Consider the following 55354-nt stretch of genomic DNA (forward strand, 5'->3'; position numbering starts at 1 on the left):
CAGGTAGATCGCCGACTTGTCCTTGTTGTCCCCCACCGAGGTCAGCAACGCGGCCATGTACTCCGCGGTGTAGTTCGCCTTGAGGTACGCGGTCCAGTACGAAACCAGGCCGTACGCGGCCGCGTGGCTCTTGTTGAACGCGTACCCGGCGAACGGGAGGATCGTGTCCCACAGCGCCTTGATCGCCTCGTCGGAGAAGCCGTTCGACTTCATCCCGGCGTGGAAGCCCTCGAACTCCTTCTCGAGGACTTCGGCCTTCTTCTTGCCCATCGCGCGGCGGAGCACGTCCGCGCGGCCCATCGAGTACCCGGCCACCTTCTGGCCGATGTGCATGATCTGCTCCTGGTAGACGATCAGGCCGTAGGTGTCGGCCAGGATCTCCTTCAGGGGCTCCTCGAGTTCGGGGTGGATCGGCTTGACCTTTTGCCGCGCGTTCTTGCGGTCGGCGTAGTCGTTGTGCGCGTTCATGCCCATCGGGCCGGGGCGGTACAGCGCGCCCACCGCCACGATGTCGTCGAACAGGGTCGGCTGCATGCGGCGCAGCAGGTCGCGCATCGGCCCGCCGTCGAGCTGGAACACGCCGAGGGTGTCACCGCGGGCGAGCAGCTTGTAGGTCTCGGGATCTTCGACGCCGAGGGTGTCGAGGTCGATGTCGACCCCGCGGTTGGCCTTGATGTTGTCGATCGCGTCCCCGATGACGGTCAGGTTCCGCAGGCCGAGGAAGTCCATCTTCAGCAGGCCGATGGCCTCGCACGACGGGTAGTCCCAGCCGGTGATGATCGAGCCGTCGTCGCGCTGCCACAAGGGGATCGCGTCGGTCAGCGGTTCGCTCGACATGATCACCGCGCAGGCGTGCACGCCCGCGTTGCGGATCAGGCCCTCCAGGCCGCGCGCGGTGTCGAAGATCGTCTTGCACTCGTCGTCGGTCTCCACGAGCGTGCGGACCTCGGCGGCCTCGGCGTAGCGCTCGTGCTTCGAATCGACGATCCCCGACAGCGGGATGTCCTTCGCCATGATCGGCGGCGGCAGCGCCTTGGAGATCCGGTCCGCGATCGCGTAGCCCGGCTGTCCATAGTGGACGCGGGCGGAGTCCTTGATCGCCGCCTTGGTCTTAATGGTGCCGAAGGTGATGACCTGGGCCACCTTGTCGACGCCGTACTTGTCGGTGGCGTAGCGGATCATCTCGCCGCGCCTGCGGTCGTCGAAGTCGATGTCGATATCGGGCATCGAGACGCGCTCGGGGTTGAGGAACCGCTCGAACAGCAGCTTCTGCGGGATCGGGTCCAGGTTGGTGATACCGAGCACGTACGCGACCAGCGACCCGGCGGCGGAACCACGGCCGGGGCCCACCCGGATGCCGACGCTGCGGGCGTAGTTGATGAGGTCGGCGACGATCAGGAAGTAGGCGGGGAAGCCCTTGCCGATGATGACGTCGAGCTCGACCTCGATGCGTTCCTGGTAGCCATCGGGCTCGCCCTCGGGGAAGCGCCACTTGAGCCCGCGGTCGACCTCGGCGCGCAGCCAGGTGCCCTGGTCGTAGCCCTCGGGGACCTCGAAGAAGGGCAACCGGTCCTTGTGGGTGTAGACCTCTTCGTAGGACTGGACGCGTTCGGCGATCAGCAGGGTCGAGTCCGCGGCGCCGGGGACCTCGGAGTCCCAGTACTCGCGCATGTCCGCGGCCGACTTCAGGTAGTAGCCGTCCCCGTCGAACTTGAACCGGTTCGGATCGTTGAGCGTCTTACCCGCCTGCACACACAGCAACGCCGAGTGCGTATCCGCCTGATCCTTCGTCACGTAGTGCGAGTCGTTCGTGGCCAGCGGCTTGAGGTCGAGCAGCTTGCCGATCTCCAGCAACCCCTCGCGCACCGACCGCTCGATCGGCAACCCGTGATCCATCAACTCCAGGAAGAAGTTCCCCGGCCCGAAAATGTCCTTGTAGTCCGAGGCCGCCTGGACCGCCGCGTCCTTCTGCCCCAGCCGCAACCGCGTCTGCACCTCACCCGAGGGGCACCCCGTCGTCGCGATGATCCCCGCCGCGTTCTCCGCGATGATCTCCCGATCCATCCGCGGCTTGCGGTAATACCCCTGCATCGACGCCAGCGACGACAACTTGAACAAGTTCCGCAACCCCACCGGGTTCTCCGCCAGCATCGTCATATGCGTATACGCACCAGCACCCGAAACGTCACCACCCTCACCCAGCTCATCCGCACCACGCTGGTTCGACTGCCCCCAGAACACCGGCTTCTTGTGAAACCGCGACTCCGGCGCGACGTACGCCTCGATCCCGATGATCGGCTTCAACCCGTGCTTACGAGCCTGCTGATAAAACTCATCAGCCCCGTACATGTTGCCGTGATCGGTCATCCCCACCGCCGGCATCCCCAACCGCGCCGCCTCCGCGAACAACGGACCGATCTTCGCCGCACCATCGAGCATCGAATACTCGGTGTGCACGTGCAGGTGGACGAAAGAATCGTTCGACACCAGCGAAAACCTCCCCGTAGAGACCTTGGCCCGGGAGTCTCGGCGCGACCCGGGAGGTACCACACTAGTCTGGGCGCCCGGGAGAGATTTTGCCCCTCGCCCCCTCCCGAGCTCCGGTGCGACATACCCCCTCACGCGGGTGATCACGACGTAACGCATCGTATTATTGACTTCTGATTACAAAACTCGCTAGGGTCCAGCCATGGCCAGAACGAAGGGCTTCGACCCGGACGCCGCCGTCGACGCGGCGATGGACGTGTTCTGGTCGAACGGCTACGCGGGCACCACGCCGCAGCAGCTCGTGGACGCGCTCGGCATCGGGCGCGGCAGCCTCTACAACGCGTTCACCAGCAAGCACGCGCTCTACGAACGCGCGCTGCGGCGCTACCACGAACGCGAGACCGCGCGCCTGATCGAAATACTCGACGGGCACGGCCCCGCCCGCGAGCGCATCAGGGCCGCGGTCGACCTGGTGCTCGCCGCCTCGCTGGACGACGACGAGCGGCGTGGGTGCATGGTGACCAACGCGGCCGTCGAGTTCGGCGGCAGGGACGAGATCGTCGGCCACCTCGTGCGCAGGGCACTGGACCGCCAGCAGGCGGCGCTGAAGAGCACGATCGAAGAGGGGCAGCGGGCTGGCGACATCGACCGCGACGCGGACGCGGGTGCACTGGCGGCCTTCTTCCTGACCACGCTCAACGGGATCAGGGTGCTGGCCAAGGCCGATCCCGACCCGGCCCGCCTGTCCTCGCTCGCGGACACCGCGCTGCGCCTGCTCTGACTCCACTCGCCTGTTCGGGCGGGTTCGTCGTACCGCAATTTTGTAACTCTAGTTCAAGAAAGGTTATGCCATGGACCTGCGCCTCGAGGGCAAGACCGCACTGGTCACCGGCGCCAGCAAGGGAATCGGCCTCGCCATCGCGCGGCGGCTCACCGGAGAAGGGGCCCGCGTGGCCGCGGCGGCCCGCACCGTCACGCCCGAGCTGGACGCGCTCGGCGTGGCTCCGGTGCGCGGCGACCTCGCCACCAAGGAGGGCGCGATCGCCGTCGTGGAGGGCGCGCTCGAAGCGCTCGGCGGTATCGACATCCTGGTCAACAACGTCGGCGGGGTGCGGGAGGGCATCGCGCACGGCGAGAGCTTCGCGTCGATCACCGACGACGCGTGGCAGCAGACCTTCGACCTCAACCTCTTCGGCACGGTGAGGGTTACCCGCGCGGCGCTCGACAGCCTGGTCGAACGCCGGGGTGTGATCATCAACATCTCCTCGATCGGCGCGCGGTTCGCCCACCCGCCCATCGAGTACGGCGCCGCGAAGGCCGCGCTGACGAACGTGAGCAAGGCGCTGTCCGAGGAACTGGGCCCGCGAGGAGTCCGCGTGACGACCGTGAGCCCCGGTCCCACGCGCACCCGGAACTGGTCGGACCCGGCCGGCATGGCAGGCGACCTCGCCCGCGAACAGGGCGTCGACCTCGGCACCTTCCTCGCCGACCTGCCCGCGCGAATGGGCATCACCACCGGCAGGCTCGCCGAGCCCGGGGAAACCGCGGCACTCGTCGCCTTCCTCGCGTCACCGCACGCCGCCAACATCACCGGCGCTGACTACGTCGTCGACGGCGGCGTCCTGAAAACCGTCTAGCGGGGCGGTTCTCCATGCCCTGTCTCAGCGAGGGCTCGCATGCCGTGAAGGTGACCCGTCGGGGACTCGGCTACTCCGAGGGGCACAGTTGCTCCGAGGGGCCCATGCCCTGGAGGTGACCTTCACGGCATCACATTCCCTCAAGGGCCCCTTCGGGGCATGCGCGGCGGACCTCGCCTTGACCTCTGCAGGAGAATCCTTCAGGACATGAGCGGCCCCCGCCCGCACGCCCGCGAGGGCAGGGAACGCGGCGTCAGAGTCCCTGGGGCACCTTCAGGGACCGCCTCGCTGACCGCGCCCCTAGCGGCCGAAGGGTGGCAGGGCGGCTTGCGGGGGCGCGTCAGCGGGGGCGGTGCCCCATCCGGTGTCCGGCTTCGTGCCGAGGTCGTAGGAGATCGTGCCGCCGTTCGCGACGAACGCCTCCGAGACCCACGGCCGGGTCGTCGGTGCGCCGTTGACCCGCGCGCCCCGGACGTAGAACGTGCCGGACGACGCGGCGGGGGCGTCGATGCTGATGGTCGCGCCGGTCCCCCGGTGCACCACCGCCCTGGGGAACAGCGGGCTCGCCAGCACGAGGTCGGCGCGGCTCGGCACCTGCGGGAACATGCCCAGCGCGGCGAAGACGTACCACGCCGACATGGTGCCGAGATCGTCGTTGCCCGGCAGCCCGTCGGTGCCCGCGCCGTAGACCGTGTTGACGATCTGGCGCACGGTTTCCTGCGTCTTCCACGGTTTCCCGAGGTAGTCGTACAGCCAGGGCGCGTTGATGTCGGGCTCGTTGCCGGGGTTGTAGCGCTCGTCGTCGGTGCCCTTCAGCGCCCAGTTCCCCGCCTTGTCGTGGAAGAAGGCGTCGAGCCGGGCGACCGTCGGGTCCGTGCCGCCGAGCGCGCCGGTCAACCCGTTCACGTCGTGCGAAGCCATCCAGGTGTACTGCGCGCTGCTGCCCTCGACGAAACCGGTGTCGGTGGCCGGTTTGAACGGCTCGACCCAGGTTCCGTCGGCCCGGCGCGCCTGCGGGTAACCGCCGTGGTCCTTCGCGTTGAACACGTTCCGCCAGTAGCCGGACCGGTCCAGGAAGGCGGCCTTCTCCGGGGCACGGCCAAGCCTGCCCGCCCAGTCCGACAACGCGAAGTCGGCGACGGCGTCTTCGAGCGTTTCGGCGGCGGAACCCCAGCAGTGGCAAGCACCTTCGGGTGCGTAGTGCAGTTTCAGGTAGTCCGCGAGCCCCGGCCGCTGCCCCGCGCACTGCACGGGGCAGCCGTTGTCGCGCGAGTCGTTCGCGGTGGGAATCGTCGCGGCGCGGACGAGCGAGTCGAAGGCGCCGCCGACGTCGAACCCGGTCGCGCCGAACGCGGCCATCCCGGCGAGCGCCGGCGCCGACGGGTCGCCGCTCATCACGTGCGTGCCGCCCTGGTTGTGCAGCCAGCGATCCCACTCGCCGCCGTTCTGCCGCGCGAAGTTGTAAAGCGACTGCGCGTAGTCGCTCGCGCGCGCCGGATCGAGGAACGCCAGCAGCTGCACCTGCGCGCGGTAGACGTCCCAGCCGGAGAACGTGCCGTACTGCGCCTTCTGGTTCTTCGCCAGCCGGTGCACCTTCGCGTCGCTGCCGCGGTACTCGCCGTTGACGTCGTTGAACAGGCTCGGCTGCTGGAAGGCGTGGTACAGCGCGGTGTAGAAGGTGGTGAGCTGCGCGTGCGTACCGCCGCCGACCGAGATCCGGTTCAGCTCGGTGCGCCATGCCCGGCGCGCGTCGCCGAGCACCTTGCCGAACGCCGTGCCCGCGGGGATCTCCGCGTCGGCGTTGCGCTGCGCGTTCGCCTCGCTCACGTACGAGATGCCGATCCTGGCCGTCACCGGGCCGCCTGCCGGGTCGAACCCGACGTATCCCCCGGAACCCTTGCCCGGCCTGGCCGCGTCCGCGAAGCCCTCGCCGCCGCTCGCCGCGCCGGTGCCGGGCCGCAGGGTGCCGTCGACCCAGGTGCCCTGCGAGACGATCGGCCGGTCGAAGTCGACGGTGAAGTGCAGCGTGTAGTAGGAGCGCTGGTTCTCCGCGCCGCCTTCGGTGCGGCCGCAGAACCCGCCGGAGTCGACCGAGCCGGTCACGCGGTTGTGCGCCTTGTCGATCCGGATCGACGCGCCCGCGCTGCCCGGCAGCGAGTTCGACGTCCGGAACAGCAGGGTGGCCGGTTTGCCCGCCGGGAAGCTGAACCGGCCGAGCCCGGCGCGATCGGTGACCGAAAGGTCCACGCCGACACCGTTGTCGAGGCCGACCCGGTAGTGCCCCGGCTCCGCGGTCTCGTCCGCGTGCGAGAAGTTGCTCGCGAAGACCTCGTCCCTGGTGTCGGCCGACGGTGACGACCGGACCTCGCCGGGGAACGGCATGACCGGGATGTCACCGGAGGCGCCGGGGGTGCAGCCGGTGCCGTTGAGGTGGGTGAGGCTGAAGCCGCGAAGCCTGGTCACGTCGTACTGGTAGCCGCCGGCCGCGCCGGAGGACGCCTGGTTCCCCTTGGTGGTCGTCGGGCTCCACGCGATCATCCCGTACGGCTTCGTGGCGCCGGGGTAGACGTTGCCCGCGTTCGTCGTGCCGATCATCGGGTCCACATAGGACACCGGATCGGCCACCAGCCGCGGTGCGGCCGACACCGGCGGGGCGGCCGTCGCGGCCAGCAGGCCGGTACCGAGCAGGCACAGCACGAGTCTCCGGGCACGCATGCGGCGTCCTCCACGTGACGACCTTGTTTGACATCGTTGTTTGACATCGTTGTCAACGTTGTCAAGACACTTACGGTGACGCTACCGACACTCGATTCACGCGAGCAACACGCGAGCCGGGTTCTGTCCCTTTTGTCAATGCACAGTGGCTTTTCGCCAGTGGCGAGTGGTGAACTCTTGACAAGGTACGGCGCCGGAGATCACCATTCCCGCCATGAACCTGTCTGACAGCCAGACAGCCGGACAAGGTCCCCGGCGGGTGAGTGCGATGGAAGCCGTGCTCGCCCACCTCCGCGGCGCCATCGAGCGTGGAGAATACGACGTCGGCGAGAAGCTGCCGTCGGAGGCCACCCTCGGCAAGGAGTTCGAGGTGAGCCGCTCGGTGATCCGGGAGTCGCTGCGCGGGCTGCAGGCACTCGGGTTCACCGAGTCCCGTACCGGGAAGGGCACCTTCGTCACCGCGTCGGGCCCGGCCCAGAACCCGAGGTTCGGGCCGTACTCCGCCCGCGACCTGTTCGAGGTGCGCCGCCACGTCGAGATCCCGGTGGCGGGCTACGCGGCGCTGCGGCGCGGCAGCGAGCACCTCGACCTGCTCGAGCACCTGCTCGGGCGGATGGAGGTCGAAAACGACAACACCGCGTGGGTCGCGCTCGACTCGCTCTTCCACATCACCATCGCCCAGGCATCCGGCAACCCCGTGTTCGGCAAGGTGATCGAGGAGATCAGGGACGCCCTCGCCAGGCAGTCCGCCTTTCTCAACCAGCTCGGCGACCGCCGTGCGCAGTCCAATGTGGAGCACCGGACGATCGCGACCGCGATCGCGGCCGGTTCCCAGACCGATGCCGTCGAAGCGATGGCAGCCCACCTCGACCACGTCGAGAACGCCTTGTCCACAATCGTCGCCAAGACCGCCGCGCCCGCGGCCTCCGAAGACAGGAACGAGTGACACCGTGACCGACCAAACGCTCAGCGCCGAGCACAAGGCCGCACCGGCCGACGCGGGCGACGCCGGGTACAGCAAATCCCTGAAAGCGCGCCACATCAACATGATCGCCATCGGCGGGGCGATCGGCACCGGCCTCTTCCTCGGCGCGGGCGGCAGGCTCGCGCAGGCGGGGCCCGCGCTCGCGATCGTGTACGCGGTGTGCGGCATGTTCGCGTTCTTCGTGGTGCGCTCGCTCGGCGAACTGATCCTGCACCGCCCGTCTTCGGGCGCGTTCGTCTCCTACGCCCGCGAATTCATGGGCGAGAAGGGCGCGTACGTCGCGGGCTGGATGCACTTCCTGAACTGGTCCACGACCGGGATCGCGGACATCACCGCGATCGCGCTGTACGCGCACTTCTGGAGCTTCTTCACGCCGATCCCGCAATGGGTGCTCGCGCTCATCGCGCTGGCGATCGTGCTGACGCTGAACCTGGTCTCGGTCAAGCTGTTCGGCGAGATGGAGTTCTGGTTCGCCATCGTCAAGGTCGCCGCGCTGGTGGTGTTCATGGTGATCGGGATCGTGCTGCTGGTGACCCAGCACCCGATCGACGGCGTCGCGGGCGGTCCGCAGCTCATCGCCGACCACGGCGGCTTCTTCCCGGCGGGCGTGCTGCCGATGGTGCTGATCGTGCAGGGTGTCGTGTTCGCCTACGCCTCGGTCGAACTGGTGGGCGTCGCCGCGGGCGAGACGGAGAACCCCGAGAAGATCATGCCGAAGGCGATCAACTCGATCATGTGGCGCATCGCCGTCTTCTACGTCGGCTCGGTCGTGCTGCTGGCGATGCTGATGCCGTGGAACTCCTACTCGAAGAACGAAAGCCCGTTCGTGACCGTGCTTTCGCATCTGGGCGTGCCCGCCGCGGGCAGCGTGATGAACCTGGTCGTGCTCACCGCAGCGATGTCGAGCCTGAACTCGGGCCTGTACTCCACCGGCCGGATCCTGCGCTCGATGTCCGTGGCCGGTTCGGCACCGAAGTTCACCGGTGTGATGAACCGCAACCAGGTGCCCTACGGCGGGATCCTGCTCACCGCGTCGATCTGCGTGCTCGGCGTCGGGCTGAACTACCTGGTGCCGAAGGACGCGTTCGAGATCGTGCTGAACTTCGCCGCGATCGGCATCCTCGCCACCTGGGCCATCATCATCCTGTGCCACCTGCTGTTCGTCCGGAAGGCGAAGGCAGGCGAGCTGAAGCGCCCGAGCTTCCGGCTGCCCGGCTCGCCGGTGACCGAGATCGTCACGCTGGCCTTCCTCGCCACGGTGGTGGTGCTGATGTGGTTCGACGTGCCCAACGGCCGCTACACCGTGCTCGCACTGCCCCTGATCGCGCTGGCGCTCGTGCTCGGCTGGTTCGCGGTCCGCAAGCGGGTGGACACCAGCAAAGCGCTCGCCGACCTGGGGACCGGGGAATGACCCCTGCCCCCGCACACGAGCCGCTCGTGCACATCCTGCGCGAGGGCATGACCGAGAGCGTCCACCACGGATCCGTGGTGGTGCTCCGGCCGGACGGTTCCGTCCTCTTCGAAGCCGGTGATCCCGGCTCCGCGTGCTACCCCCGCTCGGCGGCCAAACCGGTGCAGGCCACCGCGATGGCCCGGCTCGGGCTCGATCTCGACCCCGACCTGATGGCGCTCGCCGCGGCGAGCCATTCCGGGGAGGAGGTCCACCTCGACGGCGTGCGCCGGATCCTCTCCGGCGCCGGCCTTGGCGAGGCCGGCCTCCGCACCCCGGAGGACTACCCGTTCGACCCCGTCGAACGGGACGCCTGGGTGGCCGCTGGCCGGAAACCCAGCAGGATCGGGCACAACTGCTCTGGCAAGCACTCCGCGATGCTGGCCGTGTCCCGTGCGCACGGCTGGCCGCTCGGGGACTACCTCGACCCGGAACACCCGCTGCAGCAGGAGATCCGGCGCACCGTGGAGGCGTTGAGCGGCGAGACGGTCGCGAAGGTGGCCACGGACGGGTGCGGCGCTCCGCTGTTCTCGGTTTCCCTGCGCGGGCTCACCGCCGCGATCGGCCGCGTCGCCAGTGGCGACGGGCCGGAACGCCTTGTCGCGCAAGGGATCCGGAAGCACCCGGAGATGCTCGCCGGGAGCAGGCGGGACGTCACCTGGCTGATGCGCGCGGTACCGGGGCTGATCGCGAAGGACGGGTTCGAGGCAGTGCAGGTGGCCGCGATGCCCGACGGAACCGCGATCGGCATCAAGATCGCGGACGGTTCCGACCGGGCACGGCTGCCGGTGCTGCTCGGCGCGCTGGCACTGTCCGGTGTGGACGTACCGCCGCACGCCGACGCGAATGTGCGCTTGGTGGGCGAACTGGGTCAGGACACCACGCGGTAGTGCGTGATCAGGCGGCCCTCGTCGTAGACGTGGAACGCCAGCGACGGCGGGCCATCGAGGTCCACCGGCCCGCCGTCGGCCCATTCACGCGTGCCGTTCTCCTCCCACGGCATCAGGAGCGTCGACACCACGCCCGGCGCGATGTGCAGTGGGAGCCCGGCGAAGGTGGTGGCCGCGGCGGTGTGGGTGTGCCCGCAGAACAGTGCCGCCACGGCATGCCTGGCGAGCACGGCTTCGAGCCGCTCCTCCCCCGTCTGGCGCAGCACGTCGACGACCGGGTTGTGCATGGTCACCGGCGGGTGGTGGAAGCAGACGAACGCGGGCTCTCCGCCGGGTACCCCGCCGAGCGCGGTGTCGAGCCAGTCGATCGTCTCGTCGCCGAGGAAGCCGGCGCCGCGGCCGGGGATCGACGAATCGCACATCAGGAACGTGGCCCCGTGGATCCGGTGGACGCGGTTGATCGGTCCCTCGCCGGGTCCTTCGCCAAGCAGGACCTGCCGGTAGGCCGAGCGCTCGTCGTGGTTGCCGGGGCAGTGCAGTACCGTGCCGCGCCCGTCGAACAGCGCCTTGACCTGCTCGTACTCCGCGGGCGCCCCGTGCTCGGCGAGATCTCCGGTGGCCAGCACCACGTCCGGTGGCGTGGTGAACGCGTCGATCGCGGCCAGTACCCTCTCGGCGCGGGCGGCGCTGCGCTCGCCCCCGTCCAGGTGCAGGTCGCTGATATGCGCGATGAAGATCATCGGCCCCCTCCTCGTTCATCCACTGTGGACAGACAAGCTTCGGCGGACTTCCTTGATCCGCAACGGAGTCCTCGCTGTCACCGGGATCATAATTGCATACAGTTGATCAGTGCTGTATGCAGATTTCATGGACAGTGCCGAGATCCAGCGCGTACGCCAGGACACCCCCGGATGCCAGGAGATCCGCCACTTCAACAACGCGGGCGCCTCGTTGCCACCGAGGCAGGTCACCGAAACCGTGATCGAGCACCTGCGGGCCGAGGAGCGCCGCGGCGGGTACGAGGCCACCGCGGCCGCGAGCGACCGGGTGGAAGCCGTCTACGATTCGCTCGCGCGGATGCTCAACGCCGCGCCGGAGGACATCGCGCTGACCGACAGCGCCACCAGGTCGTGGCAGGCGATCTTCTACGCCATCGAGTTCGCCGCCGGTGACCGCATCCTCACCTGCCGCTCCGAGTACGCCAGCAACGCGATCGCCTACCTGCAGGTCGCCAAGCGCACCGGTGCGATCGTCGAGGTCGTCGACGACGACCAGCACGGCCAGCTCGACGTGGAGGACCTCAAGCGCCGCATCGACGGCAGTGTCAAGCTGATCTCGATCTCCCACGTGCCGACGCAGGGCGGGCTGGTGAACCCCGCCGAAGCGGTCGGCGAGGTCGCCGCGGCGGCCGGGATCCCGTACCTGCTGGACGCCTGCCAGTCGGCCGGCCAGCTCGACCTCGACGTGGAGCGGCTTCGCTGCGACGCGCTGACCGCGGCTGGCCGGAAGTACCTGCGCGGGCCGCGCGGCACCGGATTCCTGTACGCGCGGCCTTCGCTGCGGGAGCGCCTGGAGCCCGCGATGCTCGACCTGCACTCGGCCGTCTGGACCGCACCGGACACCTACGAGGTGGTGGACTCGGCACGGCGGTTCGAGGCGTGGGAACGGTCCACCGCGACCGTCCTCGGGCTCGGCGCGGCCGTCGACTACGCGCTCGGGCTGGGGTTGCGCCGCATCGAAGCACGGGTGGCCGCGCTCGGCGAGATGCTGCGGACGCGGCTGCGGGAGATCGACGCGGTCACCGTGCACGACCTCGGCGAACGGCGCTGCGGCATCGTCACGTTCAGCGTCGACGGGCTGCCGTCGCCGGAGCTGAACAAGCTGCTTGCGGGTGAGCGGGTCAACACCTCGGTGACTTATCGCGAATCTGCGCAGTACGATTTTACTGGGCGGGATTTGCCGGTTTTGGCTCGGGCTTCGGTTCACTATTACAACACCGAGGCGGAGATTGATACTCTTGCCCAGCTTGTTTCTCGGTTTTCCCGTCGGTGATCCTGCTTCTTTGCTGGCGTGTTTTGGTGGCTCGGTGAAGGTTTCCGACGCGTTGTCGGTCCCGTTACCTGTTTGGCTTCCGTGTCGTTGTGATCCCGTTGTGGCAGGCCGCGATCTTTCCTGCACCTGATTAGGGGACGGAAAGTGTTTTGCGGGGCGGTAGAATTGTGACATGTCCACTGAAGAAGAGTTTCATCGGGTTCGTGTGCTTTCTGACTCTGCGACTCGGCGGTTGCGGGTTATTCGGCATCAGCAGGCACTGTTGCTGCGCGAGATAGCGGAGATGGAGCAGTGGTCGTCGCGAAGATCGAGAACCGGAATCCGCCCGCACTGCGGAGGTTGGTCAACTCGCTGCTGATGCGAGTTGACCCCTGAAGGGTATGAGCGGCGGCGTCAGGAGAAGGTGGCGGCGGGATAAGCGCACCATGGATCGGCTCCGGCTCGATGCGCTGGTCGAGCGGTGCCTGGGTAGTCATGGATGTGCGGGGAAGCCGAAGGCGCAGATCTTCGTCCACATCGACCTGCCAACCCTGCTCGGCCCGCGCGACAACCCCGCCGAACTCGCGGGGTGTGGTGACATCTCACCCGAGTTGGCCCGAGCGATCGCCTTCGACGCTGACTCGGTCTGGAACCGCATCATCGACGAACCCATGACCGGCCTACCCGTCGATTTCGCACGACGGCGCTAGTCCGCTGAGGACTCTCGGAGGATGCCGTCGGGGTCGGCGGATTCGCTGAAGTCCTCCCAGTCCATGTTGGCCAGCGAGAGTTGGATCTCGACGTCCAGCAGGGCGTTCGGCGTGGCGCGGAAGGAGCGCGGCGGTTCGTGTTCCGGGTCGATTTCCAGCACCAGCACGGGATGTTCGGGTGAGGCGAGGGTGGTCGCGTCCACCACGAACACGAGGTCGCACTCGTCCGCATAGGGCAACAGCAGCTCGGCCAGGTTCTCGCCCGTGCAGCCGTCGAATCCGGGCTCGGCGATCAACGTGGCGTCGAGGACGACCTCGTCGTCCCAGTACTCGCGGAGCGCGGTGATGTCACGCCAGGCGGTTTCCCAGGCGTCGTGGTCGGAGAAGTCCGTGCGCACTATCGGGGTCGTCGAAGAATTGAGCAGGGCTTGCAGCGCGGCTGGCGGGACGGTGTGGGACGAGGCGGTTGTGACGGTGCCGTCGATGACGTGGCGCCCTTCTCGCCACACCACGGTTCCGTCCTCTGCGCAGAGCCGGATTTCTCCTCCGGACATTACGCGGAGGTGGTCGCCCGGGCCGGCGAGTTGGTCGAGCACGCTGCCGCCGTCGCCCCGTACCTGGAGGTACCCGTGGGGGTCGAGCGCGAGGTCCGCGCCTTCGGCGTACCAGAGCTGGATTCCGTCGACTCCGTACAGGCGCACACCCTGCTCGGGCTGGTGGCACAGCACGGTACCGCCGTCGTCGGAAGTAAGGGACCGGGTCCGGAGCGTCTGTCCGCGGCGCAGGACCGCGCCGCGCGGTGGAGTGTGCCCGGTCGCCGCGCAGGGCCCGTGCTCGCCGGCCTCCCACACCGCCGTTCCCTCGGCGTCGAGCAGGGCAACGGTTCCGTCATCGCGGACGGCCAGCCGCACCGCGCCGAGATCGGCGGTACCCGACCGCCAAACCGGTGCACCGCACGACGTACGCAGCACCAGGTCACCGTTCCGGTCGAGATCGGCCCAGCCGTCACCCGCCCAGTCGGTCCCGGTCGTCCACACCGGACTGTGGACGGCGTTGCAGTACAGCGCCAGGTTTCCGTTGTCGTGGTGCTGAAGCGTGTGCGAGCCGGACGGGGAAGTCAACGACTGCCGTCGAAGACGCGAGCCCGGGCCCATGGCGGGGCCACCGTGGTCGTGTGGCTCCGCGGGCGGCGGTGTCGTGCTCGACCGGGCAGAGCCTCTGCGCCACAACAGGTTCCCGGCGGCGTCGAGCAGGCACGGTTCCAGGTCCGTGCCCTGGGTGGTCGGCACCTGTCGCCAGGTCAGTACCGTGCCCTCCTGCTCCAGCCAGCGCGCCAACGGCGGGGAAGCCACGGAATAGGACATGGTGAGTTCACTGCCCCACAACGAACCGTCGGGTTCGCGCCGGACCGTGCGTGCCACGGCACCCTTCGTGTTCACGCCGTAGAGGAAGCGCTTGAGCGTGATGTCGGCGACCGGCGCGGAATCCCGGAACACCGGCTGGGAGCCGACGAATCCGTGCCGGGAGTTGTACACGCCCACCCCGATGTCATCGAGGAGTTCGAGCTCCCCTTCATCGGTGACCACGAGCGACTTCGCACGGACGTCGGCCACCGCCGAATGCCAGACCTCTCCGTTGCGGAGTTCGACCTGGACCGAGCCGCTGAGCCGGAGTTCACCGGCGGCCGGGTGCTGTTCGTCGTCACCGGCCCGCCACACGATTTGGTGCGTCGTCCGGTCTGCGACGACCGGTACGCCACCGGAGTCGTACCGCAGCGCATACCTTCCCGAGGGCGAGACCAGCTCGGTCCCGGCCGGAAGCGAGTCGTACTCGGGCAGCAGCCGCATGCGCCTGCCCGGCGATCCGTCGGGCAACGGTTCCGCGGGCGTGCTTGGTGATTCCCGTGCGACGCGCACGCCGCGGTAAGCGACCGGGGCTTGGCCAGCGCGTTGGCGGTAACCGGTGAACCCGCTGCTCTCGGCGAGGAAGCGGACGGCTTCCAGTTGCACGTCAGGGGATCCGTTGGTGTCGTCGATATCGAGGCGGTAGTGCGCGTAGGCCCCCGGTTCGGCGATCCGGTAGGTCCTGGACTGGTGCCGGTCGGCGAACGACTGGTCCGCGCGGGTGTCCAGGGTCCGCCACCGCAGCCCGTCCGCCGAGCCGCGCAGCGTCCACCTCGCCGGGTCGCGATCGTCCGCGTCGTTGGCGGAGGTGAGCGCGTACCGGTCCACCGCGATCGGTTGCGGGAACTCGAACTCCAGCACGGCCCGATCGTGCGGTGCGAACCATTTGCTGCTCGTCCCGTCGACGAGGTTCGCGGCGACCTCGTCCGCGGCGGGGTGTTCGGCACTGACCCACACGAAGCTCACCAGGTCGCTCACGTCCGCGTTGCCGGACGGGCTCGCCGAGCGCAGCGCCACCGAGCAGGAGCCACCCGTCCGGTCGCGCCAGGTCACCGACCGCAGAGGCGCTCCGGCGCCGTCGTCGATCAGCACCCGCAGCCGTCCGGCCGGTCCGTCGTCGGGCTCCGCGTCGAACTCGTAGTGGCGAACGCCGCCCGCCTTCGTCCGGCCACGGAGTTCTCCCCGCACCTGCACCACATCACCGTTGCCGGTACGGCCGTGGCCGCGGCAACTCGCCATGTCCGGTGCGAAACCGATCGTGGTCAGCGCACCATCCACCGTGTCCCAGGACAGCTGCTCCAGCACCACGATGCCACCGTCGTCCACCTGGACCAGCAGGTCGTGCCCCGGCTCCCACTCGGCAGAATCCCTTGTCCGCAACCAAATCCGGAACGCGAACACGGATTCCTGATCCGACACCGGCTGCACCGAGCTCTCCCTGCTGGCCAAGGCGCCGACACGGATGACTCAGCGACGCGTGAACGCCGCCGATCGTAGGTACCTCCCGGTCCCCGCTTCGTCCACTTCGACCAGGATTGCCCTGGCAGGGAGGGATAACTGTCCGAAAAGCCACTCAAGCCATCAACCGGACCGGTGGTTCCGGCAAGCTGAGCAGGTTGTTCGGCGCGAAACCGTCGGCTGTCGTCTTGAGGTAGACGACGCCCGCGTAGGACGCCAGCACCACATCGAGCTGCCTGCCCGCGACGGTGACGAAGTAACTGTTGCGGCCCGCTCTGATATCGGCGATCACCTCGGCGGTCTCCCGGTACCAACCCTGGCTGCCATTCCCGCCGATGCCACGGATCCGTTGGTGCGGATTGCGATGATCGTCCCCGATCTTGTGCGTGTACTCGACAAGAACTCGCGCCATTGTTCCTCCGGGTATCGGTGGCGCTCGTTCTGGCCGAGCACCTTCCCGGAAGTCGCGAGGACCGCTGCCGCGCTACCGCGCACCACCACCTCGCAACCCGATCGTGAGGAACGCGATTACCCCGCCTCCACCGCGGCCAGTGCCGCCTGCCAGGGAAACGCCTCCGCGACCGGCTCCGCACTTCCCGCTTCCCAGAGCACGCGTACACCCGATTCGCGGAGTTCGGCGACGCTGCGCGAGAACGGCCTGCTGATGGCCAGACCGCCGTTCACGAAGGGCAGCACCACGACGGGCACCCCGAGGCCGTGCAGTTCGGCGAGCTGCGTGGTCACGTAGGTGTCGGCGATCCCGGCGGCGAACTTGTTGACCGTGTTGTAGGTCGCCGGAGCCACGATCACCGCGTCGGCCTTCGGCAGCGCGGGCTGCCCGGCGCCCCGGTACCCGGTCCGCACGGCGTGCCCGGTCCGCGAGCGGAGCGCGCCGAGGTCGAGGAAGTGCTCGACCGCGGCCGGGGTGGCCAGGCAGTGCACCGACCACCCTCCGGCGAGCGCGAGGTCGATCAGCACGCCGACGTGCTCGGCGGGGCCCGCACCGGTGATCATCAGGTACAGGACGCGCTCCGCCATACCGCCGATTCCTTCTCCCGGTGACCGTTTTCCCTGTCACCAGGCTATCGGGCTACGGCTTGACGAGATCCGAACTCGTCGGCGTGGGATTGCGGAACAGGTCCAGCACCGGGCAGTGCTCGTCGACCTGGCGCTTCAGCTCCACGTAGCGGTCGCGGTCGGCGGGCCCGCTCAGCTCGACGGACACCCGGACGCCGGTGAAACCGGGCCGGGTGCCGTCGAACCCGAAGAAGCCGTGCAGGTCGAGGTCGCCGTCCACGGTGACCTTGACCGAGTCGAGCGGGATGCCGAGCTTCGCGGCCCAGAACTGGTAGGTGATCACCTGGCAGGAACCCAGTGCGGCGAGTGCGTATTCGACCGGGTTGGCGGCGGTGTCCGTCCCGCCGAGCGCGGCGGGCTCGTCCACGGAGAACGCGTGGTCACGGACACGGACGTCGACCGCCGTCGCGGCACCCGGCACGAGCGCGTGCTCGACGGTGAAGGACGCCTTCGCGGCGGCGGGGTTTCCCGTGACGGCCTGTTTGGTTCCCTCGATGACATCGGTCAGCGACATTCGCGTACTCCCGGTTCGCCGCGGTTGGGGCCACCCAGGATGATGCGCGCGCCCGGCGGGCGTCGCGAACGCTCCTACCGAGTGGGATGTTTCTTTCTTGCTTCTCGCCAGCCTGCCCGCGGTCACACTGTGACGGTGACGCACGACACAGGGAACGCGGCTACCCAGGGGGAAAGCGCTTTCCCTTCCCGTTTTCCCGGGTGTCCGCCGAAGCCTCCGTCCGGCGGGCACCCGGGCTCCAGCAAGTTAGGTTAACCTAACTTCGTGACCCGCGTTCACCAGCTCACCGGCGCGGCCGGTTCCCCGGAGTCCGCCGCGGCGCACGCGGCGTACTACGCGTCGATCGCGCAGGCCGACGTGCACGGCAGCACCGTCCGGCACCGGCTCCGCCCGGAGGTCGGCGACGGCACGATCGAGGTGACGTCGTTGCGGAACGGGATCGACATCGTCCGCTACGACGCCGCGTTCACCGGCGGGCACCGGCTCGGATACGCCTTTCCCGGCGACCACTTCGAGCTGGAGCACTGCCTCGACGGGCGCATGCGCATCAGCGAGGCCGGTGGCGGTACCGGCGATCTGCGCGCGGGCTCGGTGGCGCTGAGCCCTCGGTGCGCCACCGAGGGAGTCGTCGCACACGGCGACGGTGAACGGTACCGAGCGGTGTCGATCACCGGGACCTGGACCGGTTTGGCGTCCTACCTCGGCACGCTGCCGGAAACCGTTTCGCCCGAGCAGTACGTGAGCGGGTCCGCCGCGCTGCGCCCAGTGGCCGGTCCGTTGGAAGAGATCTTCGTCCACCGCCGCATGTCCCCCGGCCGGCTGCTGTTCCTGGAATCCCGGCTCATGGCCGCGCTGGCCGCGCTGGTCGACGGACTCGCGACCACCACGCCCGCGGTCCTGGGCCTCGACGACCACGAAGTGACCGCGTTGCGGCGCGTTCCCGGGCTGCTCTGGCAGGAACGCCACGCGCCGCCGACGCTGGCCGCGCTGGCCCGCGCGTCGTCGATGTCGGTCCGGCGTCTCACCACCGGGTTCCGCGCGCTGTTCGGAGCGTCCATAATGGAGTACCACCGGCACCGCTGCCTCGACCGGGCGGCGGCTCTGCTCGTCGAGACCGACTGGCCGGTGGCGATGATCGCGCACGAAGTCGGCTACGCCTCGGCCAGCAATTTCGGTTACGCCTTCCGCCGCGATCGTGGCGTCACCCCCGCCGGGTTCAGGCGGGCGCACTCCTGAGCACCGCGCTCCACATCCCCGAGCCTCGCGCTCCACACCGCGGCGCGGCCCCGGCGCCGACGATCGGAACCATGACCGTCCGCACCGCCGCACGCCCTCGGCTCGTCATCGTCCTGGCCGGGCTCTCCGCGGTATCGCCGTTCGCCACCGACATGTACGCGCCGGCCTTCCCCCAGATCGTCACCTCGTTCGGCACCTCCGGAGCGGCCGTCCAGCTCTCCCTGACCGCGTGCCTGGTCGGAATCGCCGTCGGCCAGGTCGTGCTCGGACCGGTCAGCGACGCGACGGGCCGACGGCGCCTGCTCCTGGCCGGTTCCGGCCTGTTCACCGTGTTTTCGCTGGTGTGCGCGCTCGCTCCGGCCATGTTCGTCTTCGACGTCGCCCGCCTGCTGCAAGGGATCGCGGGCAGCGCGGGGCTCGTCATCGGGCGCGCGGTCATCAGCGACCGGTTCACCGGTGCCCGTGCGGCCCGCCAATTCGCGACGCTCAGCGTGATCGCGATGACCGCCCCGGTGCTGGCGCCGGTACTCGGCGGCCTCATCCTCGGCGTCGGCTCGTGGCGCCTGGTGTTCGTGGCGCTGGCCGTGACCGGGCTGGTGCTGTCGGCCGCGATTTGGGCGTGGGTACCGGAATCGCTCCCCGCCGAGCGGCGACGTCCCAGCGGCCCGCGAGCCGCGTTCGCCGCGATGGGCGGGCTGCTCCGGCGTCGCGAACTGGTCGGCTACCTCCTCGTCGTCGGGTGCGGGCTGGGTGCCCTGTTCGCCTACATCACCGGCTCGCCCTTCGTCTTCCAGAACGGCTACGGCTTGTCGCCCACCGGTTATGGCCTCGTCTTCGCCACGAACGCCGCCGGCACCGTGGCCGCCGGAGTCGCGTTCGGACGGTTGGCCGGGCGCGTGCGCCTCACCACCCTGCTCGTCACCGGCGTCGTCATCGCCGCTGTTTCCCTGACCACGCTGGTGATCCTGCTCGCCGCCGGCGTCGAGACGCTGCCCACTACCTGGGCCTGCCTGTTCGGTCTGACGTCCGGATTCGGGCTGCTGCTGCCCGCGTCGACCAGCGTCATCCTCGCGATCGGCAGCGACTCCCCCGGTGCCGCTTCCGGTCTGCTCGGCGGCGCCCAGTTCGCCCTCGGTGCCGCGGCCGCCCCGCTACCCGGCGCGCTGGGAAGCACCACCGCCATGTCGACGGCCGTCGTGGTACTGGGTTTCGTCTTCTTGTCCGTGATCGCACTGAGCACGCTCACCCGTCCCTGGCGAAAACCCTGAATCCAGCCGGACCGATTTGACTAGCCTCAGACCATGAACCCGCCCTCGATCATGGCCATGGCAGATCTGGCCACCCCGATGTCCCTCCGGGTGGCCGCGACCCTCAACCTGGTGGAGCACGCGGGAAACGCGGGAGCGACGGCAGAGCACCTCGCCGCCAGGACCGGAACCTCCGCCCCCGCACTACGGCGCCTGCTCGATCACCTCGTCACGATCGGCGCCTTCAACCTCGACCCGGAATCAAACCGCTACCACCCCACGGACCTCGGCGCCCAACTGCACGAGGACGCCCCGGAAGGGATCAAACCCCTGCTCGACATCAACCGCGCGGGCGGTCGCGCCGAACTCGCCTTCGTCGACCTGGTGGAAACGATCACCACCGGCACCCCGGCCTACACGCACCGGTACGGGCGCGAATTCTGGGCGGACCTCGATGCGCACCCGGAACTGCGCCACTCCTTCGACACCCAGATGAACTGGCGTTTCCAAGCGCAGGCACCACAAATCGCCGAACGCTTCGAGTGGAGCCGCTTCCCCCGGATCCTCGACGTCGGCGGCGGCGACGGCACCGTGCTCACCGAGATCCTGCGCGCCCATCCCGATGTCCGGGGCCAGGTCCTCGAACTGGCTCCCACCACGGCCGCCGCGACCACGCGATTCGCCGCAGCGGGGCTCGCCGACCGGGCCACCGTCGTCCCCGGCAGCTTCTTCGACCCGCTGCCCGCGGGCGCCGATGCCTACGTGCTGTCCGACATCCTGCACGACTGGGACGACGACCACGCCCGCAAGATCCTGACCCGATGCCGCGAAGCCGCCACCCCGGACGGCACCGTCGTGGTGATCGAACCGGGCCCCGGGGTGGGCACCGCGATGAACCTGTTCATGCTGATGTGCTTCAACGGCAAGGAACGCACGATTGCCGAACTGACCGCGCTGGCCACCGACAGCGGGCTCTCGCTCGTCGGCTCGGGCCCGGTGTCAGAAGAACGAACCGCACTGGAGTTCCGAATCGTGCTCTGACGACGCCGACTTCAAGAACGGCACCAGGGTTTCGGGCAGTTCGGGAGCGGGTGCGAGAGGGCGGTCGCGGCCGGCGGGTCGGGTGGCGGAAGCGTGGAGCCGCCAGGGGGCCTGGTCCCTGAAGGACGCCTTCACGGCATCAGATTCCCTCAAGGACACCTTCAGGGCATCCACGCCGGAGCGGAAAGCCCACATCCACGACATTCACGCCTACCAGGCCCTTCAGGGCATCGCAGAAAGCGCGTCAACGACCGGCGCCGATCCAACGTCGAGCGCCCGCCAAGGCGAGAAGCCCGCGCCGTGGGGATGTGGGGGCTTGGCCCCCACTGCGAAACAAAACACCGGGAAGGCGGCCGACAGGCCACCGAACACGGTGGGCGCAGCAGGGATCGAACCTGCGACCGCTCGGGTGTAAACCATGCGGTTTCCTGCTCCGGCCTGCGCATTTGCCGTCCAGAGCTGTCCAGTCGAACCACGTCCGACCAGCGTGGTTCACGGCCGTTCACGGCCGCTGATGTCAAAGACAGATGTCACGATGGCGCCCTCGACCAGTGAAACTCACCGAGGGCCTCGCCGCGCTTCCGGATGGGCGGGGACGCACCTTCCAGGCTGCTTCCGGTAGTCCCAGGATTCAGCCGGGCTCCGATGTCAACGGGACGGTCTTCGTTGTGTTCGCGCTTCCTGGCTGGTGTCGGAGCTTGAACGAGAGCATCGCTACGTGCGCGGTCGTTGCGATCATGTGGAGGTCCGAGGGGAAGTCACCTGGAATGCGTCGGTCCTGACCAGAGCCTGGCAGTAGCCGAGGCCATGCGTGGGCATGCGCAACACCGCTGTAGGTGTTCCATAGCCAGATGAAGTGCTCTTTCAGGGCCTTCCGACTCCCGTCTGCGTCGCCCGGCATGGCCTCCAACGCCGCTGCAACCACCTCGGCGGCGCCGTACATGACTTTGCCATCGCCCGGTGGCTGATTCCCCTCCTGGATCGCTGCCTTCTGTCGCTGCGCTGCAGCCAGATACTGTGCCTCCGGCTTCATCCTGGAGAACTGTTCGAAGCCCGCGTAGCAGTCCAGCGCCTGTGTGAAACCCTTCGCCTCCTGAGCGAGTAAGACCCGGGCGTTCCGGAGGCGAGTAGCTGGGTCGGCGGGCAGGAGTGCGAAGACGACGCGGCCAGCTCCAACCAGCGCGGCCCGACTAAGGGCATACAACACGATCGGGGACGTGGGTGTGTTGGTTCGCACGATGTGGCTGACCTGGTCGAGCGTGCCTCGGACTGCATCAGCGGCGGAGATAATGGTGCGATCAAAGCTGATCGGGCCTGGAGGAAGCGCCCGCGCGAGTCGGCCGACTTCGCTGTCTTCGACGAATGGAAGTTCGCTGATCTCGTCGCATAGCCGCTCGACCGACCCGTCGATGATGCTAACGGCTCGGGCGAGGGCCTCAAGTGCGGCAGGATTCTCGAGCCCCATATCCATGACCAGGTCTCCTCGCTGTGCTGTTGAGCCGAAGTCGCCTTCATGCCGTGCCGTGTTACAGGCAGGAGCTGCGACATGCCCGATGATGAACTGGCTGGCACGGCTTGGGCGACAGGTCATCGACCACTACTTTCTCCCAAACTCGGCGTATGACGCTTCCTTAGCATTCCTGGCCTCGACAGCACGCGTCAGGCGTCGATACAGCGATGGCTTCAGTTGCTGCTCAACTGCTTCGAGGTGACAAAACTGGAAGCTCGCAAGCTCATCACTCGGAAGATTAATTTTACTGATCATATTTGACGCTAGAACTCCGCCATCAAAAATGAACTGTAAGCTATCACGCCAAACGCCATGTTGCGGAACCCAGTCCACCACAAGAAGACCTCCGATATTGAGATCCAATTGCAACTCTTCCCGAATTTCACGGCGGCACGCTGCATCTGGCGACTCATTAGCATCCGCTATCCCGCCCGGAATCTCCAGGTAGGGTTTGTAAACCGGAACGACGAATAGTATTCGTCCGCGATCATCGGTTATCAGTGCGCCTCCCGCCACCGTCTTGCCAGGAATTCGACCAGCGATTCCTGGGTTGAATTCTTTTTCAGGCTCACCCTCAAGGGCGAGGTCTTCAGCAAGGAGGCCAGTCGAACGATTCGACTCCAAGTGAATCATATTTCCCTTCACTACTCTGCTAACCCGCAAGCAGTGGGCGGGCGCGATCTCGAAAGTCTCGAACATGTGATTGCTTAGCGTGGGTTTTGAGCCGCTCGTTTACTTCTCGAATTACTTGAAGCGAGCGTTGCGAGGACTGGCGGCTACTGGAATCAACGGCGGCCAACCCAAGACTCGCAGCCTGCTCGATATCGCCATTCAATACGGCCACTTTAGCGAGCTGTCCAGTGCTGTACACCCGACGTCGGGGGTGATCCTTGGCTGCGTCCCAAGCAAGCTTTAACGGACCAAATGCCTCACGAGGCTTACCGAGGTCTACCCAACAGCTTCCGACATATGTCGCAAAAACGGCATCCGTCCAGTGCGAGGCCCAGCTAGGTGTGTTTTCGGGCCGAACCTGAGAGAATAGCCCCTCAGACTCAAGAATCATTTTTCGGCAATCTGATTCGTCGCCAAGTTGGGCGGATGCTTGAGCAGCGAGCAGAGTGGCCTCTGTCGCCACAATTGGAACCGTCGAGACGTTCGCATGGGAACGCGCCGCGAGTGCGAAACGTAGAGCCTGGTCAGGGCGCTTAAGGTAGAGTGCTTGATGACTCATGGTGGTGAGAACGTACGCCCCATAAGCAGGTTGATGCGCATCCTTGGCCAATCTCAAGGCTTGCACAAAGTACCGTTGCGCCACACCGTGCCGTTCGGAATCATAAGCCATCCAGCCGATGATTTCACATAAGGTTGCCGCAGCCGTGTATAGAGCACGGCTAAGTGGGTCCGTACCGGCCTGACTGAGACGGGGTGCCAACTTCTCTCGCACAAACTGAACCGCTAGAAGTCGCTGCGCTTCGCCTCCAACGGTTCGGTCCAGGCTGTCAAACATCTGCGTTGCCGCAGTAACTTCCGCCACGTCAAGCTCAGTTATCTTGCTTGCAGTTCGCTCGTATTTCGACTCCCGAAGGAACCAATCCATGAAGGCGGCGTTAAGCGCCTCCAAGGAATAGTCCCCCTGCAAGACACTCGTATGCCTGGTGGAATCGAACACCGCAAGCTTAGTCAATGAGTCAACGGCATCGATAAGCGACGGCGAGTACGTGAGACCAATGTCAGAGCGAGCCTCATTCGGGGTTGGCGTGAGCCCTAGCTCAAGTGCCGACCTGCCATACACGTCGCATAGAATCGTGCGGATCGGCTCTTGTGGACTTCGTTGACCGCTCTCCCAGAAGGAGACTTCTCGCGAAAGACTCTGAGTGGTCTTACCGAGCGTCTCACCTCGCGAACGTGCGCACACTTCGATCAAGTGCACCAGTTTGGCCTTCGTCCAACCTTTCGCAGCTCGCTCTTCTCTCAATCGCGTCATTGACTCCCCCGCATCATAGGACGCCCTTTAGAACATCCCTTACAGCGCTGAGACAGATTTGGCAACAAGTGCGTCATGTCCCGTCACCCCCGTCATGCGGCGTCACTGTTGTCGAGCTTCGGAACCGGCGATCGTTAATGACATGAAGATCAGCCACACAAGCCTCCACCTCGACTCCTTATCCTGCAGTCGCCCCGCCCTCAATCCGCTGGACTCGCTCGGCGAGAGCCGCGACCGCGGCACTCAGGTCGTTTACCTGTCGGGTAACCGCAGCAAGATCCGGTGCAGTCACCCCCTCCTGCCAGTCCTCTCGCACAAACACGCCGATGGATTGGCGGGCTTCAACCCAGCCCTCGTCCTGCAGGAGACGCAGCGCTTTCTGCGCGGTCCCGAGGGCCACGGAGAACTTGTCCGCAAGTTCCCGATGAGGCGGCAGCTTATCCCCCGCCCCTAGTTCTCCACTGCGGATTTGCAGGCGGATCCGCTCGGCCACCTGCTCAAACGGTGCCTTCGAACTCGTGCTGGCGCTCATGGGCTCAAGTCTAGCGGCTTGACTCAACTCGACATAGATCACCCGAATAGCGGAACGCACGTCGACTCATATTGAGCTAGGTTGATATGTGTCACCAAACGAAAGGGCTTCCTCAGATGAGGCACGCATACCCGACCCGCAAGGAGCTTGAGCTTCGGTTCGAGGGCTTGGAGGGGGAGGACTTGACCGAGCTGCTGGCCGGTGACTCGGTCGGCCTGGCGCCGCTGGTCGACGCGGACCAGGCCGCGGACGAGCTGGAGGAGATGTCCGACGTGCTCGCAGCGATCGACGCAGATCTGGCGGTAAACGACGCGGCCCAGGAGCGGTTCGGCGAGCACTTGAACGGCTGGCTGGACCTGCTGACCACGCTCGGCGGCTGCGTGGGCCAGAGCAAGACCGCGGCCTACCGCGCTGTGGTGCTGGCCGATGGGGAGGCGGCGTGATGTCCGGGCTGAGTGAGCTGGTCGAGCTGCAGCAGACCCATCCGGCGGCGGATGCGCCGGTCGATGTGGTGGCCGCGTGGCATGAGCGTCGTGCGGTGGTGCTGGAGCACCTGGCCGCCGAGGGCAGTGCGGTAGCGGTGGGCGCGGCCCGTTCGGCGCACCGCTACGCCGACGAGCTGGCCGGCCGCGTGCTCGCCGCCGCCTGACCGACCTTTCCGGGCGCGTTTCGCCCCGCAATTCCTCGACTTTCCCGCATTCGTTCCTGGGGACCGCCATGCCTTGGCCCGGCGTCCACCCTGCTTGAAAGGACTTCTGATCATGACTCGCACGGTGAGCACCGTCATTGCGGACCGGTTCCACGACCTGGCCGACACCCTCGACCGCAACGCGGCGTTCCTGTACGGCGCTGACCTGCCGGAGGCTGTGGTGTCGCTGCGGGCTTCGGTCTACGTCGATGTCGCCGAGCAACTGCGGCTGCTGGCCGACATCGAGACCAGCGCGAGCGAGGACAACCCGCTGGTGGTCCAGGTGTCCGGGGTCGAGGTCGCGGCGGCGGTGGCGGGCCGGTTCGAGGCGCTGGCCGGGTTGCTGGCCGCGAACGCTCGTCTGCTGGCCCGCCGCGCGGTGGATGCGGGCATGGTGCGCCGGGCCGTGGTCTACCGCGACATCGCTTCCCAGGTCCGCATCCTGGCCGATGACGAGCGGGCCATTGTGCCCCCGCGGCACGAGACCCGGCCGCCGCTGTCGAACACGGGCCCGGTCAGCCCGGTCGCGGCCGACGCGTCCGGTGCCACGTTCCCGCGAGTACGGGCGGTCTTCCTGGACCCGCTGGTGACCGCGATCGCCCGCCGGCGCCGTCAGGGCTGGTCGGTCGCGAGGTTGACCCGGTGGCTGAGCACGACGCTGCGGGACCCGCAGACCGACGAGGTGCACCCGTGCGCACAGAGGTCGTTCGTTTCCTACGTCGCCCGTCTTCTGGCCACCCCGCGGGCCGCTGGTCTGCGGACGGCCTGACCTTCCTGCCAGCTTCGTTACCGGCTTCGAGAAGGGAGCCCTCATGCTTGTCAGCTTCGATCCGCCCGACCCCGAGGTGGATATCGAGATGACCGCCCGCCTCAACGGCCGCACCGAGATCGGGGCGCGGTTCCTGTACTCCCTGGACAACCCGTACGCGGTGACGTTCCTGCTCAACCCCGGGAGCGATGAGCGGGAGTGGCGGTTCGCCCGCGATCTGCTCGCCGAGGGGATGAACCGCGCGGCCGGGGACGGTGACGTGCGGATCGGTCCGGACGGTGACGTGGTCCGGATCGGGCTGTACTCGCCCACCGGTGCCGCGGTCCTGTACTTCGGTCGCGCGGATCTGGAGAAGGCCCTGGAGGCCACCGAGGTTCTGGTGCCGCCGGGCGAGGAGTCCGAGTTCTGGGACTGGGACACCGAATGGGTCCGGTTCATCGGGGACGCGGCGTAGCGCCCCACGGTTTGTCCTCATAGGACAGACCTCGACCGGCTTCACGCCCTGTCGTGGAGCCCGCTCAGTTCAACCCGCTGAAGATGGAAGGGAACCACCATGTCCATTCCCGAGCAGGTCGCACGGCTGACCAGCGTGCTCGAACGCATCCCGATGGGGCTGCTGTCCGAGCTGGCCGAATCGGAGCCGATGACCGGCATCGAGCAGGCCGACAACGAGATGGCGCCCCTGAATGGGGAGATCTTCGCGGTGCTGGACCACACGGGGCTCGGCACGATGGCCACCGGCGCGGTCAGCGACGCGTGCGCGAAGCTGGCGCAGGCGCGGGAGGCGTACGGCATCGTGCGGATGTACCTGGGTGATGCCCGCGACGCCGCCGAGCAGGCGCGCCAGGCGCTGACGCGGGCTGTCGAGCAGCACTCGGCATGAGCCGCCGGTTTCCCTGGGTGCTGGCGCCGGTGCCGTGGTCGGAGGAGACCTGGTTCACCCGCGGTACGTGGCTGGGGAAACCGCTGTTCTCCCCCCGCACGGCGGACCGGTCGGTGCTGGCCACCAAGCGCCAGTTGCGGGCCAAGGGGTTGCGGCCGGGCGGGCAGGATCCGTGCGCGTTCCTGGTCCTCCGGCCGCGCAAGGCCGGGAAGCTGGTCTTCGCGAACCTGTACCTGATCGTCAAGGCGAAACCGGTCCGGCCGATGACCGAGGCCCGGTGGGCGGCGCACCGCAAGATGATGGCCGCCCGCCGCACCTGCCGCGAGTGCGGTGACCTCGGCTGGGCCGAACTGCCGAAGGCGCACCGCACCTGCGAAGCCTGCCTCTACACCGCCGGGCTGGACCCGGACTCCTACCTGCACGACTACCTGGCCGGCCAACCGACTCTGTCGGCCGCCGAGCACGAAGCGCTCACTGAGTACCCGCGACTGTCCACACCGGACTACGCGCTCGCCGGTTGAGCACACCGAACCCCCCGGAAGGGACGGCCTTGCCATGCCCGATGACCCCACGACACACGGCGGCGGCGCGAAGGGCGCCCCGTTGCCCGCGCCGGTCTACCCGGTGCCCGCGCCCGAAGACGACCCGCGTTTCACCTTCGGGCTGACGCTCCAGGTCGCCGAGGTGCTCGAAGCGCACGGCTACCCGCGTCCCACCGCGCTGGACTTCGTGGACCTGCAGCAGGCGCTGTTCCGGTTCCTCTACACCACTCGTTCCCGTTGACCCGTGAGGAAAACGTGATGTCCGTCCCGACGTCGATCTCGCCCCATCTGGCTCAGCTGGCCGCCGCGTTGGACGCGGCCCAGGCCCGGGTTCGCGCGCTGGAAGCTCAGGTCGTCGACCGGCCTGCGTGGCAGGAGTTGCCGCGCGACACCGAAGCGGCCGATCTCTACCGCCAGGCTGCCGCGCTGGCCTCGGTGCTGGCCGAACGCCTGCGCGGTATCGAGGTCGCGTTCCGCCCCGGCCCGGCCACCCCGCAGACGACGGCGCCCGCGCCGTTCCGCCCGTTTCCCGTGTCGGGGTGACACCCCGAAACCCGTTGACGTGTAAAGGAAAACGTACCCATGAGCATCGAGAAGACTGTGGTTCCGTACAAGCTGGAACCGTTGGTTGACGCCCTGAACCGCGCGTACGCCCACGTGGACGCGTTGCCTGCTCCCGTCCCCCGCGACGCCGTCACCGCCGAGCGCTTCCGCCGCGTCGCGGCGCTGGCCGCTGAGCTGGCCGACGATTTCGCCGCCGCCGCGGCCGCGTTCGCGCCGGAACCGGTGGCAGTCCCGGAAAGCGGTGTGTCGTGAGCGTGTTCGAGGTCGCCGAGCGGCACGGGCCGTGGCGGCTGGCCGGGTTCGCGTGCGCGGTGCTGCTGTTCCTCGCGCTCGGGCTGTTGCGGTGGCCGTTCCTGCTCGTGGCCCGGATCCTGCGCGGTCTGCAGGTCGGGCTGGACCAGCGGATCACCGCGTCCTTCCCGGGCCCGGTGTCGCCGTACCCCATCACCTGAAAGGAGGTTCGTGGTGTCTGAGAACAGTTCCCGTGAGCCCGGCACGCGGGTCGAGCGGGTCCCCAGTGGGTCCCGGGCCGACCGGGCTATCGGCGCGGTCGGGTGGTGGCTGCCGGAAACGGTGGCCGCCGCCGCGGTGGCCGGGTTCGCCGCCTGGCTCGGCTGGTCGTTCCTGATCCCCGTGATCGGTGTCGCCCTGGTGGCGCGGATCGCGTGGGAATGGGCCCCGACCCGCCGCTCGGCGCGGGTGGTCACGGCCCTGGTGACCGCGATCGCCTGCCGGATCCGGCGGCGTCGCCGCACCGGCGAGACCGCGTCGGCGGCACCGGCCGGGGATCCGTCCCGGGCCGATGAGGTCGCGTCGTGACCGGCCCTCGGCTGCCCCGTCGTGGCCAGGGGGTGGCGCCGCGCATCCCTTGTTAGCCCTGGTCAGGCGCGCGTGGTTCTTGGCGGTTCCGGCGCGCCTGACCAGTTCTCCCAATCCCTGCGAAAGGAATCGGAGTGTCCAGTGTCCCTGTTGGGCAAGGTGGGCACCGCCGCGGTCCTGGTGGCCGTTGCGGCGGTGGCCCTGCACTACAAAGACGGCGCTAGCGCCGATGAAGGCGGTGGCGGTGGTGGCCCGGGGGTCGCCGACATCCCCGGCGACTACCTGAGGGCCTACCGGGCGGCGGGCGAGACGTGCCCGGCACTGGACTGGGCTCTGCTGGCCGGGATCGGGAAGGTCGAGACCAACCACGGCCGCCTGAAGGCGGCCGGGGTGCGCTCCGGCGCGAATTTCGCCGGGGCGAAGGGCCCGATGCAGTTCCTGACCCCGACGTTCAACTCGGTGCGGTCGCGGCATTCCGGGATCGGGTCGGACATCTACGACCCCGGCGACGCGATCCCGGCGGCGGCGCACTACCTGTGCGATTCCGGGCTGTCCCAAGGCGATCAGTACCGCGCGATCTACGCCTACAACCACGCGGGCTGGTACGTGGCCAAGGTCCAGAACCAGGCCGCGGCCTACCGCCGCGCGGGCTGACTCCCGGCACCGGCCGCCACGCCATCGCTGCAGCATCGAGCGCGACCCGAATTCGGTTCCACACCAACACCTTTCACACCTCAACCATGGAGGAAACCTGTCATGAAGATCGTCGCTTTCATCGTTCTGCTCGTGTCGGCGTGGCTGGCCTGGGGCGCCGGGAGCCTGCACGAGAAGGACCCGATCAACCACACCACCACCCCGATGTGGATCCTCGGCGCCGTCGCTCTGGCCAGCCTGGTCGCGCTGTTCACCAGCAAGTCCACCGCGAAGTCCCGCGGCTGACCGTCGCCGCCCATACCGGGGCCCGGCCGTCGCGGCCGGGCCCCGGCTTCCCCGAACCTGCTCTCTTCCTGCCCTGCCAAGGAGAAACCGCGCTATGACTCGCACGATCACCCACGACCACACCGGCCCCAGCGCGCTTCGGCTGCGTCTGCCCGCGGGGCGGATCACCGTCACCGCCACCGACGACAGCGACCGCGCGACGGTCCGGCTCACCCCACAAAATCCCGGCGACCAGGCCGCCGTCGACGCGATCGAGGAAACCGAGGTGACCCAGTCCGCCGACGGCCTCACTGTCACCGTTCCGGCTACCGGCGGCGGCAGTTCGGTGCACACCGTGGTCCAGCGCGGCGGCGGACGCGTATCGGTGTCCCAGACCGCCGGGATCGTCACCGGTTCGATGACCGGGGTCACGATCACCAGTGACGGCTCGATTTTCGTCGGTGGCCGTAACGGCGCGATGGTCATCACCGGCGGCGCCGGTGGCGGTGTCGACGCCGAGGTGACGGTGCCGGTCGGGCACCACGTCGACCTGGCGCCCGGCGCCGCCGATGTCACCAGCACCGGCCAGGTGACGTTCCTGCGGGTCGATTCCGGCTCGGGCGATGTCCACGTCACTGGTGCCGAGGTCGCCGAGGTAATCACCGGCTCCGGTGACGTCACGGCCAGCGGTGTGCGCGCCCTGTACGCGCGCACCGGCTCCGGGGACATCACCGTCCCGGAGGCCAGCGGCTCGGTGGTGGCCAGCACCGGTTCCGGCGACGTCCACGTGCACCTGAGTGCCGAGCTTCCGGCGCTGGAGATCCGGACCGGGTCCGGCGACATCACCGTCACCGCCGCTCCCGGCGTCCGGGTCGACCGGTCGCGGCTGCGCACCGGCTCCGGGGACATCCACACCCCATGACCCCGGGCGATCACACCATCGAATCGGAGGAACCCCGGATGAGCGTGATCAACGCGGAGCGGCACATCGACTACGCCGCCGACGCCAACGCACAGGAGGTCGACACCGAGCGGGACGCACAGCACCACGGGCTGCTCGCCAACGCCGAAGCCACGCTGGCCGTCGCCGAGGAGCTGCGCAAGCTGCGGGAAGCCCTGTGCGGCAACGAGAAGGACAAGTTCGACCGGGGCGCGCTCGGCGATCTCGTCGCCGCGCTCACACCCTCGGAAGGGGTCTGGTGATGCGGATCATCATCGGCCTGGTCGCGTTCCTGGTGCTGTGTGTGCTGTTCACCGTCGGGCACATCAGCACGCCGACGTGCCCGGCACCGCCCGCATCCCACGGCGTCACTGCCCCGGCCGCCCCCTGAGCGTGCCCATGACGCCCCGGCCCTGCACCGATTCCGGGTGGCGGGCCGGGGTTTCCCCGTCTGACCACACCGACTGACCACTGTGGAGGAACCAATGTCCAACTCCCTGTACCTGAGCAAGGCTGGGCAGCTGCTGGATAAGGCGGCCGACTTCAACGAATCGAGCTTCGGGCCTCGCGCCGAGCGGCCCTGCGAGGGGATCTACCAGGACAACGTGCTCAAGCTCGTCGACGCCTGGGTCGCGCTGGCGATGGTCGACCGCGGGCAGGTCCCGCCCGGTCTGGGGGCGCGGCTGATCGCGGCTATCGCCGAGGACTGCGCGATCACCGGCAACGCCGATCACCTCAACGAGAAGTGCTGACCATGACCGCGTCGACTATCCGCCCCACGGCGGGAAAGCCGGGCGGGACGAGCTACCGCTGGCTGGCGGGACTGGCCGCGGCCGGGCTGCTGGGTGCCTGCGCGGCGCCCGCCGGGCCCGGCACCACCGTGCCCGCGCCGACCCGCACCGCGCCGCCGGTGCGGTGGTTCATCGATCACCTGTCCGCCAACCTGACCCCGCCGGTACCGACCTACACCGCCTTCTGCGCGACCGAGGACATGGTCTCCCCGTCGCATGTACCCGACCTCGGCGAGCTGAAGCCGGTCCCGGTCACCAGGACCGACTTCGAACGGCTCGAATCGGGCGACCCCTGCCCGAGCACGAGGCCGCGGTGAGCGCCCGGATTCAGGTGGTCTCCTTCGGCTACGGCCACCACGACGACCCCGCCGCGGACATCACGGTCGACATCCGCCGCCGCGTCTACGACCCGCACCTCGCACCGGAGCTGCGCCACCTGACCGGACTGGACTCCGAGATCCGGGACCGGGTGGCGGACTTCCCCGGTGTGCGGGGCCTGGTCGGCGACGCCTTCCGGATGGCCGTGTCCCTCGCCGGGCTCGGTGCCGAATCGGTGACCGTGGCGTTCGGCTGCGTCGGCGGACGGCACCGTTCCGTGGTGCTGGCCGAACTGCTGCACCTGCGCGCGGTGGCCGCCGGATGGGTCACCGGCGTCGAGCACCGCCACATCGACCGTCCCGTGCTGCCCAGGAAGGAGGACCCGTGAACTGGCAAGAGGAACGCCGCCGCACCCTGGCGGCGAAAGCCGAGCAGGCCCGGCTGGACCAGGCCGCGCAGACCGGCACCCAGATCGAGTTCATGAAAGCGAAAGGAGAGCAGGCCCGCGAGGACCGGCGCCTGTCCGAGAAGCTGAAGGCCGACCAGGCCAAGACCCGCCAGGACAAGCGCGAGAAGGACAAGGCCGACCGCAAGGCGCGGTGGGCGGGCAGGCGGGAACTCGCCCGCGCGCACACGGTGGATCTGCTGATCTACGGCGTGGCGGTGGTGTCGTTCGCGATGGCGGCCCCGGCGATGGCCGGGTACGGCCACGACGTGTACGCCTCGCCGATGGGCAGGCTGCTGCCGCTGATCACCGAGCTGACCATGTGGGCCTTCGCCGTCGCGGTGCTGCTGTCCCGCACCCGCACACCGGAACGTCCGGTGTGGGGCCTGCAGGCCGGGGTGTGGGTGTTCGGCGCGGTCGCCTTCGGCACCAACGCCCTGCACGGCATCAGCAGGGGCCCGGACGCGGCGGCGATCATGGGTGTGGTGTCGGTGGCCGGGGTGGTGGCCCACCAGCTGGCCATCGCCACCCCGCCGAAGTCGCGGACCCAGCGGCGCGCCGACCGGGTCCGCGCTCTGGCTGAGGCGAAGGCCGCGGCGGCGGCACGGGCGGCGGTGCGCACCGCCGCCGCCCGCATCGACGCGGACGGCCATTCCACCCTCGCCTACACCCCCGGAACCTACGAGGTCCGCCGGGGCCGCCTGATCGCCGTGACGGCGGACCCGGACGCACCCGGTGCGCCGGACGCGATGGACCGCGAGATCGCGGCCCTGATCGACGCCACCGTGTTCGGCCCGCGCCCGGCGGGCCCAGCCGAGACCAGCGGTGGGGACGAGCCGGTGAACCGGGGCACCGTCGCCACCCAGGAAGACCCGCGCCCGCCCCGCCCCGGGGACGACCCGGTCCCGGACCGCCCGGCGGCCAAACCGGCACGGCCGCGTAAGCGCGCCGAGGACGACTGGGCCGGTGGGCGGGTCCGCCGGACCTACACCCAGCTGCGCACCGAGCTGCAGAACGCGATCGTCGCCGGGGACCTCGACCCGGACACCGCGAGCGTGAACGCGGTGCGCCGGACGCTGCGCTGCAGGAAGGAGACCGCGCGACGGCTGCACGCCGAATTCAAGCCCAAGGACTGACCCCGGCGCCCGAGGGGTGGCCGGCCGGAACCCGTCCGGCTGCCCCTCGTACCTGTCCGGACCAGCGAAAGGACCTTCCCTCGTGTCTGACAACGACACCAACACCAGCGGCACCGTGGTGCCGTTCCGGCGCCCGGACGATGTCGACGGCGAGATCGTCGAATCCTCCGGCACCGATCTGGCGGTCACCGAACCGCGCCAGACCTGGGGAACCCGCGTCATGCGCAGCACCGGGAAAGCGCTGGCCGGACCGTCGGATCACACCCGCGCCCGCCTCGCCGAGTCCACGGTCGAGTTCACCCACACCGCGGGCCGCACGACCCGGCGGGGCTTGTCCCGCGCCAGGCGGTTCGGCCACCGGCACGGCGCGATCATCGCCAAGGGGTTCGAGGCCGCCCGGCAGCGCCGCCGCGCCGACCGCGGCCACAGCGACCTCAAAGCCGCCATCACCCTCGCCCGGGAGAAGGGCGACACCGCGCAGGTCGAGGCCCTGACCAAGCAGCTCAACGAAGGACGCACCAGCGCCGTGGCGGCGGCGAAGATGCGCGCCGACCTGGCCTGGTCCCTGACCCGGCGTGCCGCGCTGGTCGTGGCCGTCGTCTTCGCCGCCTCGCTGCTGACCGGTGGGGTCAACGGGTTCGGTCACTGGCTCGGCGAGTGGAACGCCAACGACGCTCTCGGCGTGTGGCGGGCGGTGTTCGGCACGATCTACCAGGTCATGGCCGTCATGTTCACGTTGTGGTGGGCCGGGCTGCTCGCCGCGGGCGGGGTGTGGCTGGGCCGCCGGTGGAAGGACGGTGTCCGGCTCGGCGAACAGGTCCTGCCCGCGCACCTGCGCAAGCAGGGCACCCGCACCCGGCAGGTCGAGCTGACCGAAGGCGCGCTCACGCAGGCGCTGGCCAACATCGGCAACACCCAGCTCAAGGGCTACATCAAGGAGGGGTGGCCCAACCGGGAGACCGACAACGCCTGGGTCCAGCCGCCGATCGGGTCCCGCAAGGGCTGGTCGGTGCAGATCCGGCTGCCGCTGGGGGTCGACGTCGCCGCGGTGAAGAAGGCCCATCCGCTGCTGGCCCACAACCTGGGGTGCCGGGGACCGGAACTGTTCCTGGACCCCTCCGAGGAGGACCCGACCGTGCTCGATTTGTTCCGGCTCAGCCCCGGGGTCCTGCGGGAACCGGTGGACCCGTACCCGCTTCTGGTCGACGGGATCGCCGATTTCTGGACGGGGTTCCCGGTCGGGGTCACCCCGCGCGGGGACCCGGTCGTGACCACGGTCCTGGAACGCAACTTCGTGTTCTCCGGGACCATGGGGTCCGGCAAGTCGACCATGATCCTGGACCTGCTCTACGGGGCGATCCTGGACCCGCTGGTCGACATCGACGTGTTCGTGTTCGCCACGAACAACGACTACGACCTGCTCCGGCCGTGCCTGAAGACGTTCTCCGACGGCGGCGGCAGCGACAACGTGCAGGCGTGCCTGGACCACATCGAGGACCTGTACGCGGACCTGGAGACTCGGGGCCGGTTGCTGCAGCGGTACGGGGTGAACAGCGTCGCCGAGGGCGGCCGGGACCTGGTGGCCTCCGAACCGCGGTTGCGGCCCCGGATCGTGGTCATCGACGAATGCCAGGCGTTCTTCCGCCAGGACACCCCGGAGGAGCGGCGGCGGGTGGTGAACCTGCTGGTCAACTTCTACAGCGCGGCACGGAAGTACGGGATCTCGCTGGTCTTCGCCACCCCGCTGCCCTCGGACCAGTCGCTGCCGCGGGACCTGGTCGCGGTCACCTCGAACAAGGCGTGCGGCGCGATCGGCGACAAGACCCGCAACAACGTCGTGCTCGGCGACAAGGCGCACGAGAACGGGGTGTCCGCGCTCGACCTCAAGCCGAAGACCGACAAGGCCCTCAACGACTGCGGAACGTTGATCACCATCGGGTTCATGGACAACCCGGGGGCGGTGCGGTCGTACTACCTGACCAAGGAGGAACAGAAAACGCTGGTGGAACGGGCGCTGCAGCTGCGTGGCGGCACCGCCACCGCCGGGGCGGAGGCCGCCGTGGTCGAGCGGGACACCCTCGCCGACATCCTCACCGTCACCACCGAGGTCACGCCCCGCGACGGTGAGCGGCAACCGCGGGTCGCCGCGATCGTGGCCGCGCTGCGCAACAACTGGAGCTACTACCAGGACTGGAAGAGCGAGCACGTCCTCACCGTGCTCGCCGAGTCCGGCTACAAGGTTCCGACTACGGACCGTAAGTTTCTGGTAGATCCGGCGAAGGTCGCCGAAGCCCTGCACCGTCGCGCCGCCGAGGAGGACGACCCCACCGAATGAGGCCGGGCGGCCCGGCCCGCACCCCCGTGAAACCGGGGTCGCCGGGCCGGGTGAACCGGGCTCCTCATCCCGCTCATTCGGCTCATTTCCGCTCATTTTCCCAGTTCAAACCGCTACTCATCCCGGGATGAGGGAACTCATCCGCGCTCAGCGAACTCATCCGCCGACTCATCCCGAACTCATTCGCCCGGCCGCCCGTTGCGCGGGCTGATCCGGCACGCCTCACACCCGCCCAGCGACTACAGAAAGTAGCCGTCGGGCGGGTGTCGTGCTGCCCGGAATCCGGCGCGGCAGGACTCGCCGAGCCACCTCGACTGAGAGGAGCAAACCCCCTGTGTCTACTCGAATCCCCGGGCTCGACCTGGCCGACACTGACTTGGCCGTGTGCACCGGCCTCGACGCGCCGCACGCGTTCTACGACGTGCTCGCCGAAGCGTTCTACGCCGTGGGCACCGCCGACCCGGCCGCGGCGCTGGCGCTGATGCGCGACCACGCCGAGGACCACGGCGCTCCGTACCCGACCACCGCCGACATGGGCGCGTTCGGTGTGCGGCACTTCGCCTACACCCACCCCGCCGCCCCGGGCGACACCTGCGTGGCGGTCGTCGACGAGCACGCGCCGGGGGCGTTCCCCGCGCTGATCTGGCGACCGCATGAGCAGCCCCCGACCGGCGTCGGCCGCCCGGTCGCCGACACCACCGGCGGCTACCGCTGAAACACCGAAAGCCGCCGCCGGGCCGATGGCCGGACACCCCGCGCCCCACCGGCCCGGCGGCCCCCACCCCGAGGAGGCACGCACCATGCCCGCTCACCCCAGCACCACGCCCCCGAGGAACGGGCGGTGAACCCGGTCGCGGTGTGGCTGGTCCTCACCGTCGCCGCCGTCCTGGCGCTGGTGGGCCTCGCCGCGCTGGCGCTGACCGTGCACACCATCCGGGGAGACCGCGGCGGCCGCCACGTCGCCGAGATCGCCGACGCCCGCGACACCGCGCTGCTAGCCGACCACAACCGCCGCCGCCGCGCGGTTGATCCCGACGCCACCGTCGTGCTCCACCTCGACCTCGACCGTCCACATCCTCAGGAAGGACAGCACCCATGAGCCACCAGCACTTCAGCGCCCGCGTCGGCGCGGCCCTGGGCAAAGCCCGGCTGGTCGAACTGCACGCCGCGCTCGGCGACACCGCGCGGGCAGCCTGCGACACCGCCGACCCGGAACTGTTCTGGCCCATCTCCGAACGAGACCAGGCCCGCATCGGTGCGGCGAAACGGATCTGCGCGGACTGCCCGATCCTGCCGGACTGCCGGGAGTGGGGCATCCGCAACGAAGACGACGGCATCTGGGGCGGGCTCACGCGCGCGGAACGCGGCGCGGCCCGCTACCCGCACGCCGCCCGGCAGCGCCGTGCCTCGCCCTGGCACCGCAACGGCCGCCGCACCGCCTGAAACCGCCCCACGCCCCACCGCCCCCGGTCACCGGCCGGGGGCTTCGTCATCTCCGAGGAGACCCACCCATGCCCACTTGCTCCACCCTGCCCGCCATCGCAGGCCCGCCGAGACGGCGCTGGACCTGCCGGTCCTGCGGTGCCCGCAACCGGATGCGGCAGCGCTGCTGCCACACCTGCCAGCAGATCCGGCCCCGCCACTACCGATGACCGCCGCCCTGTCGAGGGGAGAACTCATGCACGCCACCGAAACCGACACCCAGCGCACCACGGCGCGGGACCTGGCCGCCGGTCTGCGGGACTGGGCCCTGCACCTGGCTGGCAGGAAGTGGCCGGTGTTCCCGCTGCTGCCCGGCCGCAAGATCCCCCGCTGGCACCTCAAGGACAAGTGCCCCGGCACCGGCCGATGCGCACACGGGCACGTCACCCCGGAACAGATCGCCACGACCGACCCCGACGTCATCCGGGCTACCTGGGTGCCGGGCGGCACACCGTGGAACATCGCCGTGTTCCCCGGCCCCGCCGGACTCCTCGTGGTCGACCTCGACGTGCCCGACCCCGGCGAGCCCGGCCCAGACGGCTGGACCGCGCTGCAGACGGTGGCCGCCGAACGCGGCGGCCCGACCCCCGACACCTTCACCGTCGACACGCCCTCCGGGGGGCGGCACCTGTACTACCGGGCCCCTGCCGGATGCTCCTTGCGCAGCACGGCGAAACACATCGCGGCCAATGTGGACACCCGCGCGTGGGGTGGCTACGTCGTCGCCCCCGGCAGCCTCACCCCGGAAGGGGCTTACCGGCTCATCGACGACGCCGACCCGGTCGAGCTGCCCGGGTGGCTGGTACAGGCCAACACCGAACGCGCCACCACCCCGGGCTCGGCGAGCGCGACCGGCAGCGGCGGCTGGCCGGCCGGAACGTCACGGGCCCCGGCGCGGATGTCGGCCTACGTCGCCGCCGCCGTCACCGGGGAAACCGACCGGATCCGCGCCGCTCACACCGGCCGCAACACAGCCCTGTCCCGCGCCGCCTACGCCCTCGGGCAACTGGTCGGCGCCGAGGTGCTCGACCTCGCCACCGCCCGCGCGGAACTCGTGACCGCCTGGGAGTCCTGGAATACCCCCGACTCCTGGGCCAAAGACGCCGCGCCCGGCGGCGTCATCGACACCAGCCTGGCCGCCGGACAGGCCAACCGCCGCCGCATCACCACCCGACGCCTCACCACACGAAAGGACAGCTGACGATGACCCTGATCATTCACCGCTGCAGCTGCGGACACCCCGACCTGTTTCACCGCGTCGACTTCGCCAGTGGCGCGGTCGAGGACTGCACCGGCTGCCTCGGCGGCACGCACGAATTCGGGCCGCCCGAGGCGATCCCGTCCTGGCGTACCGACCCGGCACACCCCACCGCGGGCACCGTCGCCGACCCGAACCCGGTCGAGCCCGGCACCACGCTGCAGGGCCTGCCCAGGCTGTGCGGCTGCCAGGACTGCCGCGACCTCTACCAGCGGCTGAGCAGGGAGGTCGGATGAGGGCAACCCTGATCGCCACTATCGGGCCGTGCGGGGCGGGGAAAACCACGTGGCGGCACCGGCACGCCCCGGCCGGGGCGGAAGTGGTGTCCCTGGACGAAATCCGCGCCGAGCTGTCGCCGTGCGGGTGCTCCAGCGACCAGGCGGTCAACGCCGCCGCCGTCGAGATCGGCACCGCCCGCACCCGCGCGGTGCTGGCGTCGGGCGGCACGGTCGTGTGGGACACCACCGGCTACCTCGCGCGGTTCCGGACCCACATGCTGGGCCTGGCCGCCGAATACCACGCCCGCACGGTCGGGTTGGTGGTGCTGCCGCCGCTGCTGACCGTGCTGGCCCGCAACGGCCGCCGCGACCCCACCGTCTGCCCGCGGTGCGGCTTCGCCCGCCGGGTCCCCGAGCACCGGGTGTGGGCGATGCACCGCGCGATCACCGACGCGGTACCGCGCCTGCACACCGAGGGCTGGCACGAACTCCACTTCCTCGCCCTGCCGCACCACCTGCGCACCCACCAACCCCGAAGGGAGGAGATCCGCTGATGCCCGAACCCGACGACCGGCCGCCGGTCGTGTGCCTGTGCGGCTCGACCCGCTTCATGGACGAGATCAACGCTGTCGCGGTCGCCGAAACCCTCGCGGGCCGGATCGTGGTCCGGCCCGAAGTCGTGTCCACCACGGCGGCGCCGAACGGCGGCGCGGTGCTCGACGAGGCCACCAAGGCGGCGCTCGATCGGTTGCACCGCGCCAAGATCCGCTACGCCGACGAGATCGTGTTCGTCGCGCCCGGCGGCTACATGGGCCCGTCGACCCACGCCGAACTCGCCTACGCCCTCGACCTCGGCAAGCCCGTCCGCGTGCTGCCCGACACCGCAGAGGAGTACCGCTGATGACCCGAACCGCCACGCACCGCCCGGCCGGGCGACGACGACGTTTCCGCCACGACGACCTGGTCGCGGTCGACCTGTTCTCCGGCTTCGGTGGCCTGACCCGCGGCATCGAGACAGCCGGGTTCACCACGATCATGGCCGCGAACCACAACACCTACAAAGTCGAGGTGCACGAGGCCAACCACCCCCACGCCGAGCACTGGATCGCCGACCTGGTCGACCCGGAGTCCTCGGACTACCACTCCGCACGCGACCTCCCGGCGGCCGATCTGCTCGCGGCGGGAGTGAGCTGCGTCAACCACTCGCACGCCAACACACTCAAGGCGTACGAACAGGGCCTGACGCTGTTCGGGATGAACGACCCGGAATTCGAGTCCCGGGTCACCCGCTCGGAGCGGGACCGTGCGACGGCGAACTGTGTGCTGCACTACGCCGCGCAGCATCACCCGCGGCTGATCCTGGTCGAGTGCACGACCGAGCTCACCTCGTGGGGCCCGGCGCTGCCGGGCCGGGCGAAGGTCGGCGACGGCAGCACCTACCGGTGGTGGCTCAAGCAGTTCAGCGACCTCGGCTACAAGCACAAGATCCTGTACCTCAACTCGATGTTCTTCGGCGTCGGGCAGTCCCGCGACCGCTACTACGCCGCGTTCTGGGACCGGCGCCTGCCGACCCCGGACCTCGACCACCGGCCCGAATCGTGGTGTGGCCACTGCGATCGGACGGTCGAGGCCGTGTGGTCGTGGAAGACCGGAGTCCCGCCGACCGGTTCGGTGCGCTACGGCAAGCAGTACAACTACCGCTGCCCCTCGTGCCGCCGCGAAGTGGTGCCGCCGATGACGCCGTCGCTGGCCGCGCTCGACCTGTCCGACCTCGGCACCCGCATCGGCGACCGCGAGCAGGCGGGGAAGAGGCCGCTCGCCGCGGCGACGATGGCCCGCGCCGAACGCTGCCGATCCAGGTTCGCCGAGTTCCCCGCCGTGCTGATGCCCGCGAAGGCCACGCACGGGTCGGAACGGCACCTGTGGCAGCCGATGTCCACCCAGACCAGCCAGCAGGAGACCGCGCTGCTCACGACCGGCGCGATCGTCGCGGCACACCGGCACAACGGCGACGGGCAGCACATCACGCGGCCGATGGACACCGTCACCTCCACCCACGAGAAGGCCGTCTTGTTGGCCGTCGACAACTACCAAGGCGCGCCGCGCGGCGCGAACGTGCCGCTGCCGACACAGGGCGGGTCGGAAACCCTCGGTCTGCTCACGGCCGGGGTGGTGCCGTACCGGCAGAACACCATCCCGACCATGCACGCCGAGCCGATGCCGACCGTCACCGCGGACCAGATCCCCGGTCTGCTCACCGCCGCCGGGACGATCAAGAACAACGGCGGGCTCGGCGAAGCCAACTACCGGGCGCACCCGCTCAGTAACCCGCTCGGCACCATCGTCTCCTCCGGCGGACAAGCCCTGCTGTTCTCCGGCTGGCACAAGCACAACGGCACCAACGAGAACGCGACCACGACACTGGTCGCCGAGTGGCGCGCCGCGCTCGCCGAGATCGCCCTCGAAGACTGCCACTTCCGGATGCTCGGCGCACACGAGATCGGCCGCGCTTGCGACTTCGACGTCGACTTCCCCGACTACAAGGGAACCTTCGCCGTCTGGGGCTCGGCACGCGAGCAGACCGACGGGTTCGGCAATGCGGTGTCACCGGCCGTCGGCGCCTGGATCGGCCAGCGGCTACGAGCCATCCTCCACACCGCCGAATGCGCGGCCTGACACACGCCCAGCCGCATCACCCCCGATCCGAAAGGAAATCCATAGTGGACACCAAATCGAGTCTGCTCGCGGCGCTGGCGACCGCGACCGTGCTCACCGTCGCCGGATGCCACACCCCGACCGGCAACGCCACCCCGCCCGGCCCCGGCACCACCGCGACGACGGCGCCGGTGGACGTCGCGGGCGCGCGGGCCCAGCTGGCCGGCGGTACCCCAGGACGAGAGACCCGATAGCAGCTCAGCGCAAGACGGCTGTCCGCGCACCCGCCGATGAACTCCCACCTCGGAGAGGAGAACACCCGCCAGCACTACCCGAAGCCCATCGCACGATCGTCCGGAAAGGACAGTTCATGCCCGACACAACACTGCGGTTCCACGCCGAGCACATCGCGCCCGGCACGGCCTACCCCGACGAACCCACCGAGTCCATCCCGCCCCGCTGGTACGTCTTCGGACGGCCCGCAGACAACGCGTTCAGCGACACCTGCGTCGTGATCTCGATCGAGCAGGCTCTCGACGAAACCGACGACCAGCACGTCCGTGACGGAGAGATCGCGACCGCGATCGCCACCGCGCTCAACGGCGTGCCCGACCCGTTCGCCACTTCACCGGCGCACCCGTGCCCGCCGTGCGCGGCCGACGGCGGCTACGGCACCACCGTGGCCGGCCAGCGCTACCACTGCCCTGACTGCGGTACCCAGTGGAGCCAGTGGCCCGACGGCGGGACAGCCACCACACCGTGGGGCAACTGGTGGGAGCGGATGAAGGTCCGTCTCTTCTAACCGCGCCCCTTCCGCGAGCCCCGTCGCGCACCTCGCGCGGCGGGGCTCGTCGCATCACCACCCCGCACCATTCCCGAGCACGATGGGAGAACCACCGATGGCCAGCACGCCCGAAACCGCCTCACCGCCGCACATGTGGCCGGTCGGGCACAGTGGCCGCCCGATCCTGCGAGTCGATGAGGACCCAGATGCCATCCGCGTCCTGACCGCCGCGCTGAACGACAGGATCATCCCCGGCACCTACGTCTCCGACGGCGCGCCGGTCGTGGTCGAGGAGATCTCCGGCGCGATCGCGCCCACGGCGGCCGACCAGAACGTGGCGCTGCCGATCACCGCCTCGGTGCTCAAGCCGCCGTTGCTGTCCGGGCTGCTCGCCGAGCACGCCGACGTTCTCGGCGTCAAGAACGGCCGCCCCGACACGGAGATCACCCCGCCGAGGCCGGTGCTCTCGGCGGTGCTCGCGCGCCGTTCCTGGCCCGGCCTCCCGGTGCTGCGCCGGATCATCTCCACCCCGGTCCTGCGCCCGGACGGCACGCTCCTGCAGAACCCCGGCTACGACCCGGTCACCGGGTTCTACCTCGCCGCCAACAACCACCTCGCCCCGGTCCCCGACCATCCCACCCCTCAGGAAGTCGAGCAGGCCCGCGAATTCCTGCTCGACCGGTTCCTGCGGGACTTCCCGTGGCGCACCAAAGCCGATCTCCCGAACTACCTCGCGCTGCTGGTGACCCCGCTGATCCGGCCGATGACCGAAGCGCTGGCCCCGTTCGGCCTGATCGACGCCAGCATGCCCGGCTCAGGAAAAACGATCCTGACCGGCTGCGTGGGGCTGCTGGTCGGGCAATCGGTGCAGACCTTCACCGACTCCGAAGAAGAGCTACGCAAGGTCATCACCACCGTGCTCGGCGAGCCCGGCGGCGTGATCGTGTTCGACAACCTCAAGGAAGGCACCATGGTCAATTCCGCCGTGCTCGCGCGGCTGGTGACCGAACGGAACTGGTCCGACCGCCGCATGGGCACCAACGCCGCGATCAACGTCGTCAACGACCGGTTGTGGCTGGCCACCGGGAACAACCTGCGCGTCGGCGGCGACATGGCCTCGCGATCGGTGTGGGTCCGGCTCGACCCGAACTGCCCCCGCCCCGAAGCCCGCACTGGATTCACCATCCCGAACCTGGACTCCTGGATCCTCGACCCGGCCAACCGCGCCACTGTGCTCCGGCACCTGCTGATCATGATTCTCGACTGGACCAACCGCGGTGCCCCCATCGCCACCAACGTCCCGCAGATGCGGCAATTCACCGCCTGGGCCAAACACCTCGGTGGGTTCCTCGAACACCACCAGATCGGCGGGTTCCTCACCAACGCCGACGAGAACCGCGAACTCGATGAGGAAGACGGCCAGTGGCGCGAATTCCTCAACGCCTGGGACGACATCCACGGCGATGCCCGCCTGACTTCCCAGCAGCTGCGCCAGTCCGGCGAACCCACCGCCGGTACCGACCCCTGGGCCGGAACCTTCCCCACCACCCCGTCCGGGAAACCGCTCACCACCATGAGCCTCGGCTGGAAGCTACGCGGCCAAATCGACCGCTGGCACGGCGACGTCGTACTACGCAGCGCAACCGACAGCCACCGCAACAGCAAGCTCTGGTGGGTCGAACGGCACACCGCCTAGAGCACCGAGCGCGAAAAAAGTCCGCAAAGTCCGCAAGTCCGCAAACGATCTTGAGTCGAGTCTCTCACCAGGGAAAAGAAGCTGGCAGGGGGTTGCGGACTTCTCCCAACCCATCACCGGAGAAGTCCGCAAAACGCGGGCTTTGGCGGACTTCTCTGCAAAGCCCGCCACCCAAAGTCCGCAACCAAAGCCCCAGCTCACAGCCCACTTGCGGACTTCGCGGGCTTTGCGGACTTTCCTCCGTCCCCGCCGCTCCAGAGTTACAAGCCCCGCCACCCCTCCTGCCAGCAATCACCCAGCACCGAACACAGTCAGTAACCGCCACGGGCTCCCCGACCACATCGCGGGCCCATTCCGTCATGCCCTGGCGTTGGCATCGCCGCCAACTCACCCCGTTCGAGAGGACGCGCTTCCGAAATGTAGCCCGTACTGCTCCAAGGAGATGCACACCATGGAAACGGCAACTCAAGCCACCGAAGCCGCGAACCCGCTACTGCTGCGTGTTGAAGACGCCGCAACCCTGCTCACTATCGGCCGCACTCGCGTGTACGACCTCGTGCGCAGCGGAGATCTGAAGTCGGTGAAGATCTTCGGTGCCCGCCGGATTCCTCGCAGCGCGGTCGAGGACTACATAGCGAAGTTGCTGAAGGAATCCGAGGAGGTTGCCTGATGCCACGTCGAGCCGCGAATGGTCTTGGCACGGTCGTGAAGCGCAAGGACGGCCGGTACCAAGCCGCGGTGTACGTCCTGACAACCGGCGGCGAGACGGAACGCAAGTACGTCTACGGCCGCACCTGGGATGAGGCCAACGACAAACGTGTCGAGATGCTCGAAAACAACCGAAAGGGGGTGCCGTCGATCTCATCGAACATGAAGCTCGGCGACTACCTCGACTACTGGCTGGAGAACATCGTCCAGGTGGAACGGGGGCCGTCCACCTACTCCGGATACGAAATCGTCGTGCGCCGCTACATCAAAAAGCACCTCGGCGAAAAACGGCTCAACGCGCTCACTCCCGCTCACGTCCGCCGCTTCATCGCGAAACTCCGGAAGGAGAAGACGGTTCTCGGCAAGCCGCTCTCCGATCGGTACGTCCAGAACGTGTTCGAGACGCTGCGCAGCGCGCTTACCTCGGCAGTCCGCCGGGACGAACTGATCGGACGCAATGTCGCCCGGCTTGTCGAGACCCCGGCCCGGGGTGACTTCGACGTGACGCCAATGGACGAGACCGCCGCACGGGCGTTCATCAAGGCGGCCACGGAACATTGGCTCAACGCGTTGTGGTTGATCCTGGTCACGACGGGGCTGCGCAAGGGCGAGGTGTTGGGCCTGGCGTGGTCGGACATTGACCTGGAGACCGGCGCGTTCAAGGTTCGCCGGACCGTGCAACGGGTGCGCGGGAAGTTGTTGTTCGGTAAGACGAAGACCAAGAAGTCGACGCGCACGCTGTACCTGGGCAAGGTGTGCTTGGCCGCGCTCGCGCGCCACCGGGAGGCGACCGCCGAACGGCTCACGTCGCCGCTGAACCCGGCGGCCGGCCAACCGGACGACCTGATCTTCGTGACCAGCACTGGCAGGGTGGTCGAGCCGAGGAACGTCAACACGATGCTCAAGCGAGTGCTGAAGAACGCCGAACTTGAGCAGGCTCGGGTGCACGACCTGCGCCACACCGCGGCCACCCTGCTGCTCGTGGACGGCGCCACGATTCGGGAGGTGATGGAGCAGCTGGGCCACGCGTCCTACACGACGACCGCCAACATCTACGGGCACGTTCTGGATGAGGCGAAGCGCCGGAACGCCAGCCGGATGGACCGGCTGGCAAGCGACTACTGATGTCAATCGGTGATGTCAACGGGGCTCCCAATGATCTTGGGAGCCCCGTTCGCCCTGGTGGGCGCAGCAGGGATCGAACCTGCGACCGCTCGGGTGTAAACCGAGTGCTCTCCCGCTGAGCTATACGCCCGGGAACGGTGCCGTGGCACCGTGTGGAACTAGGCGCCGAGTTCGGCGACGGCCTTCTTCCAGGCTTCCTGGTCGCGTGCCTCGCCCGGCTGGTTCACCTCGGCGAAGCGGACGACACCGGTGGTGTCGATCAGGAACGTGCCGCGGTTCGCCAGGCCCGCGCCCTCGTTGAACACGCCGTAGCTCTTGGCGACCTCGCCGTGCGGCCAGAAGTCCGACAGCAGCGGGAACTGGTAGCCCTGCTGCTCGGCCCACGCCTTGAGCGAGAACGGGGTGTCGACCGAGACGCCGATGACCTGGACGGTGCCGTCGTAGTCGGCGAACTCGTCGCGGAGCTGGCACAGCTCGCCCTGGCAGATCCCGCTGAACGCGAACGGGTAGAACACCAGCAGGACCGGCTTGTCGCCCTGGAACGACGACAGCTTCACCGGCTGCTTGTTGTAGTCGTTGAGCGTGAAATCGGGGGCCTTCGAGCCGACCTCGACCGCCATGCGCTTCCTCTCCCGCGTAGGAACTTCACGTGCGGCGCCAGCCTATCGTGTGGCCGGTACTGCGCCGGTCATGCGGTGGCCGGGTCCCATGAGCTGGACCCGGCCCGCCGTCCGTGCAGGTCAGCGCTTCGTCTTCGCCCTCGGCACGAGCCTGCTGCCGGACCAGCCAGGTCCGACGCTGACGTTGGAGGTCTGGGACAGCCCGACGGTGGGCACCGCCTCGGCGATGTCGCTCGGTTCGACGTGCCCCGGCTGCCCCGTCTTGGGCGTCAGCACCCAGATGACGGCATCGGCGCCGAGGAAACCGCGCGCATCGACCAGCGCGTCTCCGAGGTCGCCGTCGTCCTCGCGCCACCACAGCAGCACGACGTCGACGACCTCGTTGGCGTCCTCATCGAGGAGTTCGCCGCCGATATGGTCCTCGATGGCGGCACGAACGTCGTCGTCGACGTCCTCGTCCCAGCCGATCTCCTGAACCACCATGTCCGGCTTGATACCAAGCCTCTCGGCGACGCTGCTCTGTTCAGCGTCTCCCGCGGCGACCACGACTGTCACTCCTCCAACTGCGACTGGGTGCGCCGGTCGTCCCGGCCCACTCGGATACAACGATGGAGCTAGCGAACACTGGTGAGGCTCCGGGCGCAACCGTCCACACCGGATCTGTGCCAACTCGTATCGCAGCGTAAGGCCTTCCCGGCCCCTCGCGCGAGGGGCAATCACCCCGCTTGGACCGGCGTGGCCGACGAGGTCAGCGGCCGCTCGTTTAGGGTGAACGCAGTCGCGCGCGCGATACAACCGCAGCCGGAAACCACCGCAGCGGGGTGGGCAAACGTTACCGATCAGTAGCGATGACGTGAGCCACGAAGGCGACGACGATGGCAGTTGCGCACTCCTCCTCGAAGGCAGGCGTGCGCGAGCAACCACAGCTAGCAGAATGGCGAGGAGACCCCTTGGCCCCCCAGAGCAGCGAGACCGGACGCGACGGCGCGTCCGGTCAGGAGGCCCCGGCCCGCGTACGTGTCATCCGTGACGGACTTGCGGCGCACCTGCCCGACATCGACCCGGAAGAGACGTCCGAGTGGCTGGATTCCTTCGACGAGGCGCTGGCCAGGGGTGGTCAGCAGCGCGCGCGGTACCTGATGCTGCGCATCCTGGAGCGCGCCCGCGAGCGGAACGTCGGTGTGCCCGCGCTGACCTCGACGGACTACGTGAACACGATCCCCACCGAGAACGAACCGTGGTTCCCCGGTGACGAGGAGATCGAGCGCCGCTACCGCGCGTACATCCGCTGGAACGCGGCGATCATGGTGCACCGCGCGCAGCGGCCCGGCGTCGGCGTCGGCGGGCACATCTCGACCTACGCCTCCTCGGCGGCGCTGTACGAGGTCGGCTTCAACCACTTCTTCCGCGGCAAGGACCACTCCAGCGGCGGCGACCAGATCTTCGTGCAGGGCCACGCCTCGCCGGGCATCTACGCCCGCGCGTTCCTCGAGGGCAGGCTGAGCGAGCAGCAGCTCGACGGCTTCCGCCAGGAGTACTCGCACGCCGGCGCCGGCGGCGGGCTGCCGTCCTACCCGCACCCTCGGCTGATGCCGGAGTTCTGGGAGAACCCGACGGTGTCGATGGGCCTCGGCCCGATGAACGCGATCTACCAGGCCCGGTTCAACCGGTACCTGCGCGACCGCGGCCTCAAGGACACCTCCGACCAGCACGTATGGGCGTTCCTCGGCGACGGCGAGATGGACGAGCCGGAGTCGCGCGGGCTGATCCACGTGGCCGCCGGCGAGGGCCTGGACAACCTGACCTTCGTGATCAACTGCAACCTGCAGCGCCTCGACGGGCCGGTCCGCGGGAACGGCAAGATCATCCAGGAGTTGGAGTCGTACTTCCGCGGCGCGGGCTGGAACGTGATCAAGGTCATCTGGGGCCGCGAATGGGACTCGCTGCTGCACGCCGACCGTGACGGCGCGCTGGTCAACCTGATGAACGTGACCCCGGACGGCGACTACCAGACCTACAAGGCCAACGACGGCGCCTTCGTCCGCGAGCACTTCTTCGGCCGCGACCCGCGCACCAAGGAACTGGTGCACGACCTGTCCGACGCCGACATCTGGAACCTCAAGCGCGGCGGGCACGACTACCGGAAGGTCTACGCGGCCTACAAGGCGGCGATGGAGCACCACGGCCAGCCGACGGTGATCCTGGCCCACACCATCAAGGGCTACGGCCTCGGCCCGGCCTTCGAGGGCCGCAACGCCACGCACCAGATGAAGAAGCTCACCCTCGACGACCTGAAGCTGTTCCGGGACGCCCAGCGCATCCCGATCAGCGACGAGGAGCTCGAGCGCGACCCGAAGCTGCCGCCGTACTACCACCCCGGCAAGGAGTCGCCGGAGATCGAGTACCTGATCGGCCGCCGCAAGGCGCTCGGCGGGTTCCTCCCGGAGCGGCGCCCGAAGACGGCGAAGGCGCTCGTGCTGCCCGGCGACAAGGTGTACGAGGGCATCCGGAAGGGCTCCGGCAAGCAGGAGGTCGCCACCACGATGGCGTTCGTCCGGCTGGTCCGCGAGCTGGCGAAGGACTCCGAGATCGGCAAGCGGATCGTGCCGATCATCCCGGACGAGGCCCGCACCTTCGGCCTCGACTCCATGTTCCCGACGGCCAAGATCTACAACCCGCACGGGCAGACCTACACCTCGGTCGACGCGAGCCTGATGCTGGCGTACAAGGAGTCCGAGAAGGGCGTCATCCTGCACGAGGGCATCAACGAGGCGGGCTCCACTGCCTCGTTCACCGCCGTCGGCACGGCGTACGCCACGCACGGCGAGCCGATGATCCCGATCTACATCTTCTACTCGATGTTCGGGTTCCAGCGCACCGGCGACGGGCTGTACGCGGCGGCGGACCAGATGGCGCGCGGGTTCGTGCTCGGCGCGACCGCGGGCCGCACCACGCTGACCGGCGAGGGCCTGCAGCACGCGGACGGGCATTCGCTGCTGCTGGCGGCGACGAACCCGGCCGTGGTCGCCTACGACGCGTCCTACTCGTTCGAGATCGCGCACATCGTCAAGGACGGCCTGCGCCGGATGTACGGCGAGACCGGCCCGGACGGCAACGGCGAGAACGTCTTCTACTACATGACGATCTACAACGAGCCGTACCAGCAGCCCGCCGAGCCGGAGAACCTCGATGTGGACGGTCTCCTCAAGGGCCTGTACAAGTACGCCGACGCGCCGTCGGGCGACGGTCCGGAGGCGCAGATCCTGGTCTCCGGCGTCACCATGCCGGACGCGCTCAAGGCGCAGCGGCTGCTGGCCGAGGAGTGGGGCGTGCGGGCGGCCGTGTGGTCGGCGACCTCGTGGACCGAGCTTCGCCGCGAAGCGGTCGAGGTGGACCACGACAACCTGCTCTACCCCGGCAGCGAGCCGCGCGTGCCGTACGTGACGAGCGCGCTGTCGAACGTCGCGGGCCCCGTGGTGGCGGTGTCGGACTGGATGCGCGCGGTACCGGACCTGATCCGGCCGTGGGTGCCCACCGACATGCTCACCCTCGGCACGGACGGGTTCGGCTTCTCCGACACCCGCCCGGCGGCGCGGCGCCACTTCCTGGTGGACGCCGAGTCGATCGTGGTGGGCACGCTGTCCGCGCTCGCGAAGCGCGGCGAGGTGGCGCAGTCGAAGGTCGTGGACGCGGCGCGCCAGTACCGCATCGACGACGTCGCCGCGGCTGGCCCGCAGACCTCGGACTCGGGCAGCGCGTAACCGAACACGGAACGGGGGCCGCCGCGGATACCGCGGCGGCCCTCGTTCAGTTAAGGTAAAGATCGGATGTTTCACGGCGTGCGCGTAAGGAGGGTGATCGAGTGACGAAGCGTCGTCTGCCCCGGCCCAGTGAGCTCAAGCAGATCCTGCGGCCGAAACCGGTCGTGCTGAACCCCACCGACCGCAGGCTGGCGGGCGCGCACACGATCGCCGATCTCCGCATGCTGGCCCGCAGGCGGACACCGCGCGCGCCGTTCGACTACACCGATGGCGCCGCCGAACTCGAAGACAGCCTCCGCCGCGCGCGCCAGGTGTTCCGCAGCATCGAATTCCACCCCAACGTGCTGCGCGGAGTGTCCGATGTGGACACCTCGAAGGAGATCCTCGGCAAGCGCGCCGAGCTGCCGTTCGCGTTCGCCCCCACCGGGTTCACCCGCATGATGAACCACGAGGGCGAGCGCGCGGTGGCCCGCGTGGCCCAGCGCAACGGCGTCCCGTTCTCGTTGTCCACCATGGGGACCACGTCGATCGAGGACGCCGCCGAGGCCGCGCCGGGGGCTCGCAAATGGTTCCAGCTCTACGTCTGGCACGACCACGGTGCGGGCGAAGATCTGATGAATCGGGCCTGGGAGGCGGGGTACGACACCCTCATGCTGACCGTGGACACCCCGGTCGCGGGCGCGCGCATGCGGGACGTGCGCAACGGGCTGACGATCCCGCCCGGGCTGACCCTGAGGACCTTCGTCGACGGCGCGATGCACCCGTCGTGGTGGTTCAACCTGCTGACCACCGAGCCGCTGTCCTTCGCGTCGTTGAGCCATTTCGACGGCACGGTCGCGGAGCTGCTCAACATGCTGTTCGACCCCACACTCGACTTCGACGACCTCGACTGGGTGCGCGCCACCTGGCCGGGCAAGCTCGTGGTCAAGGGCATCCAGAACGCCGACGACGCCCGCGACATGGTGCGGCACGGTGCCGACGCGGTGCTGCTGTCCAATCACGGCGGCCGCCAGCTCGACCGCGCGCCGACCCCCCTCGAACTGCTGCCGGCCGCGCTCGACGCGGTCAACGGCGAAGCCGAGGTGTGGCTCGACACCGGCATCCTCTCCGGCGGCGACATCGTGGCCGCCATCGCCCGCGGCGCCGACGCGGTGCTCATCGGGCGCGCGTTCCTGTACGGGCTGATGGCGGGCGGTGAACGCGGCGTGCAGCGCACCGTGGACATCCTGCGCACCGAAATGATCCGCACCATGCAGCTGCTCGGCGTCCGGACGATCGGCGACCTGCGCCCCTCGCACGCCGTCCTCCCCTGATTGTCGGCCATGTGGCCTTTGGGGCAGCCGCGGGTCCTGATGGGGACCGGATGCCGTCATGGTGGCTTTCAGGGACTCCGACGCCACGTTCTCGACCCTCGCGGGCGTAGCCGTTCAGGCAAACGAGTCCCCGAGGGGCACCCTCAGGACATCAGAAAGCTGCCGCGGAGCCTGGCGCTGCTCGGCGTGCTGTGCCTGATCGCGCTCGGGCAGAGCACGCCGACGCTCAGCTGGATGCTGCCGTGACCTTCGGCGCGGCTTCGAGGCGCACCTGCTTGGCCGTCTGGTGCCAGCTCCACCAGCCGTGCACCACCAGCCCGGCGAACACCAGGTAGATCGCGGCCGAGAAGTACAGCCCGGAGCTGATCTGCAGCGGCACCCCGATCGCGTCCACGACCAGCCACACCAGCCAGAACTCGACGAGGCCCGCACCCTGCGCGGCGAAGGCGACCAGCGTGCCGACGAAGATCGCCGCGTCCGGCCACGGCATCCACGACGCGTTCAACGCCTGCAGCAGCAGGGCCATCGCGGTGGTGCCGACCAGGAACGCGGACGCCATCGCGACGCGCTCGACGGCGCGGCCGTTGCGGACCGCGATGCCGTAGACGGGATCGGCCTTGCGCGACCACGCCCACCAGCCGTACAGCGAGATCAGCAGGATGGCGATCTGGCGGCTGGCCAACCCGCCGAGGTGCGCGGAGACGTAGACGGCGAACAGCAACGCGGTCGCGCCGACCTGTACCGGCCACGTCCAGAGGGTGCGCCGCCGCGCGAGGAAGACGACGGCGAGTGCGAACAACTGCCCGGCGAGCTCGGCGATGGAGATCCACTGGCCGAAGACCGTGACACCGTGTTGCAGCAGAAACTCCACCGGTCCGCCCCTTTCGTCTCTGGGCTCAACATCCTCCCGTGCGGTCGCAATTCCCTAGCGACTGTGAGCCGGAGAACACCTCGGACGCGCGCCCGCCCGGCGCCTTCCTCGTGCGCCGGGCGGGTACGGACGGTCGAAGCTCGGGAAACCTCAGCCATCCACCTGGTTGAAGCCGTGCGGCGGAGTGGGCGCGTCGACGGCGGTCGGCTGGCCCTGCCCGACACCGGGCTTCGCGCCGCCGTCGCGGCTGAACTGGCTCTGCAGGCTGCCCATCCAGCCCTCCCAGCGCTGCTGCGCGGGCTTGATGAGGCCACCGCCGAACCCGACGACGAGCACGCCGCCGATGGTCGCGAGCACGGTGATGAGCACCGGGGTGGTCACCGTGGTGGCGATGTTGACCTGGTTGAGCGCGGCGATGATGCCGAACGCCATGATCAGCCAGTAGGCGATGGTGCCGAGCAGCCTGCCTGCGGGCCGTCCGGAAAGCGCGCTGCCGACCAGATCGCGAACGACTTTCGCAATTGCCGCGGCGACGATGACGAGCACGACCGCGACCACGATCCTCGGCAGGAACGCGATCACGTCGTTGAGCAGCTGGCTCACCGGATTGGTCGGCCCGAAGACGCCGAACGCGAGCTGCAGCGCGATCAGGAGAATGAAGTAGTAGACGAGTTTGGTGATGATGTTCGTCGCGTCGAGGCTGCTTTGTTTCAGCATCCCGGACAGGCCGGTCTTCTCGATCATCTTCGAGAACCCGAGCTTGCCGAGCACCAGGCCGAGAGCCTTGGAGATCGCCTTCGCGATCAGCCACCCGATCAGCAGGACGATCAGGAAGAAGACGAGCTTGGGCACAAAGGTCGCGATCAGCCCCCACGCCTGGCCGAGTCCGTCCTTGAGCTGCTGTCCCACAACATCCTCCTCGCTGGCCACGAATTCCAATTCCTGGCGGAATCGTTTATCAGCGGCGCGGGAGCAGCAACTCGACCAGTCCACGATTGGGTGAGACCCGTAGCGGATGAAGATCCACTGGGTCATAGTTGAACTACCGGTGGGGACCGGGGAGACGAGGCCGCCCGGCCAGGCGAAAACGCCGAGCCGGGCGGCCTCGAGTTATGTTCGGCCCGCGGTCTAGGCGGCTTGGAGCGCGTCGCGCAGTTTCACCTTCGCACCGGTGCGCATCACCGCGTTGCGGTAGATCCGGCCCGCCAGCCAGATCAGCAGCGGCAGCGCGGCGAGGGTGAGCCCGACCGAGAGCACCGTTTCCCACACCGGCACCCCGCCGATCGCCAGCCGCACCGGCATCAGCGTCGGCGAGAACACCGGGATCACCGAGAGCACTTCGACGAGCTTGCTGCCCGGGTTCGACGGGATGATGGTGACCCCGATGATGTACCCGGCAACGACGAACATCAGCGCGGGCGTCACCGCGCCACCGACGTCCTCCTGCCGCGAGACCAGCGCGCCGAGCGCGGCGAACACGATCGCGTACATCAGGAACCCGAGCAGGAACCACACCACGAGCCACACGACGGCACCGACGGTGGCCGAAATGGACACTTCCGACAACGCGTTCGTGCCGAGCGCCGCGGCCAGGCCCGCCACCCCGATCAGGACCATTTGCAGCAGCCCGACCGCGCCGATGCCGAGCACCTTGCCGGTCATCAGCTGCCACGGGCGGACCGTGGACAGCAGCAGCTCGACCACCCGGCTCGTCTTCTCCTCGACCACGCCCTGGGCGACCATCTGGCCGTTGAGCATCAGCGAGAGGTAGATCAGCAGCCCGGCGATGAACCCGATCGCGATCTGCTGCCCGCTGTACTCGGTCGGGGTCTCCATCGGCTCGACGTTGACCGCCGCCGCGGCGACGGCCTTGTTCACCTCGCCGGGATCCCCGCCGAGCTTCTGGACCTGCTCGTTGAAGGCCGCCTGCCCGGCGAGCACGTTCAGCGCGTTCTTGAGCTTGCCGTCGAGGTCCTTCTTGACCACGACGGAAACCTTGCCCGGCGCCTTCGGGTCGTCGAGGAGCAGCGCGTCCAGCGAGCCGTCGGCCACCTTGGCCCTGCCCGCGGCCTCGTCGGCGATCGGGTTCACCGTCACCGTCTGGCCGATGCTGGTGGCGCTGGCCTGCAGCGGCGCGGACAGCGACGCGCTCTGCGGCAGCACGCCGACCGTCGCGTCGGAACCGCCGCTGACGAGCTTCATCACCAGCGCGCCCGCGACGATCAGCAGCATCAGCACCACCGTGCTGATGCGCCACGCCTTCGACTTCAGGCGCGTGGTGATCTCACGGGAGGCCACCAGCCACACCGAAGACCATCCGCTCGACTTGTCCTGAATCGGTGTGCTCACGTTCACTCCCCCGGCTCGGTGACGACGTTGCGGAACAGATCGGTCAAGGACGTCCTGCTGCGGGCGAACTCGTGCACCGGGCCGGTCGCCAGCGCCGCCTTGAGCACCGCCTGGTCGTCCGTGCCCGCACCGAGTTCCAGCTCGGTGCGCCCGTTCTCGTGCCGCAGCACCGTGACCCCGGCCAGCCCGTCGGCCCAGCCCCGCGGCGCGTCCGGCGCGTGCACCAGCAGCCGCACCGCACTGTCCACACTCAACTCCGCGACCGTGCCCGAGGTGACCATCTGTCCACTCCGGACGATGCCGATCCGGTCGCACAGCCGCTCGACGAGATCGAGCTGGTGGCTGGAGAACACCACCGGCACGCCCTCGGCCGCCTTCTCCTTGAGCACCTGGCTCATCACGTCGACGGCGACCGGGTCGAGGCCGGAGAACGGCTCGTCGAGCACCAGTATCCGCGGG

The 55354-nt window shown here is 68.8% G+C and carries 63 protein-coding genes and 1 tRNA gene (1 of these 64 cut by a window edge); 46 read left to right on the plus strand and 18 right to left on the minus strand.

The window, feature by feature from the left end; translation table 11 throughout:
* Window positions 1-2487: DNA polymerase III subunit alpha (dnaE, locus tag ABD256_RS37435; protein ID WP_344429936.1), on the minus strand; the 2487-nt coding region annotated here is incomplete at its 3' end.
* Between the two features lie 202 nt (window positions 2488-2689).
* On the opposite strand from dnaE, the gene ABD256_RS37440 reads away from it, so the two are divergent.
* Window positions 2690-3268 carry a TetR/AcrR family transcriptional regulator gene (locus ABD256_RS37440; RefSeq protein ID WP_344429938.1) on the plus strand — a complete coding sequence of 193 codons (579 nt, stop codon included), beginning with the start codon at window positions 2690-2692 and terminating at the stop codon, window positions 3266-3268.
* Window positions 3269-3338: 70 nt separating this feature from the next.
* Complete coding sequence (locus tag ABD256_RS37445; protein ID WP_344429940.1) at window positions 3339-4124, plus strand: oxidoreductase; 786 nt, start codon at window positions 3339-3341, stop codon at window positions 4122-4124.
* A gap of 300 nt (window positions 4125-4424) precedes the next feature.
* Here the strand turns inward: ABD256_RS37445 and ABD256_RS37450 are convergent, their stop codons facing one another.
* Window positions 4425-6839: a GH92 family glycosyl hydrolase gene (locus ABD256_RS37450; protein WP_344429942.1), complete on the minus strand. Its 2415-nt coding sequence runs from the start codon at window positions 6837-6839 to the stop codon at window positions 4425-4427.
* Between the two features lie 268 nt (window positions 6840-7107).
* On the opposite strand from ABD256_RS37450, the gene ABD256_RS37455 reads away from it, so the two are divergent.
* From ABD256_RS37455 to ABD256_RS37465, 3 genes are read left to right on the plus strand one after another with little or no spacing between them, the layout of a single operon-like run.
* Window positions 7108-7785, plus strand: a complete 678-nt coding sequence (locus ABD256_RS37455; RefSeq protein ID WP_344430059.1) for a FadR/GntR family transcriptional regulator — start codon at window positions 7108-7110, stop codon at window positions 7783-7785.
* A gap of 4 nt (window positions 7786-7789) precedes the next feature.
* Window positions 7790-9235 carry an amino acid permease gene (locus ABD256_RS37460; RefSeq protein ID WP_344429943.1) on the plus strand — a complete coding sequence of 482 codons (1446 nt, stop codon included), beginning with the start codon at window positions 7790-7792 and terminating at the stop codon, window positions 9233-9235.
* Complete coding sequence (locus ABD256_RS37465) at window positions 9232-10164, plus strand: asparaginase (RefSeq protein ID WP_344429945.1); 933 nt, start codon at window positions 9232-9234, stop codon at window positions 10162-10164. The genes ABD256_RS37460 and ABD256_RS37465 overlap by 4 nt, the downstream gene beginning before the upstream one ends.
* Here ABD256_RS37465 and ABD256_RS37470 read toward each other — a convergent pair.
* Window positions 10146-10904, minus strand: a complete 759-nt coding sequence (locus tag ABD256_RS37470) for a metallophosphoesterase (RefSeq protein WP_344429946.1) — start codon at window positions 10902-10904, stop codon at window positions 10146-10148. The genes ABD256_RS37465 and ABD256_RS37470 overlap by 19 nt on opposite strands.
* Before the next feature lie 127 nt (window positions 10905-11031).
* Here ABD256_RS37470 and ABD256_RS37475 point away from each other — a divergent pair, with 127 nt between their 5' ends.
* Window positions 11032-12216: an aminotransferase class V-fold PLP-dependent enzyme gene (locus tag ABD256_RS37475; protein ID WP_344430061.1), complete on the plus strand. Its 1185-nt coding sequence runs from the start codon at window positions 11032-11034 to the stop codon at window positions 12214-12216.
* Between the two features lie 380 nt (window positions 12217-12596).
* Entirely contained in the window at window positions 12597-12905 is a 309-nt protein-coding gene (locus ABD256_RS37480) for a hypothetical protein (RefSeq protein WP_344429948.1), read from the plus strand.
* On the opposite strand, the gene ABD256_RS37485 is transcribed toward ABD256_RS37480, so the two are convergent.
* The 4 genes from ABD256_RS37485 to ABD256_RS37500 all read right to left on the minus strand — a co-directional run bounded on the left by ABD256_RS37485 (window position 12902) and on the right by ABD256_RS37500 (window position 17357).
* Window positions 12902-15736, minus strand: coding sequence for a DUF6924 domain-containing protein (locus tag ABD256_RS37485; RefSeq protein WP_344429950.1), 2835 nt, complete (start codon window positions 15734-15736; stop codon window positions 12902-12904). The genes ABD256_RS37480 and ABD256_RS37485 overlap by 4 nt on opposite strands.
* Before the next feature lie 145 nt (window positions 15737-15881).
* The gene (locus tag ABD256_RS37490; RefSeq protein ID WP_344429952.1) at window positions 15882-16178 is read right to left on the minus strand and encodes a DUF3892 domain-containing protein; all 297 of its coding nucleotides are present in this window, start codon (window positions 16176-16178) and stop codon (window positions 15882-15884) included.
* Between the two features lie 116 nt (window positions 16179-16294).
* Window positions 16295-16804 carry a flavoprotein gene (locus ABD256_RS37495; RefSeq protein ID WP_344429954.1) on the minus strand — a complete coding sequence of 170 codons (510 nt, stop codon included), beginning with the start codon at window positions 16802-16804 and terminating at the stop codon, window positions 16295-16297.
* A gap of 52 nt (window positions 16805-16856) precedes the next feature.
* The gene (locus ABD256_RS37500) at window positions 16857-17357 is read right to left on the minus strand and encodes an OsmC family protein (RefSeq protein WP_344429956.1); all 501 of its coding nucleotides are present in this window, start codon (window positions 17355-17357) and stop codon (window positions 16857-16859) included.
* A 264-nt stretch (window positions 17358-17621) separates the two neighbouring features.
* Between ABD256_RS37500 and ABD256_RS37505 the strand changes: the two genes are divergently transcribed.
* The 3 genes from ABD256_RS37505 (at window position 17622) to ABD256_RS37515 (ending at window position 20881) form a co-directional block, all read left to right on the plus strand.
* Complete coding sequence (locus tag ABD256_RS37505) at window positions 17622-18593, plus strand: helix-turn-helix transcriptional regulator (RefSeq protein WP_344429958.1); 972 nt, start codon at window positions 17622-17624, stop codon at window positions 18591-18593.
* Window positions 18594-18664: 71 nt separating this feature from the next.
* Complete coding sequence (locus tag ABD256_RS37510; protein ID WP_344429960.1) at window positions 18665-19861, plus strand: multidrug effflux MFS transporter; 1197 nt, start codon at window positions 18665-18667, stop codon at window positions 19859-19861.
* Between the two features lie 33 nt (window positions 19862-19894).
* Entirely contained in the window at window positions 19895-20881 is a 987-nt protein-coding gene (locus tag ABD256_RS37515; RefSeq protein ID WP_344429962.1) for a methyltransferase, read from the plus strand.
* Between the two features lie 631 nt (window positions 20882-21512).
* On the opposite strand, the gene ABD256_RS37520 is transcribed toward ABD256_RS37515, so the two are convergent.
* From ABD256_RS37520 to ABD256_RS37535, 4 genes are all read right to left on the minus strand, one after another.
* Window positions 21513-22352, minus strand: coding sequence for a hypothetical protein (locus ABD256_RS37520; RefSeq protein WP_344429964.1), 840 nt, complete (start codon window positions 22350-22352; stop codon window positions 21513-21515).
* Between the two features lie 126 nt (window positions 22353-22478).
* A complete protein-coding gene (locus ABD256_RS37525; RefSeq protein ID WP_344429966.1) occupies window positions 22479-23024 on the minus strand; it encodes an NUDIX domain-containing protein in 546 nt (181 codons plus the stop codon).
* 19 nt (window positions 23025-23043) lie between these two features.
* Entirely contained in the window at window positions 23044-24375 is a 1332-nt protein-coding gene (locus tag ABD256_RS37530; RefSeq protein WP_486303471.1) for a helix-turn-helix domain-containing protein, read from the minus strand.
* A gap of 178 nt (window positions 24376-24553) precedes the next feature.
* Window positions 24554-24907: a GntR family transcriptional regulator gene (locus ABD256_RS37535; RefSeq protein ID WP_344429970.1), complete on the minus strand. Its 354-nt coding sequence runs from the start codon at window positions 24905-24907 to the stop codon at window positions 24554-24556.
* 116 nt (window positions 24908-25023) lie between these two features.
* Between ABD256_RS37535 and ABD256_RS37540 the strand changes: the two genes are divergently transcribed.
* The 34 genes from ABD256_RS37540 (at window position 25024) to ABD256_RS37705 (ending at window position 45981) form a co-directional block, all read left to right on the plus strand.
* Window positions 25024-25350: a hypothetical protein gene (locus ABD256_RS37540; RefSeq protein WP_344429972.1), complete on the plus strand. Its 327-nt coding sequence runs from the start codon at window positions 25024-25026 to the stop codon at window positions 25348-25350.
* On the plus strand, window positions 25350-25556 hold the full coding sequence (locus tag ABD256_RS37545; protein ID WP_344429974.1) for a hypothetical protein: 207 nt from the start codon (window positions 25350-25352) through the stop codon (window positions 25554-25556). The genes ABD256_RS37540 and ABD256_RS37545 overlap by 1 nt, the downstream gene beginning before the upstream one ends.
* A 112-nt stretch (window positions 25557-25668) precedes the next feature.
* The gene (locus tag ABD256_RS37550; RefSeq protein ID WP_344429976.1) at window positions 25669-26364 is read left to right on the plus strand and encodes a hypothetical protein; all 696 of its coding nucleotides are present in this window, start codon (window positions 25669-25671) and stop codon (window positions 26362-26364) included.
* 43 nt (window positions 26365-26407) lie between these two features.
* Window positions 26408-26818, plus strand: a complete 411-nt coding sequence (locus ABD256_RS37555; protein ID WP_344429978.1) for an SsgA family sporulation/cell division regulator — start codon at window positions 26408-26410, stop codon at window positions 26816-26818.
* Between the two features lie 99 nt (window positions 26819-26917).
* On the plus strand, window positions 26918-27247 hold the full coding sequence (locus tag ABD256_RS37560) for a hypothetical protein (protein WP_344429979.1): 330 nt from the start codon (window positions 26918-26920) through the stop codon (window positions 27245-27247).
* Window positions 27244-27768, plus strand: a complete 525-nt coding sequence (locus ABD256_RS37565) for an RRQRL motif-containing zinc-binding protein (RefSeq protein ID WP_344429980.1) — start codon at window positions 27244-27246, stop codon at window positions 27766-27768. Before ABD256_RS37560 ends, ABD256_RS37565 begins: the two co-directional genes overlap by 4 nt.
* Before the next feature lie 34 nt (window positions 27769-27802).
* Window positions 27803-28030 (plus strand): hypothetical protein, encoded by a 228-nt coding sequence (locus tag ABD256_RS37570; protein ID WP_344429981.1) that lies wholly within the window; start codon window positions 27803-27805, stop codon window positions 28028-28030.
* Window positions 28031-28047: 17 nt separating this feature from the next.
* Complete coding sequence (locus tag ABD256_RS37575) at window positions 28048-28332, plus strand: hypothetical protein (protein WP_344429982.1); 285 nt, start codon at window positions 28048-28050, stop codon at window positions 28330-28332.
* Window positions 28333-28371: 39 nt separating this feature from the next.
* A complete protein-coding gene (locus ABD256_RS37580) occupies window positions 28372-28605 on the plus strand; it encodes a hypothetical protein (RefSeq protein ID WP_344429984.1) in 234 nt (77 codons plus the stop codon).
* Window positions 28602-28805 (plus strand): hypothetical protein, encoded by a 204-nt coding sequence (locus ABD256_RS37585; protein ID WP_344429986.1) that lies wholly within the window; start codon window positions 28602-28604, stop codon window positions 28803-28805. The genes ABD256_RS37580 and ABD256_RS37585 overlap by 4 nt, the downstream gene beginning before the upstream one ends.
* A 13-nt stretch (window positions 28806-28818) precedes the next feature.
* The gene (locus tag ABD256_RS37590) at window positions 28819-29172 is read left to right on the plus strand and encodes a hypothetical protein (protein ID WP_344429988.1); all 354 of its coding nucleotides are present in this window, start codon (window positions 28819-28821) and stop codon (window positions 29170-29172) included.
* Window positions 29173-29313: 141 nt separating this feature from the next.
* Window positions 29314-29826 carry a lytic transglycosylase domain-containing protein gene (locus tag ABD256_RS37595; RefSeq protein WP_344429990.1) on the plus strand — a complete coding sequence of 171 codons (513 nt, stop codon included), beginning with the start codon at window positions 29314-29316 and terminating at the stop codon, window positions 29824-29826.
* Window positions 29827-29928: 102 nt separating this feature from the next.
* On the plus strand, window positions 29929-30111 hold the full coding sequence (locus tag ABD256_RS37600) for a hypothetical protein (RefSeq protein WP_344429992.1): 183 nt from the start codon (window positions 29929-29931) through the stop codon (window positions 30109-30111).
* Window positions 30112-30205: 94 nt separating this feature from the next.
* Window positions 30206-31012 (plus strand): DUF4097 family beta strand repeat-containing protein, encoded by an 807-nt coding sequence (locus tag ABD256_RS37605; protein ID WP_344429994.1) that lies wholly within the window; start codon window positions 30206-30208, stop codon window positions 31010-31012.
* 38 nt (window positions 31013-31050) lie between these two features.
* A complete protein-coding gene (locus tag ABD256_RS37610; protein ID WP_344429996.1) occupies window positions 31051-31293 on the plus strand; it encodes a hypothetical protein in 243 nt (80 codons plus the stop codon).
* A complete protein-coding gene (locus ABD256_RS37615; protein WP_344429998.1) occupies window positions 31293-31421 on the plus strand; it encodes a hypothetical protein in 129 nt (42 codons plus the stop codon). Before ABD256_RS37610 ends, ABD256_RS37615 begins: the two co-directional genes overlap by 1 nt.
* A gap of 94 nt (window positions 31422-31515) precedes the next feature.
* Complete coding sequence (locus ABD256_RS37620) at window positions 31516-31782, plus strand: hypothetical protein (RefSeq protein ID WP_344430000.1); 267 nt, start codon at window positions 31516-31518, stop codon at window positions 31780-31782.
* Window positions 31783-31784: 2 nt separating this feature from the next.
* Window positions 31785-32138 (plus strand): hypothetical protein, encoded by a 354-nt coding sequence (locus tag ABD256_RS37625; protein ID WP_344430002.1) that lies wholly within the window; start codon window positions 31785-31787, stop codon window positions 32136-32138.
* The gene (locus tag ABD256_RS37630) at window positions 32135-32527 is read left to right on the plus strand and encodes a RapZ C-terminal domain-containing protein (protein WP_344430004.1); all 393 of its coding nucleotides are present in this window, start codon (window positions 32135-32137) and stop codon (window positions 32525-32527) included. The genes ABD256_RS37625 and ABD256_RS37630 overlap by 4 nt, the downstream gene beginning before the upstream one ends.
* Window positions 32524-33720 carry a hypothetical protein gene (locus ABD256_RS37635; RefSeq protein ID WP_344430006.1) on the plus strand — a complete coding sequence of 399 codons (1197 nt, stop codon included), beginning with the start codon at window positions 32524-32526 and terminating at the stop codon, window positions 33718-33720. Before ABD256_RS37630 ends, ABD256_RS37635 begins: the two co-directional genes overlap by 4 nt.
* Before the next feature lie 82 nt (window positions 33721-33802).
* On the plus strand, window positions 33803-36055 hold the full coding sequence (locus ABD256_RS37640; protein WP_344430007.1) for an ATP-binding protein: 2253 nt from the start codon (window positions 33803-33805) through the stop codon (window positions 36053-36055).
* Window positions 36056-36389: 334 nt separating this feature from the next.
* Entirely contained in the window at window positions 36390-36770 is a 381-nt protein-coding gene (locus ABD256_RS37645) for a hypothetical protein (protein ID WP_344430009.1), read from the plus strand.
* 126 nt (window positions 36771-36896) lie between these two features.
* Window positions 36897-37154, plus strand: a complete 258-nt coding sequence (locus ABD256_RS37650) for a hypothetical protein (protein ID WP_344430010.1) — start codon at window positions 36897-36899, stop codon at window positions 37152-37154.
* Window positions 37151-37498, plus strand: coding sequence for a WhiB family transcriptional regulator (locus ABD256_RS37655; RefSeq protein WP_344430011.1), 348 nt, complete (start codon window positions 37151-37153; stop codon window positions 37496-37498). Before ABD256_RS37650 ends, ABD256_RS37655 begins: the two co-directional genes overlap by 4 nt.
* Window positions 37499-37733: 235 nt before the next feature.
* Window positions 37734-38738, plus strand: coding sequence for a bifunctional DNA primase/polymerase (locus ABD256_RS37660; protein WP_344430012.1), 1005 nt, complete (start codon window positions 37734-37736; stop codon window positions 38736-38738).
* A gap of 2 nt (window positions 38739-38740) precedes the next feature.
* Window positions 38741-39031 carry a hypothetical protein gene (locus ABD256_RS37665; protein ID WP_344430013.1) on the plus strand — a complete coding sequence of 97 codons (291 nt, stop codon included), beginning with the start codon at window positions 38741-38743 and terminating at the stop codon, window positions 39029-39031.
* Window positions 39028-39567, plus strand: coding sequence for an AAA family ATPase (locus ABD256_RS37670; RefSeq protein WP_344430015.1), 540 nt, complete (start codon window positions 39028-39030; stop codon window positions 39565-39567). The genes ABD256_RS37665 and ABD256_RS37670 overlap by 4 nt, the downstream gene beginning before the upstream one ends.
* Window positions 39567-39914 (plus strand): hypothetical protein, encoded by a 348-nt coding sequence (locus ABD256_RS37675; RefSeq protein WP_344430016.1) that lies wholly within the window; start codon window positions 39567-39569, stop codon window positions 39912-39914. Before ABD256_RS37670 ends, ABD256_RS37675 begins: the two co-directional genes overlap by 1 nt.
* Window positions 39914-41689 carry a DNA cytosine methyltransferase gene (locus ABD256_RS37680; RefSeq protein ID WP_344430018.1) on the plus strand — a complete coding sequence of 592 codons (1776 nt, stop codon included), beginning with the start codon at window positions 39914-39916 and terminating at the stop codon, window positions 41687-41689. The genes ABD256_RS37675 and ABD256_RS37680 overlap by 1 nt, the downstream gene beginning before the upstream one ends.
* Window positions 41690-41733: 44 nt before the next feature.
* Window positions 41734-41922 (plus strand): hypothetical protein, encoded by a 189-nt coding sequence (locus ABD256_RS37685; protein ID WP_344430020.1) that lies wholly within the window; start codon window positions 41734-41736, stop codon window positions 41920-41922.
* A 116-nt stretch (window positions 41923-42038) separates the two neighbouring features.
* On the plus strand, window positions 42039-42470 hold the full coding sequence (locus ABD256_RS37690) for a hypothetical protein (RefSeq protein WP_344430021.1): 432 nt from the start codon (window positions 42039-42041) through the stop codon (window positions 42468-42470).
* A gap of 97 nt (window positions 42471-42567) precedes the next feature.
* Window positions 42568-44148, plus strand: coding sequence for a hypothetical protein (locus tag ABD256_RS37695; RefSeq protein WP_344430023.1), 1581 nt, complete (start codon window positions 42568-42570; stop codon window positions 44146-44148).
* 442 nt (window positions 44149-44590) lie between these two features.
* The gene (locus tag ABD256_RS37700; RefSeq protein WP_344430024.1) at window positions 44591-44818 is read left to right on the plus strand and encodes a helix-turn-helix domain-containing protein; all 228 of its coding nucleotides are present in this window, start codon (window positions 44591-44593) and stop codon (window positions 44816-44818) included.
* Between the two features lie 35 nt (window positions 44819-44853).
* Entirely contained in the window at window positions 44854-45981 is a 1128-nt protein-coding gene (locus tag ABD256_RS37705; RefSeq protein ID WP_344430025.1) for a tyrosine-type recombinase/integrase, read from the plus strand.
* A gap of 55 nt (window positions 45982-46036) precedes the next feature.
* Here ABD256_RS37705 and ABD256_RS37710 read toward each other — a convergent pair.
* From ABD256_RS37710 to ABD256_RS37720, 3 genes are all read right to left on the minus strand, one after another.
* Window positions 46037-46111 (minus strand) — tRNA-Val (locus ABD256_RS37710).
* Between the two features lie 28 nt (window positions 46112-46139).
* A complete protein-coding gene (locus ABD256_RS37715; protein ID WP_344430027.1) occupies window positions 46140-46601 on the minus strand; it encodes a peroxiredoxin in 462 nt (153 codons plus the stop codon).
* 120 nt (window positions 46602-46721) lie between these two features.
* Window positions 46722-47147, minus strand: a complete 426-nt coding sequence (locus tag ABD256_RS37720) for a DUF3052 domain-containing protein (protein WP_344430029.1) — start codon at window positions 47145-47147, stop codon at window positions 46722-46724.
* Between the two features lie 404 nt (window positions 47148-47551).
* Between ABD256_RS37720 and aceE the strand changes: the two genes are divergently transcribed.
* Window positions 47552-50362, plus strand: a complete 2811-nt coding sequence (gene aceE, locus ABD256_RS37725; protein ID WP_344430031.1) for a pyruvate dehydrogenase (acetyl-transferring), homodimeric type — start codon at window positions 47552-47554, stop codon at window positions 50360-50362.
* Between the two features lie 101 nt (window positions 50363-50463).
* Window positions 50464-51675 carry an alpha-hydroxy acid oxidase gene (locus ABD256_RS37730; RefSeq protein WP_344430033.1) on the plus strand — a complete coding sequence of 404 codons (1212 nt, stop codon included), beginning with the start codon at window positions 50464-50466 and terminating at the stop codon, window positions 51673-51675.
* 226 nt (window positions 51676-51901) lie between these two features.
* Here ABD256_RS37730 and ABD256_RS37735 read toward each other — a convergent pair whose 3' ends face one another.
* The 4 genes from ABD256_RS37735 to ABD256_RS37750 all read right to left on the minus strand — a co-directional run.
* On the minus strand, window positions 51902-52546 hold the full coding sequence (locus ABD256_RS37735; RefSeq protein ID WP_344430035.1) for a nicotinamide mononucleotide transporter family protein: 645 nt from the start codon (window positions 52544-52546) through the stop codon (window positions 51902-51904).
* Between the two features lie 150 nt (window positions 52547-52696).
* Window positions 52697-53455 carry a mechanosensitive ion channel family protein gene (locus ABD256_RS37740; protein WP_344430036.1) on the minus strand — a complete coding sequence of 253 codons (759 nt, stop codon included), beginning with the start codon at window positions 53453-53455 and terminating at the stop codon, window positions 52697-52699.
* Between the two features lie 219 nt (window positions 53456-53674).
* Window positions 53675-54895, minus strand: a complete 1221-nt coding sequence (locus ABD256_RS37745) for an ABC transporter permease (RefSeq protein WP_344430038.1) — start codon at window positions 54893-54895, stop codon at window positions 53675-53677.
* Window positions 54896-54897: 2 nt separating this feature from the next.
* On the minus strand, window positions 54898-55354 hold the 3' portion of the coding sequence (locus ABD256_RS37750) for an ABC transporter ATP-binding protein (RefSeq protein ID WP_344430039.1). It continues 452 nt past the right edge of the window; only the last 457 of its 909 coding nucleotides appear in the window; its start codon lies beyond the right edge, outside the window; it ends in the stop codon at window positions 54898-54900.

The organism is Amycolatopsis minnesotensis (assembly GCF_039529815.1).
Taxonomy (GTDB): Bacteria; Actinomycetota; Actinomycetes; order Mycobacteriales; family Pseudonocardiaceae; genus Amycolatopsis; species Amycolatopsis minnesotensis.

Coding starts and splice junctions, on each gene's coding strand:
- ABD256_RS37475 (WP_344430061.1), top strand. CDS start 11,032: ATGGACAGTGCCGAGATCCAGCGCGTACGCCAGGACACCCCCGGATGC.
- ABD256_RS37665 (WP_344430013.1), top strand. CDS start 38,741: ATGACCCTGATCATTCACCGCTGCAGCTGCGGACACCCCGACCTGTTT.
- ABD256_RS37610 (WP_344429996.1), top strand. CDS start 31,051: ATGAGCGTGATCAACGCGGAGCGGCACATCGACTACGCCGCCGACGCC.
- ABD256_RS37530 (WP_486303471.1), bottom strand. CDS start 24,375: ATGACGCGATTGAGAGAAGAGCGAGCTGCGAAAGGTTGGACGAAGGCC.
- ABD256_RS37510 (WP_344429960.1), top strand. CDS start 18,665: ATGACCGTCCGCACCGCCGCACGCCCTCGGCTCGTCATCGTCCTGGCC.
- ABD256_RS37570 (WP_344429981.1), top strand. CDS start 27,803: ATGCCCGATGACCCCACGACACACGGCGGCGGCGCGAAGGGCGCCCCG.
- ABD256_RS37445 (WP_344429940.1), top strand. CDS start 3,339: ATGGACCTGCGCCTCGAGGGCAAGACCGCACTGGTCACCGGCGCCAGC.
- ABD256_RS37525 (WP_344429966.1), bottom strand. CDS start 23,024: ATGATTCACTTGGAGTCGAATCGTTCGACTGGCCTCCTTGCTGAAGAC.
- ABD256_RS37490 (WP_344429952.1), bottom strand. CDS start 16,178: ATGGCGCGAGTTCTTGTCGAGTACACGCACAAGATCGGGGACGATCAT.
- ABD256_RS37465 (WP_344429945.1), top strand. CDS start 9,232: ATGACCCCTGCCCCCGCACACGAGCCGCTCGTGCACATCCTGCGCGAG.
- ABD256_RS37535 (WP_344429970.1), bottom strand. CDS start 24,907: ATGAGCGCCAGCACGAGTTCGAAGGCACCGTTTGAGCAGGTGGCCGAG.
- ABD256_RS37455 (WP_344430059.1), top strand. CDS start 7,108: ATGGAAGCCGTGCTCGCCCACCTCCGCGGCGCCATCGAGCGTGGAGAA.
- ABD256_RS37700 (WP_344430024.1), top strand. CDS start 44,591: ATGCACACCATGGAAACGGCAACTCAAGCCACCGAAGCCGCGAACCCG.
- ABD256_RS37660 (WP_344430012.1), top strand. CDS start 37,734: ATGCACGCCACCGAAACCGACACCCAGCGCACCACGGCGCGGGACCTG.
- ABD256_RS37615 (WP_344429998.1), top strand. CDS start 31,293: ATGCGGATCATCATCGGCCTGGTCGCGTTCCTGGTGCTGTGTGTGCTG.
- ABD256_RS37515 (WP_344429962.1), top strand. CDS start 19,895: ATGAACCCGCCCTCGATCATGGCCATGGCAGATCTGGCCACCCCGATG.
- ABD256_RS37690 (WP_344430021.1), top strand. CDS start 42,039: ATGCCCGACACAACACTGCGGTTCCACGCCGAGCACATCGCGCCCGGC.
- ABD256_RS37655 (WP_344430011.1), top strand. CDS start 37,151: ATGAGCCACCAGCACTTCAGCGCCCGCGTCGGCGCGGCCCTGGGCAAA.
- ABD256_RS37675 (WP_344430016.1), top strand. CDS start 39,567: ATGCCCGAACCCGACGACCGGCCGCCGGTCGTGTGCCTGTGCGGCTCG.
- ABD256_RS37680 (WP_344430018.1), top strand. CDS start 39,914: ATGACCCGAACCGCCACGCACCGCCCGGCCGGGCGACGACGACGTTTC.
- ABD256_RS37695 (WP_344430023.1), top strand. CDS start 42,568: ATGGCCAGCACGCCCGAAACCGCCTCACCGCCGCACATGTGGCCGGTC.
- ABD256_RS37600 (WP_344429992.1), top strand. CDS start 29,929: ATGAAGATCGTCGCTTTCATCGTTCTGCTCGTGTCGGCGTGGCTGGCC.
- ABD256_RS37440 (WP_344429938.1), top strand. CDS start 2,690: ATGGCCAGAACGAAGGGCTTCGACCCGGACGCCGCCGTCGACGCGGCG.
- ABD256_RS37575 (WP_344429982.1), top strand. CDS start 28,048: ATGTCCGTCCCGACGTCGATCTCGCCCCATCTGGCTCAGCTGGCCGCC.
- ABD256_RS37470 (WP_344429946.1), bottom strand. CDS start 10,904: ATGATCTTCATCGCGCATATCAGCGACCTGCACCTGGACGGGGGCGAG.
- ABD256_RS37715 (WP_344430027.1), bottom strand. CDS start 46,601: ATGGCGGTCGAGGTCGGCTCGAAGGCCCCCGATTTCACGCTCAACGAC.
- ABD256_RS37670 (WP_344430015.1), top strand. CDS start 39,028: ATGAGGGCAACCCTGATCGCCACTATCGGGCCGTGCGGGGCGGGGAAA.
- ABD256_RS37450 (WP_344429942.1), bottom strand. CDS start 6,839: ATGCGTGCCCGGAGACTCGTGCTGTGCCTGCTCGGTACCGGCCTGCTG.
- ABD256_RS37555 (WP_344429978.1), top strand. CDS start 26,408: ATGCTTGTCAGCTTCGATCCGCCCGACCCCGAGGTGGATATCGAGATG.
- ABD256_RS37495 (WP_344429954.1), bottom strand. CDS start 16,804: ATGGCGGAGCGCGTCCTGTACCTGATGATCACCGGTGCGGGCCCCGCC.
- ABD256_RS37580 (WP_344429984.1), top strand. CDS start 28,372: ATGAGCATCGAGAAGACTGTGGTTCCGTACAAGCTGGAACCGTTGGTT.
- ABD256_RS37625 (WP_344430002.1), top strand. CDS start 31,785: ATGACCGCGTCGACTATCCGCCCCACGGCGGGAAAGCCGGGCGGGACG.
- ABD256_RS37565 (WP_344429980.1), top strand. CDS start 27,244: ATGAGCCGCCGGTTTCCCTGGGTGCTGGCGCCGGTGCCGTGGTCGGAG.
- ABD256_RS37480 (WP_344429948.1), top strand. CDS start 12,597: ATGAGCGGCGGCGTCAGGAGAAGGTGGCGGCGGGATAAGCGCACCATG.
- ABD256_RS37500 (WP_344429956.1), bottom strand. CDS start 17,357: ATGTCGCTGACCGATGTCATCGAGGGAACCAAACAGGCCGTCACGGGA.
- ABD256_RS37545 (WP_344429974.1), top strand. CDS start 25,350: ATGTCCGGGCTGAGTGAGCTGGTCGAGCTGCAGCAGACCCATCCGGCG.
- ABD256_RS37550 (WP_344429976.1), top strand. CDS start 25,669: ATGACTCGCACGGTGAGCACCGTCATTGCGGACCGGTTCCACGACCTG.
- ABD256_RS37540 (WP_344429972.1), top strand. CDS start 25,024: ATGAGGCACGCATACCCGACCCGCAAGGAGCTTGAGCTTCGGTTCGAG.
- ABD256_RS37620 (WP_344430000.1), top strand. CDS start 31,516: ATGTCCAACTCCCTGTACCTGAGCAAGGCTGGGCAGCTGCTGGATAAG.
- ABD256_RS37560 (WP_344429979.1), top strand. CDS start 26,918: ATGTCCATTCCCGAGCAGGTCGCACGGCTGACCAGCGTGCTCGAACGC.
- ABD256_RS37520 (WP_344429964.1), bottom strand. CDS start 22,352: ATGGATATGGGGCTCGAGAATCCTGCCGCACTTGAGGCCCTCGCCCGA.
- ABD256_RS37605 (WP_344429994.1), top strand. CDS start 30,206: ATGACTCGCACGATCACCCACGACCACACCGGCCCCAGCGCGCTTCGG.